Below are 56628 nucleotides of genomic sequence, written 5' to 3'. Positions count from 1 at the left end.
CCTGCTTTTGAGCGAGGCGACTGCTGCGTTCGGGGCGCAGCGAAGCCCGCCGAAATACGGCAAATTTTCGGGAACATCCGCAACCCTGGCGCTTTGGCTGATAGAGCGCGGGATGATGTCGACAGGATGAACGGATGAACCCAACCCATATGTCGTCCACGCAAAGGGAAAGGGGTGCCGATGCACAGTCGCCCTGGTCGCTGCACTGGCCCGCGTGGAAAGCCGTGATCGGACGGGTGTGGGTCAATAACGGACGCCATAATCTGAGCCTGCTGTCAGCTGGCGTAGCATTTTACGCCTTTCTGTCCTTCGTCCCGCTTCTGGGCGCTTTGGTGATGAGCTACGGCCTGATCGCCGATCCCGCGACGGTCGCCCAGCATATGCGGACCATCATCGACCTGGTCCCGGCTGACGCCGCCCAGCTGATCTATGATCAGTTGACGCAATTGACGCAGGCGGCGGCGGGCCAGAAGGGGCTGGGCCTGATGATCGCTCTCCTGATCTCCATTTATGGCGCGTCGCGCGCGTCCAGCGCGATGATCGGTTCGCTCAACATCATTTATGAAGAAGAGGATCGCCGGTCGCTATTGCGGTCGACGCTGTTGTCCGCCGGCCTGGTAATGGCCGCCGTGATGGTCGGCATCATGGGCATTCTGGCCGCATCGATGCTCAGCCTGGCCGGGGTCATGGTGGGCGGATGGGGGTGGATCGCCACCGCTGCGATCCAGGCGCTTACCTGGATAGTCGCCGCCACCCTGTGCAGCACCGCGATCGGGGGCATGTACCGCTTTGCGCCGGATCGGTCGGACGCGCGGTGGCAATGGCTCAATATCGGATCGATGCTCGCTACCTTTTTGTGGCTCGCGGCGACGCTGGGCTTTGGCTTTTATGCATCCCGCTTCGGGGATTATGACGCAACCTATGGATCGCTGGGCGCGGTTGTCGTGCTGCTGATGTGGCTCTATGTGTCCGCTTATGCGGTGCTTATCGGCGGTCTGGTCAACGCCGAACTGGAACGGCAAACCGCTCAGGACACGACGACCGGGCCGGCAAAGCCGATGGGCAGCAGGGGCGCGAAAATGGCGGACACCAGCGCGGCGGTGTCCTGACCGGTCGGCCTGCGTCAGTCGCAGATGATGACCGCGTCGCGCAATTCATAGCCGGTGACCAGCGGGTTCCAAGTGAGGGAAGGAGCGCGCGCCAGTTTCAGGCCGGGCACCCGCATCAGCCGGTCCAGGAACAGGCAGCTTTCCTGAAGCGCAACCTGCGCCCCTGGACAGCGATGCTCGCCATCGCCGAACGAAAGCCCGGCTCTGCCATATTTGGCACTGACTTGCCGCCCCGGCACCACTTCGCAGGGCCGTTCGCCAAACGCAGCCGGATCCGTGTTCGCCGCGCGCACATCGACCGCGACCGCCGCCCCTGCCTGCGCGGACGCATCGTCGGGCATGCGACGGTAGATATAGCCCACGACCGGCTCCAGCCGCAGCAATTCTTCCAGCAGGGCGACCTGCCCGTTTTCGTCCGCTGCAAGGAACGTGGCTTTCAAATCTTCCCGGTCCAGCAGGTGCCATGCGGCCATGACGATGAATTCGCGCGTCGTCGCCATGCCCGCCGCGCCATAGACAAGGCATTCGGTCAGTATCTCCCGACCATTATATCCCTGATCGATCAGGTGAGAGATGACGTCATCCTGCCGCTGTCGCCTGCGCGACCGGATGGCTGGTGCCACGTCGCGATAGTAAAAGGACAGGACGCGATATTGGGACCGCAGGAAATGGGCGAAGGCGGCGACCCTGTTGCGGGGCCGATGGAAATCGCCAGTGAAGAACACGTCCAGCCGTTTGGCCAGGCCATCCGGGTCGCTGTCGGTCAACCCCACGATCTGGCTGGCGACCGCCACCGCCAGCTCAAGGCTAAGATTGTCGAGGCGGGCGCGCTTTTCCTGCTGGAAACGGGCAATCAGACCATCGCTCAGCCTGACCATCAGTTCCCGGTAGTGCGTTGTCACGATGCGCGGCGTGAAAAAACGCGCGGTGGCGCTGCGCTGAACCCGGTGCGCGTCGCCCTCCAGAAACAGGATCGGCTGGCGGGTCGCGTTGCCGATCTTGCCCACCTGCTCCGCCAGAAAGCCCGCCTGCCGCACATGATCGCTGCGCAGGATGGCGCGCCCTTCGGCAAAATCCTGAGTGCGGATGTCGGGATCGACCGTGCCGCCGCCAATGGACGCGGCGGCGGATTTGCGGTCATCGTGCCTGCGATTGACCGGACAAGCGCTGGGAAGGCGAGCGTCCATGAGCATCCACCTTGTCAAATGCACTAATAGCGTTAGCTTACGCGCACCGGATGGGCCGTCAAGGCTGGGGTCGCATAATCCTCATGTCAGACTGTTGCATTCATTGCGTTGTTCGCCCACGCTCACCGCGGAAGAATTCGGAGGGGCGCAGTGGATCGAGAAGAAGCGGCGTTGGTCGAAAGCATATCAGCCGACCCGCGCTATCGTGACCTGGTTGGGCAAAGATTGCGCCTGGGCTGGTTTCTGTCGGCATTGATATTTGCTGCATTCGCCGGTTACCTGCTGCTGATTGCTTTCAATAAAGGCTTGCTTGAAACGCCTGTTGGGGATGGCGTGACGTCGCTGGGCATTCCGCTCGGTCTTGGCCTCATTATCTTCGCCATCGCGCTGACCGGTGTCTATGTCGCCTATGCCAACCGGCGTTTTGACGCGCGCATGGCGGCTATTTTGCGGGATCATGGCGCATGACGCGGTGCGTGGCGCTGGCCATGGCCGCCTTGCTTTTCCTGCCCTTCGATCCGGCCATGGCCGCCGCACTGGAAGGGGAAGCGCAGCGCCAACCGGTCAACTGGGTTGCCATCGCGATGTTCGTCGCCTTCGTCGGGCTGACCCTGTGGATCACGAAAGCCGCTGCTGCCCGTACCCGGACCGCGTCGGATTTTTATACCGCTGGCGGCGGGATCACCGGTTTCCAGAACGGCCTTGCGATGGCCGGGGACTATATGTCCGCCGCGTCGTTCCTCGGCATCTCTGCGCAGATCTTCAATGATGGCTATGATGGGTTGATCTATTCCACCGGCTTTCTCGTCGGGTGGCCGATCCTGTTGTTCCTGATGGCCGAACGGTTGCGCAATCTGGGCCGCTTCACCTTCGCTGACGTGGCATCCTACCGTTTTGCGCAGCCGCCGGTGCGCAGCTTCGCGGCCATCAGCACGCTGCTGATCGTGTCCTTCTATCTGGTGGCGCAGATGGTCGGGGCGGGGCAGCTTATCAAGCTGCTTTTCGGCCTGCCATATGCCGTTGCGGTGATCATCGTCGGCGCGCTGATGATGCTCTACGTCCTCTTCGGAGGCATGCGCGCGACGACCTGGGTTCAGATTATCAAGGCCGTGATGCTCTTGGGTGGGGCCAGCTTCATGGCGCTGATGGTGCTGGCGACGACCGGCTTTTCGCCCGAAACGCTGTTCGCCAGGGCGGTCGAAGTAAAGACGCAGGCGGCGCTGGCAAGCGGTGCCACGGCGGCAGAAGCGGCCGATCGCGGCCAGTCGATCATGGGGCCGGGCAATTTCATCAAGGACCCGGTGTCCGCCATCTCCTTCGGCCTCGCGTTGATGCTGGGCACGGCTGGGCTGCCCCATATATTGATGCGGTTCTTCACCGTTCCCGATGCGAAGGAAGCGCGTAAATCGGTGCTGTGGGCGACCGGTTGGATCGGCTATTTCTACATCCTCACCTTCATCATCGGGTTTGGCGCGATCGTCCTCGTCGGTACGGAAGGCGGCTATATGGATGGTGAAGGCGCGCTGCGGGGCGGCGGCAACATGGCGGCCATCCACCTGGCCCATGCGATCGGCGGCAACGCCTTTCTCGGCTTCATATCGGCGGTCGCCTTCGCCACCATCCTTGCCGTGGTGGCGGGACTGACATTGTCGGCGGCCTCGGCAGTCAGCCATGATCTTTATGCGACGGTGTTCCGTCATGGGAATGTCAGTTCGGCGGGGGAACTGCGCGTGTCGCGACTGACGACGCTCGCCATGGGCGCGCTGGCCGTGCTGCTAGGCCTTCTTTTTGAAAAGCAGAATGTTGCCTTCATGGTCAGCCTGGCCTTCGCACTCGCCGCGTCGGGCAACTTTCCGGTGTTGATCCTGTCCCTACTCTGGAATGGGTGCACGACGCGCGGCGCCGCGATTGGCGGGACGATTGGACTGCTGACCGCCTTTGTTCTGACGCTGCTGTCGCCCGCTGTCTGGACCAGCACCTTTGACCTTGGGCCTGCGCCATTTCCCTATAGTTCCGCTGCGATCTTTTCGGTGCCGGCGGGCTTTATCGCGATCTGGCTGATTTCCGTGCTGGACCGTTCGCCGCGCGCAGCCGTGGATCGGGCGGGCTATCCGGCGCAGCGGGTCCGGGCCGAAACCGGCTATGGCGCTTTCAGCGCGAGCGATCATTAGGAACAGCCCCACCTGCTTGGCGGCAGGCGGGGCTGCATTGGCGTGCCCTGATGTGTTTTAGAACTTCGCGCCGACCGTGATGCCGTATGTTCGCGGTTCGGCATAATATCCGCCCGCAAAGCCGAGTGGGCCATAGTCGATGCCGCGGACGAAATCCTTCGCATTGGTGAGGTTCTTCACCCACAAGCGGACTTCGCCTTCGCCGCTGCCCAGCGGAATGCCGTCAATCCCGATCTGCGCGTCGATCAGGTCGATATCATCGCCCTTTAGCTGTTCGTTGAACGGCGACCCGACGGAGCTGCTGAAATTATACTTGCCGTCTTCATGGGTATATCCGACCCGACCGCGCAGGGTTGCATTGCCCCAGTTGAGCGGGAATTGCGCGTTCAGCGCCACATTGGCCGTCAGCGGAGAGGTATAGCCCGGCGTTACGATCGACGCGATATTGACCGGGGGTGCGCCAGAGACCGGCGACTGCCCGGCAAGAAACTCCTTATAATTGATGTCGATATAGCCGACGCTGCCGTCGATCGAGAAATTGTCGTTCAGCACTGCCTGGGCCTCGGCCTCCACGCCGTTATAGACCACCTTGCCCGCGTTGATGATGCGGGTGGCAAAGGTGCCGACCGGGGCGTTAGTCACAGGACCCAGGACCGCAAGATCATCATAGATGTTATGATAGGCTGCCAGGTTGAGGCGTAGGCGGCGATTGAACAATTCAGTCTTCACGCCGACTTCATAGGATGTCACCTTTTCAGGTTCGAAGCTGCCAAGTTGGTTGGTGCCGGCGATCGCCGGGTCCTGCGAATTGAAACCGCCCGAACGATAGCCGGTGGCGGCGCGCGCATACAGGTTGACGCCATCGGCGACATCATAGCCAGCCATCAGGTTCCAGGTGAATTTGCTGAACTTGGCATCGCCGGATTCGGGTATGGCGAGGGGGGCGGTGCCATTCTGCAAGCGCAGCATCTTTTTCTCATCCCAGGTATAGCGCCCGCCCGCCGTCAAGCGGATGCCGCTGTCACGACCGCCTGGATAGAAGGTGAACTGGCCGTAAACCGCAGTGCTCTCGCTCGATGTCGTGTAGTTAAGCCGGGCAAGCGTCTGGACAAGTCGGTAGCGTGCTGGATTGGCAGCAGCGAAGCCCGGTCCAAGAGGGCCGAAGTTCGCGAGGAAGACTGAGTTGGTGTCAAGGACGAACCCGCTGCTCTGAACGCCGTTTTCGCCCCCCTTTTCCCAGAAGTAAAAGCCGCCCACGACCCAGTCGAGCGAACTGGTATCGCCTGAAATTTCGACTTCCTGGCTGAACTGCTTGTGACGCCGTTGATTGTCGACGGAGAACAGGTCCTGGCTGATTGTGGGCACAGGCGACGCGGATATGAACGGAATGGCTGCGGCGGGGATGGTGGGAATGAACTGCAACAGCGACGCAGGCATGCCGTTGAACAATGTCGCATTGGAGAAAGCCGGGCCGCTGAAGGCGCCGATCCCGTCCAGGTCGGTGACATAGTCGCTGTTCCAGAAGCGGTAGCCCGTGGTCGATTTGACCTTGAAGCCGCCGAAATCATTCTGGACCTGCAAATTATGGCCCCAGCTCTTGTCATAGGCGCTGCTCAGGATGTTATTGCACACGTCCTGACGATAGGAGCGTGAGGGCGCGGCCAGTGCCGCGCAGGACGGATCGGCGAAGGTTGCCCCCGCCAGATATTGGGCGACCGGGGCCTGCTGGGTCACCAGCACCTGTTGGCCATCGATGGTGATCGGCGCGTTCGGCGTGCCGTCGGCCACATTGGTCAGGACGAAGGGCAGCGGGGTGCCTTTGATCCGGTTCCAGTCGAACATATATTGAATGCTGCCGGTCCCGCCCAGGCCGATGCGCGCGGCTGCGCGAAACGCGTCGGACTTTCGGGCGCCGGGGTCGCGGGAATCGCGCGGTTGCAGGATATTGTCGATGACACCATCCCGTTCGCTGTGACTGTAGGAAAAGCTGGTGGAGATGCCTGCAATCTCGCCGGGATCGATCGAAATCTTGCCGTTCCAGGCGTTGAAATTGCCATAGCCAGCCTCTGCCTTCAGCCGGAAGGTGGATGATGGCGCGCGGGAAATGAAATGGATCGCGCCGCCTGTCGTGTTGCGGCCAAACAGGGTGCCTTGGGGACCGCGCAAGACTTCCACCCGTTCAACGTCCATGACGCTAAGGCCCATGGCCCCGCCGCGTGCGATATACACGCCGTCCACATAGAGGCCGTTGGCAGCATCGACGCCGAAGCTTTCGCTGCCGCCGTTGGAAATGCCGCGCATGGAAAAGACAGCGGCGCTGTTGCTGGTGGTGCCCTGGGTAATGACGACATTGGGGGCCAGGCCGCTTAGGTCGCGGCTGTCGCGGATGCCGAGTTGTTCAACCTTTTCGGCGCTGATCGCACTGATGGCGATGGGTACATCCTGAAGGTTCTGTGCACGCTTTTGCGCGGTGACGACAATTTCGTCCAGGCCGGTTTCTGAAGGTGTCGTGGCAGTTTGTGCCAGTGTTTGGCTGGAAATAGCCAAACTGCTGACGCCGATTATTAAATGAGCTGCCTTATATGCTTGCTTCCTGGTCATGATTATCCTCTCCCTTGACATTATGACGGTGATGAACGGATCGACGCGATCGTTCCGATATCGTGCTGCCGTGCAGCTATTCTGTTCGGATGCGTCGCCCGGATGGACGAAACACTGGTCCCGTGCGCTAGGTCGGTATGTAGAGTTGAGCGGCCTTTCCGCCGTCGACGGGCAGGGCGGTGCCGGTGATGTAACTGGCGGCGTCCGACAGCATGAAGGCTATGGCCTGCGCCAATTCCTCAGGCTGCCCGCCGCGTTGCATGGGGATGGCTGCGGTCGTGCGGGCGGCGCTGTCTGCCGCGCGCGCGGAAAACAGCTCAGTCGGCGCGGTCTGCACCTGGCCAGGGATGATAGCGTTGATGCGAATGCCCAGCGGCGCGGCCTCCATCGCGGCGGCGGCCGTGAAATGCACCAGCGCCGCCTTGGACGCGGAATAGCTGGCCATGTTCACCGTCGCGCGAATGCCGCAGGTCGATGCGATATTGACGATCGAACCCTTGCCCGCTGCAGCCATTATCGCCATCGCGGCCTTGGTGCTGACGAAAACGGCGTCGCTGTTGACGGCGAAGTCCTTGCGCCAATGGTCCAGCGTCAGCTTGCTGATCGGCGCGTAATGCGTGGACATCGCATTGTTCACCAACATGTCGAGCCGGCCATATTTTCGCGCCGTGGATTCGATCATGGCGTTCAGCGCTTCGCTGTCCGCAACGTCGAGTTGGATCGCCTCTACCGCGCCGCCTTGTGACGCGATCATGTCATACGCGCTGTCGAGCAGCGCCTGACGGCGACCACAGATGATGACCTGCGTGCCGCGCTTCGCCAGCAGCGCGGCGGTGGCGAGTCCTATGCCATCGCTGCCACCCGTTATGATGGCGACGCGCCCCTCGAAATCTTTGCTCATTCGACGTCCAACCCTGCCTCTGCCCAAACTGCGTCCATGCCTCACCCAGCGATGCACGCGCTTTTAGGATTCTCCAAAATGCGGAATTTGTAAATTGAAAAAATCCGAACATATGTGTTTGCTGCGTTGTTCGTGATAGGGGTCATGCGACGCTTTCCACCAAGATGGTGAAGATAGAAGCATCAGGAAACTTAGCAAATATACACAAATACAACGGGATGGTGATGTTGCAGGCCCTCGCAGGAAGCGACCTCGTTGCCCCCTTAAAAGTGCGGAGAAAAAATAAGATTGAAATCCGCGTATGCTGGAATACACTTAGGTCCAGACAGAGCGAGCAAAGCGAGTCGAGGATGAGGATGCCGGGATCGACCAGGGGCTGCGGCCCAGGGCCGTTTTCCCGTCAGACAATTCCGCCAGCGACATTGATCCCAAGGATGGCATGAGCAAGATCGACCCAATTTTCGCTGAAGTGACCGCGCCGGGCACGCCTTTTGAATTAGGCGAACAGGATGGGCTGCGCTTTTTCGTGAATGCGCCCTCCGACCTTAATCAGCTGATCGAAAGTGCGCGCCGTTTTGGGGATCAGACCTGCGTCGTGGATTATGACGGGCCAGAGGGCGAGCGGCGGTTGAGCTTTGCCGCCATGTTTGAATGGCGGGATCGGCTGGCGGGCCAGTTGGGCATCGGGCGCGGTCAGAGGGTCGCCATCTGCATGCGCAACCGCGCGGAGTGGATGGTCGCATTTCTGGCGGTGGTCAGGCTGGGCGGGGTTGCCGCGTTGCTCAACAGCCGTGGGTCGGCGGCGGAATTGTCGGCGATGGTCGACGAAGTTACGCCCGACCTGGTCTTGGCGGATACCGAACGGGCCGCGCTGCTTCGCGACGGTGGCTATGAGGGGCGGCTGATCGACGTGACGCAGCCGCTGGGGGATGACACGCCAGTGCTGGCAAACAGCGCGGCTGCCGAACCGTCAGATCCCTGCGCCATCCTGTTCACGTCAGGCACGACGGGGCGGGTGAAAGGGGCGGTGCTGTCCCACCGCAGCCTGATTACGGGATTGCTGGGCACGCAGCTGACCGGGTCCATGGTGCTGCACAATATGGCGCGCGAATATGGGGTTCCGGTGGATGCCATCGTGGCGCAGGTGCCGCCCCAGGCCATATTATTGGTATATCCCCTTTTCCATATCTCAGGATTGGGGGCCGGCTTCCTCGCGCCATTTCTGTCCGGCGGCAAGATCGTCATCATGCGCCGCTGGGAAGCGGATGAGGCCGTAAGGCTGATTGAGCACGAATGGGTGACGCAGCTTTCGACCGTGCCCACCATGTTGTGGGACATGGTGCATCGGGCGCGTGCCGGGGATGCCGACCTGAGTTCGGTGCGCAATATCGGTTCGGGCGGACAGGCGCTGCCGCTCAATCTGCTGGAGGAAGTCCGGGCGCTCTGTCCCCATGCGATGATCGGGGTCGGCTATGGCATGACCGAAACGTCGGGCGCGATCGCGCAGGCCGTAGGGTCCGACTTTCTGGCGCGACGCGCATCGGCAGGCCGGGTCCTGCCGCTGGTCGATCTGCGAGTGGAGCGGGAGGATGGAACGCTTTGCGGCTCGAACGATACAGGTGAGATCATCGTGCGGAGCGCCATGATCATGAGTGGTTATTGGAACCGGCCGGAGGAGACTTCGCGAACCTTCACCGCGGACGGTTGGCTGCGCACTGGCGACATCGGTTATCAGGACGAGGAAGGTTATATCTTCATCGTCGACCGGGCCAAGGACATGGTGATTTCCGCCGGAGAGAATATTTACTGCGCCGAAGTCGAACGGGTGCTGAGCGAAATGCCGCAAATCACCGAATGCGCGACTTTCGGCATTGCGGACGATCGGCTGGGCGAGGCGCTGGTCGCGGTCGTGCAGGCCGACGGGCTGGACGAACGTAGCATCATCGATTGGGTGGCGGGGCGGCTGGCCCCTTACAAGGCACCTGTCCGCGTCGCCTTTTCGCGCGATCCGCTGCCGCGCAACCACTCTCAAAAAATCGACAAGATCGCGCTGCGGTCGCTGTGGCCCAAGCTGGCCGCCAAACACTGACAGGAGAATTTCCCCATGGGCATGCCCAAGGACATCAAAATCATCGATTGCATGCTGGGCATCCCCGATGCGGAGGACCGTTCCGCCTGGTTCGATCCCTTCCGTCCGTTGATCAAGGATCAGCAGACATTGGAACAGTTCGCCATGCCTGCCCAATATATGTTCAAGGACATTCCGCAGACGGGAAAGGTCGATGATTTCGTGTCCTGGACTGTCGAACAGATGGACCAGCATGGCATCGACAAGGCGCTGGTCGGCTGGAACGACAATCCCACATCATACCGCGCCAAGGAAATGTTCGGCGACCGCTTCTTCTTCGACCTGCCTTGCGACCCCAATAAGGGGATGGAGGAGGTGCGACGGATCAAGCGCATCCATGCAGAGGTCGGCCTGTCGGCGATCAGTGTATTTCCGGCGGGGACTTTGCCGCAGGTGGCGATCAATCACAAATATATGTTCCCGCTCTATGCCTGCGCGGCGGAACTGGGGCTGCCGGTGCTGCTGAACGCAGGTATCCCAGGGCCGCGCATCCCGATGGAAACCCAAAAGGTCGAGCATCTGGACGAGGTCTGCTGGTTCTTCCCCGAACTGAAGGTTGTCATGCGTCATGGCGCGGAACCGTGGGAGGCGCTGGCGGTCAAGCTGATGCTGAAATGGCCGAACCTTTATTACTCGACCAGCGCCTTTGCGCCCAAACATTATCCCAAGGCGATCATCGACTACGCCAATACGCGCGGCGCGGACAAGATCATCTATGCCGGATATTTCCCCATGGGCCTTAGCCTGGACCGTATCTTCAGCGACATGCAGAACGTGCCCTTCAAAGATGAAGTCTGGCCAAAATTCCTGCGCGAAAACGCCATCAAGGTCTTTGACCTCAAATAATCCGACGGAGCTTTCCCATGTCCAACACCGAAACCAGCGCCGCCACCGATGCGCGCACGCCGCCCGTTGCCGTCTGGCAAATACTTGAAAAGCTAAGAGGGCAGGATTTGGCCGACTGGCGGCTGGCGGAGGTGAAGGATCGCGCCTCCGTCAAGCAGCGCAACCTGGATATCGGCATACCCTTTGGCTGGTATCCCGTGCTGCTGTCGTCCGAACTGGCGGTGGGCGAGGTGAAGCCGCTGCGCTATTTTTCGGAGGATCTGGCCATCTGGCGCGGCGAAGACGGGAAGGTCCGTATGCTCGACGCCTATTGCAAGCATCTGGGCGCGCATATGGGTCATGGCGGCAAGGTGCATGGCAATCTGCTGGAATGCCCCTTCCACGCCTGGCGCTATGATGGCGACGAGGCTGTGGTGAAGGACATTCCCTATGCCCGCAACATCCCGCCGCAGGTGAAGCGCAAATGCACGCGTAACTGGCATATCACCGAAGCCAATCGCTTCATCTGGGCCTGGTATCATCCTCAGGACGTCGCGCCGCTGTTCGAAGTGGCGGTGCTGCCCGAGGCGAGCGATCCCGACTGGACCGATTATGAAGTCCATGAATGGAATGTCTGGGGTTCGATCCAGAACATGGCCGAAAATGGCGTCGACGTTGCCCATTTCCGCTTCATCCACGGCACCGCCAACGTGCCGCTGGGCGAATTGCGCTGGGGCGAATGGGGCCGGGGCGCGGATGTAAAGGCGAAGATGGGCACGCCCTGGGGTGAAGTGGACGGCTGCATCAGCTATGATACGATGGGGCCGGGGCAAAGCTGGACGCGCTTTACCGGCATTTCCGAAACGCTGCTGGTCGCCTGCATTGCGCCGGTGGAGCTGGACCATGTGCATGTCCGATTCTGCTTCACCCAGCCCAAGGCGCAGGCGGAAGGCGAGCGCGCTGGCGTTGCCAGGGCGATCATCCGCGACATCTGCAAACAGTTCGATCAGGACAAGGTCGTGTGGGATCGGCAGAAGTTTGAGCCCAATCCGATCATCTGCGACGGGGACGGGCCTATCCCCCAATTCCGCAAATATTATGCGCGTTACTATGCGGATCAGACCGCAGCTTAGCCTGATGACATGGAACACGGCGCGGGAACGGCACCGTTGGAGTGAACAGGAATGGACATGACACGTCGGGACAGCATGGCGAGCGTTGGTGCGGCTGCGCTGGTGGGAATGGCGGGAGCGGCCAAGGCTGCGGCGTCGCGTTCTGACCCTATGGGCCAACATGACGCGCTGGGTCTGGCCGAACTGGTCCGCAAGAAGCAGGTATCGCCTGTGGAGCTGTTGGATGCGGCAATCGCCAGGACAGAAGCGCTCAATCCCCGGTTCAACTTCATTGCGCAGAAACATTATGATTATGGACGGGCGGCGATCGCCAACGGATTGTCGCAAGGTCCGTTCAGTGGCGTTCCCTGGCTGCTCAAGGACCTGAACACCTATATTGCGGGCCTGCCGACGGAAAATGGCAGCCGCTTTTACAAGGATTACCGTCCTGCGGTGACATCCGAACTGGTCCGGCGGATCGAGCGGGCGGGCTTCGTCATCTTCGGCAAGACGACCGTGCCGGAACTGGGACTGACCGGCACGACCGAAAACAAGCTGACCGGTGACACGCGCAATCCGTGGGACCCCGAACATATTACCGGCGGGTCGTCAGGCGGAGCGGCGGCAGCGGTGGCGGCGGGCGTGCTACCTGCCGCTCATGCGACGGACGGGGGCGGGTCGATCCGCATTCCGGCGTCCTGCTGCGGTCTGTTCGGGCTGAAACCCAGTCGGGGGCGCGTGCCGATGGGGCCGCCCCGCACGGAGGGCTGGGGCGGACTGTCGGTGCATCATGCCGTCACCCGCAGCGTACGCGATTCCGCCGCCATATTGGATGCGACGCAGGGGCCGGAGCCAGGGAGCCGCTACGCCGCGCCGACCCCGGCGGAAAGTTTCCTGTCGCAGGTCGGCAAAGCGCCCGGCCGCCTGCGCATCGCGCTGGTGCTGGATGCGCCTGCAGGGTCGCCGGTCGATCGGGAATGTGTGGAGGCCGCGCGCAAGGCGGCGCGGCTGTGCGCAAGCCTGGGCCATCATGTCGAAGAAGCCGCGCCAAAACTGGATATTGCCGCGATGGGCGCGGCGAGCTTCGTGCTGATCGGATCATCCGTAGCAGCGGATATGGCCGACCGCGCTAAGGCGACCGGCGTGGCGATCAGTGCGGATGTGCTGGAGCCGATCACCTTGGGCTTTGTCGGCTTTGGGCAGAAAGTGACCGGCATGGACTTCGCGCGGGCGAACAACACGCTCCAGGCGGCGGCGGTCACCATGGCACAGTTCATGGCGACCTATGACGTCATCCTGTCGCCGACACTGGGATCGCCGCCGCTGAAGCTGGGGCAGATCAACCTGTCGCCCGATGTGGATTTCGCCGCATGGGGACAGCGCGCGGCTGCCTTTTCACCCTTTACCCAAATCGCCAACATGACAGGCCAGCCCGCCATGTCGGTGCCCCTCGCCATGTCCTCCGCAGGACTACCGATAGGGGTCATGTTCATGGGTCGCTATGGCGATGAGGCGCTGCTGTTCAGACTGGCAGGGCAGCTGGAACAAGCCGCGCCATGGCAGAACAGGCGCCCGGCGCTGTGAAAACCCCCTGGAGGAAATGATGTGCGGATTGGAAGGCAAGGCAGGCATTGTCGTGCGCGGTGGTCGCTGCATCGGGACCGCGACGGCGCGGCGGTTGCCGCACCGCCACGGGGGCAAGCCCGATGACGGGGAATGGGTCAATGGACAGTTGTGGCACGTCCATGGCGGCCCGCTGCTGCGGGATTGACAGATGCGCCCTGCTTCAAACCCGTGGGTCGTATTGGCGACCCTGCTCGCCATCTACATCGTCAACTATGCCGACCGCTATCTGATCACCGGGCTGATCGGCCCGATCAAGGCGCAATTCGGCATTGGCGATGCGATGGTCGGCATGCTGATGGGCCCCGCATTCGTATTTTTGTATGTGGTGCTGGGCGTCCCCTTCGCCCGGTTGGCGGATCGCACGTCACGGGTTCAGATCATCGCGGCAGGGTGCGTCCTGTGGAGCGGCGCGACCATCGCAACCGGCCTGGCCAGCGGCCCTGTCAGCCTGACGCTGGCGCGGGTTGCCGTGGGGGTGGGGGAGGCGGCATTCGTCGCGCCCGCCTATTCGTTGCTGTCGGATTATTTCCGGCCTGAACGACGCGGCCTGGCCTTTGCGATATTGGGGCTGGCGGCCTATGCAGGGCAGATAGCGGGACAAGCGGGCGGTCCGGCGATCGCGGCTGTATATGACTGGCGCATGGCCTTTTACAGCATGGGCGCCATCGGACTGGTCCTTGGCCTGGCCGCCATGTTCCTGATCCGCGAACCACGCCGGAATGGTATCGGCGTAGAGCAGGAGCCGACGATGCCGCTGGGCTTGCTGATCCAGTGCCTGGCGCGCAGCCCGGCCTATATGTTCATGATGTTTGCTTTCGGCTTCGGCGTGCTGTCCGGCGTGTCGTTCGGCTATTGGGGTCCAGAACTGTTCACCCGCGCCTACGGGCTTGATCCGGTTGCCGTGAAGTCGACCTTCGCGCTTAATTTCGGCCTGTCGGGGCTGGTCGGCATGCTGCTGTTCGGCGCGCTATCCGACCGGCTCGCCCGCCGCAGCATGATATGGCCGTCGCGCCTGTCCGCACTGGCTCTTGGCGCGGCCACCTGCGCGATCCTGATGGCCAGTTGGGCAGGCAGTTTCAACATGGCGCGCATCGCCGCCATTCCTGCCGGCCTGCTGGGGGGAGGATGGTCCGTAGGCTTCCTCGCGACCCTGCAATATATGCTGCCGTCGCGCATCCGGGCGGCATCGACGGCGATGTTCCTGGCGGTGACGACCCTGATCGGCTTTTTCATCGGGCCGTGGGTGACAGGGTGGTTGAGCCAGATCATGGGCAATGACGCCGCATCGCTCCGCATGGCGTTGACCCTGGTCATTCCATTCGGTTTCCTCTCGGCGCTGCTCGGCTGGGCCGCTGCCGCGCGGGTGGAGCGTGACCGGGCCGCGTTGGACGACGCGCTTTCGATTCGACCTGTCGATCCTTTGCTGGCAAGAACTGCGGCTGAAAGGGGATGAGTAAGGTTTATGAGCGAAATCTTCGTGTTCGACGACACGGATCGCAAGATTGTCGAACAGCTGCGGCAAAATGGTCGCGCGACTAATCAGCAGATCGCAGAGTCCCTCAATCTGATAGCGTCCACCGTATCGACGCGCATCCGGCGGATGGAAGAAGCCGGGATGCTGCGCGTGGTGGCGGTGTCGGACTTTGCGGTCCATGGCTATCACGTCATCATTCACGTTGCCGTCCAGGTCAGCGGGCGACCAGCCCTGGACGTCGCGGAGGACCTGGCTGAATTCCCCGAAGTCTTCGCCGCGCATCTGGTTACCGGCAGCTATCAGATCAGCCTGTTGCTGACGCTGCGTGACATTGACGAACTGCCGTCCCTGATCACCGATCAATTGTCGAAAGTGCCGGGCATCAAGTCGATGACCCCTGCGGTCGGGCTGGACGTCGTTCGTTATGGCCTGGATACCGGCCCGATCGACAGCAGGAGGCTTGCATGAGCAGACCCGATCTGGACGATCTGGATCACCAGCTGATCCGCATATTGGCGCAGGATGCACGCGTGTCCAATCGCAAGATCGCGAGCGACCTTGGCGTCAATGAAGGCACGGTCAGGGGCCGGATCAAGCGGTTGCAGCAGGAAAAGCTGATCGCCTTCACCGCGCTGACCGGGCTGAAACTGGAAAAGGCGACCAATATCGCGTTCATCGCGGTGCAGGCCGATGTCGGCCATGTGCGCCAGATCGCGCGCAACATCGCGGACATTCCATTGGTGAAGGCGGTGATGATCACCTTGGGCCCGTTCAACATCATGGCGACATGCCTTTATGACGACCTGGATGATCTTCATAAGCTGGCATCCGGCAAAGTGCTGGAGGTTGAAGGCGTCCGGCATGTCGAAACATCGCTGGTGGTCAGGACGGTAAAGTTCAGCAACAGGGTCGTGCGGATCACCGGCGCGGAAAGCTGAACCCGAAGCCTTAAGATAAATACGGAATATATCGCGTATAAAAATCCGCAAATTGATGCTTGAAGTCGTCAGTAAGCTGGTATAGCACAATCTGTATGGCGCATCGTTGCGGTTTTTGCGACGATGTTTGCCATCAAACCGTAGCGGGCCAAGTCGCGCAAGGGCGGCTTGTCGCGCCCCGCTGGATGTGGGGCCTGGTTACCAGCCGGATATGCAAAGGCAGGCGACAATGGAATTCGCGTTTTCCGACGAACAAACGATGATTGCGGAGACGGCCGGGGCCTTTTTCGCCGAAAATGCCACCAGCGAACGCACGCGCAAGGCGATGGCGAACGACGGTATCGACCGCGCGCTATGGCACGGCTTTTGTCAGGAACTGGGCCTGTCCGGCATCGGACTTCCCGAAAGCGGCGGGGGCGCGGGGCTGGGCATGGTTGAACTGGCGGTCATCGCCGAAGCGGCAGGGGCGCAGGTTGCTGCCCTGCCGATGCTAGGCAGTCTGGCGCAGGCGGCGCAGGCGATTGCAGCAGGCGGTAGTGAGGGCCAGCAGGCGGAATGGCTCCCTCGTTTGATTTCAGGGGAGGCCATAGCGGGCTATTTCCATGACGCCGCGTTGCAGGCGGATGGGGATCGGCTGACCGGCGGGTCGCGGTTCGTCACCCATGGGACCAGCGCCGACCTGTTCGTCGTCACGAACATGCGCCAGGTCTGGGTCGTGCGCGCCGACGCGCCGGGGGTCAGTGTCACACCGCAGACGAGCATGGACCAGACGCGGCCCCTTGCCCATGTGCGGCTGGATAATGTTCCGGGTGAACGGCTCCCCGATCCGGCGGCCGCGTTGGCAGCAGCCCATCGCGCAGGCTTTATCACCGCCGCAGCCGAAGCATTGGGCGGCGCGCAGGCATGTCTGGACCGCACCGTCGCCTATTCCAAGGAACGCATCCAGTTCGGCCGTCCCATCGGGTCCTTCCAGGCCTATAAACACCGGCTGGCCGACATGATGGTTGAGATCGAACAGGCGCGATCCGCCGTTTACTGGGCCGCCTGCGCCATTGATGAAGAAGCCGACGAAGCGGCGATGGCGGTCCATGCCGCTAAGTCCTTTGCCACGGACACTTATTTCCGCTGTGCCGGGGACATGATCCAGCTCCACGGCGGCATCGGCTTTACCTGGGAACATGATGCGCATCTGTTCTTCAAACGCGCCCGGTCGCTTCAGACGATGTTGGGCAGTGGCGATTGGCACCGCGAAAGGATAGCCGCGATGATATTGGGGGAAGCGGCATGAAACTGGGCTTTTCACCGCAAGACGAACTGTTCCGGCAGGAATGCGCCGATTGGCTGAACGGTCAGATGGCGGGCGAATTCCGCGATATAAAGGGCGTTACCAAGCTGACCGGCAGCCCGGAACGGCGCAAGGAATGGGAACAGCAGCTGGCCGCCCATCGATGGTCATGCATCGGTTGGCCCAGCCAGTGGGGCGGGCGAGAGGCAACGCTGGCGCAGCAAGTGATCTTTGCCGAAGAATATGCCCGTGCAGGCGTGCCGGGCCGGGTAAACCATATCGGTGTCGAACTGGCGGGGCCGACCATCCTGACGTTCGGCACGGAGGAGCAGAAACAGCGTTTCCTGCCCGGCATCGCGGCGGGTAAAACCATATTCTGCCAGGGCTTTTCCGAACCCAATGCCGGGTCTGATCTGGCCAGCGTCCGCACCAAGGCAAAGCTGGAAGGCGATGAATGGGTCGTCAACGGTCAGAAGATCTGGACCAGCCTGGCCCATATTTCCGACTGGATTTTCGTCATCACCCGTACCGAGGAAGGGTCAAAGGGACCCAAGGGCTTGACCTTCCTGATGATGCCGATCGACCAGCCGGGAATAGAGATCAGGGGCATTCGTCAGATTAACGGCGACGCGGAATTTAACGAAACCTTCTTCACCGATGCACGCTGCTCGGCGGATAGCCTGATCGGGGCGGTGGGCGACGGCTGGCGCATCGCCATGGGGCTGCTGGCGTTCGAACGCGGCGTGTCCACGCTGGGCCAGCAAATGGGGTTTCGCAATGAATTGGACGAAATTATCGCAGCGGCCAAGGCCAATGGCGCGGCGAATGATCCGTTGATCCGCCAGCGTCTGGCCAAGGCAGAAGTCGGCCTGCGCCTGATGCGCTATGGTGCGTTGCGGATGTTGTCGCAGACCGATCATTCCAGAATCGATGGCGCGGCGCTGACCTACAAGATCCAGTGGGCCAGCTGGCGGCGCAATCTGGGCGAGTTGGCGATGGACGTGCTGGGGCAGGGTGGCGAGATCAGCGACCATGCGGAATATGAATGGGATACGCTGCCCAACCTTTTCCTCTTTTCGCGATCCGACACCATCTATGGCGGCACCAATCAGATCCAGCGCAACCTGATCGCGGAACGCGGGCTGGGCCTGCCGCGTGAGCCGCGCGGGACGGCCTGAGTGGCGGAGGAAGAGGACGCCTTTGAACGGCTGAAGAACCTGCCGCTGCGCGGGCATCATGCGTTGTTGGGCATCTATACCGTTGATAACGGACCCGATTGGGCCGAACTTGCCTGCCCTTTCGCCCCCGGTTTCTTGATGGACGTGGAGTCCGGGTTGGTTTCGTCCGGCCCGATCATCTCGCTCGTCGATGCCGCAGCGGGTGCGGCGATCATCGCGCGGACGCGGCAGTGGCGTGGCATGGCAACGCTCGACCTGCATATCGACTATCTCCGGCCTGCCCGCGCGGGACAGGCGCTACATGCGCGCGCGCACTGTCATCATGTGACGCGAAAGGTCGCCTTCACCCGTTGCAACGTCCATGATGGCGATGCGGATCGGCCGATCGCCTCTGCGACCGCCAGCTTTTTCTTCATGGAAGGTGCATGATCGTTCACGCGCCCTATGCGCGGATGCTGGGCATTCGGACCGTTGCTGGCGAAGCGGGTGCGGCGACGCTGATGATGCCTGCTGCGCCTTCATTGGAAGGCCGAGCCGGCTTTCTTTATGGCGGCGTCATCGCCAGCCTGCTGGAACTGGCGTGTCTGGAAGCGGTCGCGCAGGAAAGCGGGCACCCGCGGCCCAAGCCCATCAATATGTCGTTCGATTTCCTGCGCGGCGGGATGATGATCGACAGCTATGCGCAGGCGCGTCTGGTTCGCGTCGGGCGGCAGGTGGTCAATATCGATGCCATCTGCTGGCAGACGGATCGGGAAAAGCCGGTCGCTATCGGACGGATGCACCTGTTACTCGACTGATGCCGGATCGCGGCCAGCTACTGGCGTTATCGCTCCACCAGGGCCTTCAACGATTTCAGATCGCGGTTCACCCATTTGATGTCGGCTGCAAAGCGTTCATCATCCATGCCCGGCTGACGAAAGAGGGTCAGCATGACTTCAGCGCCGTCGCCATTTTCGATGACTCGCATGGGAACATGGATTTTCACGCCGTCGCCCTGGTCGACATGATGATCCATCACGCCAAAGACATTATGCGGCGAAAAGCCGATGCGGATGGGTCCTTCGGGGCCATCCGCGACCCAATGATCCCCATCCTGCCGAAGACCGGAGTCGACGAGGCCCGACGCCCATTTCGGGAAAAATTCAGGACGCCAGATCATCTCGTACAGCGCCTGCCAATCACGATTGATCGTAACGCTAAAAGTGCGGGCTGGCAGCATTTCGCTTCTCCTTCGTTCAACCGTCACGCCATTCGCCCGGCTGCATAGCGTCAATCGTCCAATCCCCGATCCGCCACCGCACCAGCCGCAGCGTCGGGTGACCGACGGCCGCGGTCATCCGGCGCACCTGCCTGTTCCGGCCTTCCCTGATGGTCAATTCTATCCAGCAGTCCGGCACGCTCTTGCGGAACCGCACCGGGGGATCGCGCGGCCACAGGTCGGGCGGGTCGATGCGTTTCACTTGCGCGGGCAGGGTCATGCCGTCCTTCAACTGCACACCACGCCGCAACTGTTCCAGCGCGCTTTCCTGGGGATCGCCTTCGACCTGCGCCAGATAGGTTTTCGGCGTCTTGTATTTCGGGTCGGCGATACGCGACTGCAGCCTGCCATCATCGGTGAGCAGGAGAAGGCCTTCACTGTCCAGATCCAGCCGCCCGGCCGGATAGACGCCCGGCACATCGATAAAGGCCGACAAAGTGGGGCGAACCGTTTCCGACCGGACGTCGGTGAACTGGGACATCACGCCATAAGGTTTGTTGAACAGGATCAGGCGGGTCATGCCCTTTCAGTCCTCTTCAACGGCTATGCTGCCCTGGTCTATCAGGGCGGCGATCAACGTCAGGCAAGGGGGGGAATCGGCCAGGGCCGGGCTGGCGAGGACATGATCCTGCGCGCAAATCTGCCGGGCAAATGCTGCGGCCTCACCGGAACAGTCGAAGCTCTGCCCATCGGCAAAGAGCAGGACGGCGTCGCCCGTCCCGCGGATGAAGGAAAAGCGGCTGGCCGGGTTGCGCAGCAAGGCGACGCCGCTGGCCAGGCGCGCGCGCAGTTCGTCGGGCTGGACCGGCTCTTCGGGACGCCAGTCCGCGTCGGCATATTTGCGGCTGCTGTTAAATTCCCCGAACCAGCGGGCAAAGCCCTGCGGGTCGAGCAGTTTTTGCGTCATCATCCCGCGCAGCCGGGCCAGCGCGTCCGCTGAAATCTCGCCCGGATTGTCCTGCGCCTGCAGGTCGGGGTCGGCATAGCGGTCGTCGCGCTGGATCGTATCGACCAGATGATCGCACCACCCCTCGATCAACTCACTTTGGGAAGGCGCGCGAAAGCCGATGGAATAGGTCATGCAGCCGTCGCCCACGGCAACGCCGTCATGGGCGTAGCCCGGCGGCACATAGAGAATATCACCGGGTTCGAGGACCCATTCATCCTTTGCCTCGAACGTCGCGAGCAAGCGCAGTTCGTCATGCGGCAGCAATATGCTCGCCTCATCACACAGCCCCCCAACCCGCCAGCGGCGCTTGCCCAACCCCTGCAGCAGGAACACATCATATTGATCGAAATGCGGTCCTACTCCGCCCCGATCACTGGCATAGCTGACCATGACATCATCGATCCGCCAGTTCGGGACGAAGCGGAACGGGTGGATCAGCGCCGCGACATCGGGCGCATGATGATCGACCGCCTGGACCAGCAAGGTCCATGGCTGGCCGCCCAATGCGCCGAAACGTTCCGGGGCGAACGGACCGTGGTCCAGCGTCCAATTGTCGCCCGTCCGCTCGATCAGGCGGGATTCGACATCCTCCTCACAGGCCAGACCGGCCAGCTCGTCGGGCTCGAGAGGATTGCTCCACGCGGTCCACGGATTGCGGATGAGCAGCGGCTTTTTCTGCCAATATTCGCGGAGGAACAGGTCGATATCGAAATTATGAATTTGCATGAATGCTCGCGAAGCTGACCGGGCGACCCGTGCGCCCGTCAGCGGTCAATGTCAAAGCGGTTGCTGCTCCGCGCGGCGCTGCATCCTGATCAGCCGGACCAGCGCTTCATCCAGCGCGGACAGGAAACGGGATCGATCAGCCTTGCTGAAAGCGGCAGGCCCGCCGACATTGTCGCCGCCCGCCCGCAGGTCAGCCATGATCGCCCTGACCGCGATGGCGTTGCCAATCGACGCAGCGGTGAATGGCTTGCCCGTGGGCGAGATCACCACGCCATCCATTTTCAGGCAACGGTCCGCCAGCAATATGTCGGCGGTGATGACGATCGTCCCGCTCGCCACACGTTCGGCGATCCAGTCGTCCGCCGCATCGAACCCATCGCTGACCACCGTCCGGCTGATCAGGGGGTGGCTGGGTATTCTTATGGGGCTGTTGCTGACCACCATGACCGGCACGTCATGGCGAAGCGCGACCTTGTAGACTTCATCCTTCACCGGACAGGCATCGGCGTCGATCAGTATCTGGATCATGGGCAGGCCGCGCTCAAGCCGCGCCGATTGTCATTGCGCGCGCCGCTCGGCCTGCGCCAGCCGCCGCCCGGTGACCAGTGTCTGGATGATGAACAGCAGGATCAGGATGGCACCCGCCGTCCCCACGAAAATATCGAAGCCCGACACCGCACCGAACAGTCCGGGGCCTGACCCCAGCACCATCATCATCAACGTCAGGGCGATCAGGATCAGCCGCAATTCCGTCGGCCCCGCCGCGAGATAGGACAGTTTGAATTCACCCAGCACGCGGGCGGAAAGATAGGCGTGGATCGACAGCAACAGATATCCCGCCAGCGCCACCATCGCGATATCCATGGTCACATATGGGCTAAGGCCGATCCCGGCCAGGATCAGCAATGTCGCAAGGCCATCGCAGCTATGATCGATGAAATAGCCGTAGGATGGGCGTTCGATTCGCCGATAGCGCGCGATGCTGCCATCCATCGAGTCGCCGAACCACTGGACGACATAGCCAGCGATGGCGACGAGCAGCCAGGATGGGTTCACGGCGCTGGCCACATAGCCCAGGAAGATCATGAACGCGCCAACCATGCCCAGAAATGTCAGGCGGTCGGGCGTGACCCAGCGCGGCATCCGGCTGCAGAGCCAGGTAAGCAATTGGCGTTCCCGCGCGGCGAGCCAGTTTTCCTGAATTCTCGAAAGCGAAGGCGCATTCTGTAATGGGATTGTCATATGATCTTATGAAGCCATGAGCGTGGATGAGCAACCTGCGAAATCCTGTCGGCGGGATGCATTCGGGATGTTCCGCTATCGAATGAGCGCGCGATAGGCGGACGGAGAGCGTCCTACCTGTTGCCGAAAGGCGGCGCAAAAGGCGGGAGCGCCTGAATAGCCCAAATCCCGCGCTATGTCGGCCAAGGGTCGCCGTTCGTCTCCTCCCAACAATGCCTTGGCGCGCCGCATCCTTGCCTCGCGCGTGAATGCCCCCGGCGCGATGCCCATCATGTCGCGGAAGCAGCGCATGAAATGATAACGGCTAAGCCCGCATGATGCGGCGAGCATGTCGATGTCCGGGGGCGGGCCTGGCGCGTCGATCTGCTCCAGCACCTGGCGCAGCATGCGCGGCGTCAGGCCACCCTTGCGACGATGCGCCCGCACCTCTGCGCCCGACAGATATCGCCGAAGGTCGATCAGCAGGATAGCGACCAGCGATTGGGCCAGCGCCGCGCTGTCCGCCTGCGGCTGTTCCGCTTCACTGGCCAGACGCAGCATCGCGTCTTCCATCGCTTGCGACCTGATGTCGAAACAGGCCGCCAGCGCCGCCTGTCCCAACGGTCCAGCGCCCAGCGCCGCTTCGATCCGCCAATCTTCAAACCGGCAGCGCAGCGTGTGGAACGCCCCGCCCGACACCCGCATTTCCATCGGCGTTCCCGCCGGGCGGAAACCCAGCGCCCCGAAACGGATGAAGGGCGTGCGTTCATTGCCAGCCAGACGACCCTCCGACCCTGTCAGCAGGCGCGAAAGGCCGAGTGAGAGGATCGCCTGCGTTTCCGTGACCACTATCGTTTCGGCTTCGACCTCTGGAAAGGCGCATAGCTCGATGAGCACGCCTGGCAGAGCGATGCGTCCCTGCACCAGATCCTTGCTCTGCTGCGCGTCGATGATGTGGGTGGCCACGCTTGGCTCCATTATGAAATCATGCGCTATATTCATGAATCGTGCGCCAAACCGCAAGGCCCCGATTGGCCCGGTCTGCGCCTTGCTGTAAATTGCGGTCAATAAATCAGGAGAGAGAATGTCAAACCCGCACAGCGCCGCCGTGCCGACCGCCGACGACTTATTGCGCGGTGTCGATCTGGCCGGGCGCACCGCCATCGTGACCGGTGCCTCGTCCGGCGTGGGAGTTGCCATCGCATCCGCCCTGGTCAGGGCAGGGGCGGAGGTGACACTGGCGGTGCGCGATGTCGCGGCAGGTGATCAAGCAGCGGAAGCGATCGCGGCACAGAGCGGCGCGCACGCACGCCCAGCGGTGGAAGCCATCGACCTACTATCCATGGCCACCGTCCGCGCATTTGCCGCGCGGTGGGGCGACCGCCCGCTTGACCTGCTCATCAACAATGCAGGGCTGATGGGCCCGCCGCTGGCCCGCACGGAAGACGGGTTTGAAAGCCAGATGGCGGTCAATTATTTCGCGCCGTTCCTCCTGTCCGAACTGTTGCTGCCCAATCTGGCCGCGCGCACGGGCCGGGTCGTGATCGTCTCGTCCGGTTCGCATCATTTTGCAAAGCTGAGGCTGGACGACCTGAATTACGGACAGCGCGACTATGAAAAGTTCGAAGCCTATGGCCATGCCAAGCTGTGCGCCAATTTGCTCGCCGTGGAATATAGCCGCCGCCATGCACGGCAGGGCGTCACTATGAACGCCTGCACGCCGGGCGGCGTCGCCACTAATCTGGGCCGCCATGTCACCTTCGAAGACGCCGTTCGGCTGGGCTGGGTGAATGAAGATGGGACCTTGCCGCACGGGCGGATGAAAACGGCGGACGAAGGCGCGGCGACGCCGGTCTGGGCCGCCGTCGCGCCAGAACTGGCGGGGCAGGGCGGCCTTTATCTGGAGGATTGCGCCATCGCGCCGATCTGGTCGCCGTCGCTTCCGTCCGGCTGGGGCGTCACCGCCGCCTCGCTCGACCCCGATGACGCGCGCCGCCTGTGGGACGTTGCCGAAACCCTGATCCTGAAGGAAGTCGCATGAACCGCCCTGTCAGCGAATTTGCCCCCGCCAACGACAATATCATCGCCGAAACGGAACGCTGGCAGGCGGAAACGCGCGCGCCTTTCGTCGCTGCGCAACCGGAACGCCGTGATCCCTTCGTCACCCAGGCGCTCAAATGGCCGATCAAGCCGCTCTATACGCCCGCCGATCTGGACGCGGTGGGTTTCGATTATCTCAAGGATGTCGGTTTCCCCGGAGAATATCCTTATACCCGGTCGACCCGGCCCAACGGCCATCGCTCCGGCTTCTGGACGATGACCCAGGTCACCGGCTTCGGCAAGGGTGAGGATTGGGCGAAGCGGGCGCGCTTCATGCTGGACCAGGGATTGTCCGGCCTGATCCTGGAATATGACCTGGCCACCACCAACGGCTATGACAGCGACGACCCGATGGTGGAGGGCGAAGTGGGCCGCGCAGGCATGGCGCTCGACAGTCTGGAAGACCTGGAAAACGCGTTCGACCTGCCTTTCGACAAGCTCAAATATCTCATGAGCGTATGTAACGCACCGCAGCCGGTGAACCTGGCGATGATCATCGCCGCCCTGGAGAAAAAGGGCGTCGATCCCAAGGATTTCGTCCTCCACATCGTCAACGGCATCCTGATCGAATATACCTGCGTCGGGCGCTATATCTATCCGCCCGAACATGGCCTGCGCATCGCGACCGACGCGATTGAATATATCATTCGCAACCATCCCAATTGGGCACCGCTGTCCATCATCTCCGCCCAGCTTCAACCGGCCAAGGCGAACCCGGTGCAGGAAATCGCGTTCAGCCTGGCGATCTGCTGCGCCTATATCGACGCGACGCTGGAACGCGGTTTGGACATCGACACGGTCGCGCCTTACCTCAACCATTTCGTCGTCAATGTGGACATGGATTTCTTCGAAGGCATCTGCAAGCTGCGGGCCTTCCGCAAATGCTGGGCGCGGCTGATGAAGGAACGCTATGGTGCGACCCGGCCCGAAGCGCTCAAGATTCGGCTCATGACGTCGCCCACCACCATCGCGCTCACGCTTCAGCAGCCGCTCAACAATATCGGTCGCCTCGCCATCATGGCGACCGCGTGCGCGTTGGGCGGCGCGGGCGAGAATATGACCACGCCGCTGCACGATGAGGCCCATTCACTGCCCGCCGAAGAAGCGATCCGGGTCGGCGCGGCGCTTCAACATATCGTCGCGCATGAAACCGGCGTGGCGGAAACCATCGATCCGCTCGCCGGGTCCTATTATGTCGAAACGCTGACCAAGCAGATGGAGGACGCGGCCTTTGCGGAGATGGAAAAGATCTTCGCCATGGGCGGCGCGGTCAAGGCGATCGAGACCGGCTATTTCCAGCGCGCCCTTGGCCGCGAACAATATGAACGGAACAAGGATCTGGAGGAGGGCCGCCGCAAATGGGTCGGCGTCAACCATCTGGTCCTGCCGGAGGAAAAGCGTGAAATCGAAATCTTCCGCCTGAACGATGAGATGGAGGAACAGCAGGTCGAAAAGGTCCGTGCGCTTCGTGCCCGGCGGGACCAGCCAGCGGTCGATGCCGCGCTGGACAAGGTGCGCGAAGCGGCGCGCAACGGCGACAATCTGGTCCCCGTCTGCCTGGATGCGGTGAAGCTCTACGCCACGCATGGCGAGCTGTGCAACGCGATGCGCGACGTTTTCGGCGTCCATACCCCCGACAGCCAGCTTGCAGGAGTTTGACGACATGCAGGAACAGCCAAACCGTCGCCTGCGCGTGCTGCTCGCCAAGCTGGGCATGGATACGCATACGGTGGGCGTCACCATCATCGGCCACGCCTTGCGCGAAGCCGGGATGGAGGTGATCTTCACTGGCCTGAAGCAGACGCCCGAAATGGTCGCCGCCGCCGCCATTCAGGAGGATGTGGACGTGGTGGGCATTTCCACCCTGTCGGCAGGGCACACGCGCAACCTGCCCAAGCTTGCGCGGCTGCTGCGCGAACAGGGCGGTGGGGACAAGCTGCTGCTGGCGGGCGGCGTCATTCCGCAGGAGGATCAGCCGCTGCTGCAGGCAGCAGGCGTGCACAAGATATTCACCATGGGAGCCGACACGCGCGACATCGTGCAATATCTGGAGCAATGGTGGGCCGAAAAGCAGGCTTCTGAGGCGGCCTGACGGAATGAATGATATCGCGCAGGGAGTGCTGGACGGGGTCGTCGCGGCAGGCGCGCGCGCCATCCGCTGGCTGGACGATCGCGATCCGCGTGGCGCGGATCTGGTGCGGCGCATCTTCCCCGCCACCGGACGCGCGCAGATCGTCGGTGTCACCGGCCCGCCGGGCGCGGGCAAGTCCACCCTGACCGACATGCTGGTGACGGAACTGCGCAGCAGGGACTTGCGCGTCGGGGTCATCGCCGTCGATCCGTCCAGCCCTTTCACTGGCGGCGCGATTTTGGGCGACCGGGTGCGCATGGCTCGCCACGCGCTCGATCCCGGCGTGTTCATCCGGTCGCTGGGCACGCGCGGGCAAGCGGGCGGATTGTCGCGGTCGACCCATGACGCCTGCCTGGTTCTGGACGCGATGGGATATGACATCGTGATCGTCGAGACTGTCGGCGTCGGACAGGATGAAATCGACGTCGTCAACCTGGCCCACACTACCATCATCGTCGGCGTGCCTGGCCTGGGCGACGAAGTGCAGGCGGTGAAGGCGGGCCTTATGGAAGCGGGCGAGATATTCGTCATCAACAAGGCCGACCGTGATGGCTATCAAGCGACGCAGCGCCAATATGAATTGATGCTCCACCTGCGCGAACAGGCGGCGGTCGCGCGGGACGCAGGCTGGTCCGCTCCCTTGCTGCGCGCAGTCGCGACCAGCGGGGAAGGTGGCAAGGCTATCGCCGACGCGATCTTCGCCCACCGCGCAGCATTGGAGGCGCGCGATGGTTTTGCCCGACGTTCCGGCCTGCGTGAACGGGAACAGACGCTTGCAATTTTGCGGGAGCGTCTGATTGCGCGCGCGCTCGGTGCTCAGGGGCAGGCCGTGCTCGCGGAAGCCGAAGCCCGGCGCATCGACCCTTATACCGCCGCCGGGAAGCTGCTGGCGCAGATCGACGGAAAGGATGATCTTGCATGACCAAGAGTATTTGCGCCCTGGTCCATCGACCGGATTCTACGCGGGCTGCGTTCCACGCTTATTATGAGGAGCAGCACGCCCCGCTGGGCGCGCGGCATTTCCCCTTCACCCGCTACGCCCGAAACCACATCATCGGTGGTGATGTGCCGGACTATGACACCATCAGCGAGTTCTGGGCCGACGACATTGCCGCCGCCGCCGCGCTGATGAACGGGCCGGTGGGCGACATCATGCGCGCTGACGAGGAAAAGTTCATGGACCGTAGCCGGATCGCGTCGGCGGGCGTGGATGAATATGCCTTGTCACCCGGTGAACCCGCCATGGCGGATGGCTCGCGCACTGCCTTCCTCATCGACATGGCGGGCGATCGGGACGCAGGGCGCGACCATATCCTGTCCTGGGCGCGGGGTTTGGCTTCGGACAGTAAAGGGGTCTCCCTGGATTTCACCGAATCCTGGGGCTCTCCACCATTCCCCGCCGCTGCGGTGCTATGGATGCCCGGTCATGTGCAACTGGGCGATTGCCCACCGTCGGCTACCGTTCGTCGCTTGATACTGCGCCGCGTCGAAACGCCGACCGCGCAGCTGATATTTGGCGCGAGCACGCCATAGCCTGTTACCGATGCGGGTTTTACGCCTGCCCCAAATCTGCTTCACCGGCGGCCAGCACGCCCGCGTCGCCATGGTGAAGGAACCACAGGGCGTCGCGGCGGACGATGCGCCAGCCTTCCGGTCGGCGCTGCCACTTGTCGACATATTCCCCGGTCGAATCGAATATCGGGCCGACCGGGTCGTTCCTGCGTTGATGGCGGGCCTGGACATAAGCGCGGCTGACCGCCTGATCGCCGTCCACGTCGATCAGCAAGCTGCCGATCAGATGCTGCGTATTGCCGCATATATCCAGAAACCGGCGCATCTGTTCGCGCAACGCGACAATGCCCTGCTGTTCTTCCACGCCATAATGGAAGGTCAGGTCATCAGCGAACACATCACCCAGGTCGTCCCAGCGCTTCTGGTCCAATATGCGTGCAAAGCGGCTGAGGCCCCGCGTGATTGCGCGTTCGTCCAGCAATGATTGTAAATCTGTCATGTCAGACCACATTCCCCGCCATGCTTGCGGTTGCCAAGTGACATCATGTCAACTCTTCCTACAGCGCCCTACCTAGCTGATATAGCGCGCCCGGTAGGCGGCGAATGCGCTCTTGATAGCGTCCTCATCCAGGCCGAACCGTTCCAGCGAATAATCGTGCATGGGCCGCTGTTCCCGCTTGTTCCCTGCCAGAAATTCGGTGAGCGCAGCCTCCAGCCGGTCGTCCACCGGGACGCCGATGCGCGACAGCACGCGTTGGGCCTGGGTCATCGGGTCCTTGCCGACCTCTCTATAGTCGATGTCGATGAACCGGTCTTCGCCGATGCGTTCCCGCGCGGCTTCGAACAAGTGCATCCATTCGGCGAGGCGCGGGAACCAGAAGCCGCTTACCTGCCTGTCGGAAACGGTCGCGCTCAGCTTATAGAGGGCAGCCTGCATCGACACATAGGACGGCACGGTTTCTACCGGATCGCGATGGGTCATGATTAACAGCGCGTCCGGGAAAGCACGGGCGGCGGTTTCCACATAGGGAAGGTTGGACGGACTCTTCAAAATCCACTTGGCACCGCGACGGGCCGGGTCTTGCCACTGAAGATATTGAAGGATGGTCTTCAAATCCTCATGCCCGCGCGACTGGTCATAGCTGTTCAGCCAGCTGGCGAAGCTGGGTATGAAATTCATCCCTTCCACCATGGTGCTGACGAACATCTGGCCCAGCACCAATATCTCCTCGTCCGGCGCTTCGGGGTCCAGCGGGTGGATGGAGGCAAGTTCGGGGGCGAGTTGCAGCCACCCGTCGATCATAGCCTTGGCATAGTTGCGGCGCTCCACGGGATTGCCCCGCTCTTCGCCGGGGAATGGCGCGAAATTCTGCGCTTCGAACCAGCGAAGGCCGGTCATGCCCGGCGCGCTTGCCAGCAGGCGCTGGAATATGGTGCTGCCGGTGCGGGGCAGGCCCAGGATGATGCCCGCGACCTCCACCTTTTCATCCAGTATTTCCGGGTGGCGTTTTATGTCTTCGACCATGCGCAGGCGGCTGACCAGTCCCTTGACGATGACCTCCGTCATGGACGCGACGCCTGCCGGGGTCAGCGCGCCCTCCAGGTTCGACGCTTCGATATAGCGGTCCATCGGTTCCAGGAACCAAAGGTCGCCAAAATCGGAAAGGCCCGCCCTGTCGCGTGCCTGTTGCAGCAGGGTCTCGCGGTCGAGAGGCGCGGTGCCTGCGGTGGGGGATGAAGGGACCATGGGCATCACTCTTGTCTAATAATGGAATGGGGTATGAAGAGCGGGGCCAGGCAAATGCGGGCGCGAGCGCTCAGGCTCTTTACAGAATGTCATCCTCGCCTTCTCCTGCCCGACCGTGCCGACAGGATCGCACATTGTCGTGCAGTCCGATTCAGCCGTTCTTCGTTGCATTTTGTCTTGCGGTGAAACCCTTCCCCCGCCGCAATGTCAATCGTTACTTGCGTGTCGCGGCTACGCATATCAATAATGAACAGGTAAAAACTAACGCAAGCGCGAATCGAATGGCACCGTTCATTCATGCAGATATAGGAGGAGGAATTCCAATGCTGTCCCTTCAGGAAATTTCCGACCGCATGGAAATATCGGACCTTCTGACCAATTACAGTCACGCCATCGATTTCCGGGACTGGGACGCATTGGACGATGTGTTCACCCCCGACGCGACCATCGATTATAGCGAAACTGGCGGAGCGAAGGGAAGCTATGCCGAAATCAAGGCGTGGTTACCGGGCGCACTTGAGCGTTTCCCGCGCTACCAGCACATGATCGCCACTACCAAGCTGGATCTGGAAGGCGACACTGCCCGCAGCCGCACTGTCCTGTTCAACCCCATGGTCTACAAGGGCGAGGATGACGTGGAGAAAGTCTTTTTCATCGGCCTTTGGTATCGCGACCGATTGGTGCGCACGGACAAGGGCTGGCGCATCGCGGAACGTTATGAAGAGATGGGCTATTCCTACAACACGCCCGAAATGCCGCCTGTGCCATCCGGTGGCGACTCCGCCGTGTGAAGGTCGGGCGGGGATGAACACCAATCGGCACGGCTAGCCGCAGATTGACATCAGCCGCTCGATCGTAGCGGCTAGCAGGGACAAGCCAAAGATGCATGCAGGGACGCAGGACGGCGAAAACCCAAGCACGAGCGCCAGGCCCGGTCGGGCGCGATGGATGGTGTTCCGCGCCTTCCTGACCCAAAATGTTGCGGTCGGTTCTGCCTTCGGGGCCTTTGGGGTCACGGTGCTGCCGCTGCAGGAACAATTTGGCGCAAGCCGGGGGGCGGCGACGCTGGCACTGGCCCTTTGCGTGCTGGCGATGGGGCTGGCCGGCCCGATAATCGGCTCAATGATTGCCCGGATCGGCCTGCGGTGGACCATGATGGGGGGCGCGATCCTGTCCAGCGCGGGCTATGCCCTGCTGGCGGCGGCACCGGACATGACATCGGTCCTGCTGCTCTACGCCTTGCCAATCGGGCTGGGGACCGCGATGCTGGGTTCTTTCCCATCGAGCGTGCTTGCCAGCAACTGGAATCCGCACAACCCAGGCCCGGCACTGGGCATTACCAACATGCCGCTGTTCGTTGCGCTGTTGCCGATGGTGGGGCTGGCGCTGATCCACGACCATGGGCTGGCGTCCTTTTACCTGACCCTCTCCGCCCTCCATTTGCTGCTGTTGCCGGTGATCCACGGTGTATCGGATGGCCCAGAGGCGATCGGCGAAGTGGCAACTGACTCGCATGGTCATGTCGCCTATGAGATGCCCTCTGTCCGCGCGGTTCTGGGCAGGCCTGCTTTCTGGGCTATGACTATCGGCGCTGGCTATCTGAGCGCGGCGGGGATTATGGGCGTGTCGCACTTGGTCGCCTTCGCCATTGAGCGGGGCGTCGCGGCCAGCCCCGCTGCGCTGCTGTTGTCGATCATGGGCAGCGCATCCATTCTGGGGTCACTGCTTTCGGGAGTGTTGTGCGGGCGGATCGGCGCTGCGCGAACCTTGACGCTGATGTCCGGCGGCGTGTGCGCCAGCTGGATCATCCTCTTGTCCACCACCGCCTATCTGCCGATGGCTGTCGCTGCACTGCTGATTGGCATGAGCGGGGCGGGTGTGTTTCCGGCGGTGAATATGTTGGCGGGCCGACTGTTCGGGCGGCATTCGCTCCCGCGCGTGATTGGGCTGTTCGGGCTGGCCACCCTGCCGCTGACCTTCGGCTTTCCGCCATTGGCGGGGGTGCTGCGTGACGCGGCGGGCAGCTATGGTCCGGTGGTCTGGATCGTCATCGGCGCAAGCGCGATGGTCGCGATCCTCTTCCTGATCATGAGGCGCGCCGCACCCATCGGCGCGATCATTGACGATGCCGCTCGCCCCAACTTGTCCTGCGCCGGTTGAAATGCGCGCCCATTTTAAAAAAGGAATATGACTATGAAACTGCAAGGCAAGACAGCAATCATCACCGGCGGCGCGCGCGGCATGGGTGCCGCGACCAGCCGCCTGTTCGCGGCAGAAGGGGCAAAGGTTGCCATCGCGGACCTGTTGGACGCGGAAGGGGCGGCACTGGCGGCCGAACTGGGTGATGCCGCGCGCTTCTACCATCATGACGTGACGAGCCAGGACGATTGGGCCAAGCTGGTTGCCGCGGTGGAGGCTGACCTGGGTCCCGTCGACATATTGGTCAATAATGCGGGCATCCTGCTGTTCCGCACCCTGTTCGAAACGACGCTGGCCGACTATCAAAAGGTCCTGAACGTCAATCTTATCGGTGAATTTCTGGGTATCAAGGCGGTCGGACCCGGCATGGTGGCGCGGGGCAAGGGGGCCATCGTCAACATATCGTCCGTCGACGGGATGAAGGGCGCGAACGGCCTGGGCGCTTATGCCTCCAGCAAATGGGGCGTGCGCGGCCTGACCCGCGTTGCGGCGATGGAGCTTGGACATAAGGGCGTGCGCGTCAATTCCGTTCATCCCGGCGGTGTCGATACGATCATGTCCAATCAAGAAGGGCGCAGCCGTGATCAGGTTGACCAGGGCTATGGCAATATTCCGCTGCAACGGATCGGTGCGCCGGAAGAAGTGGCGAAGGCGAGCCTGTTCCTGGCAAGCGACGACGCGTCTTACCTGACCGGCGCGGAAATCGTGGTCGATGGCGGCATGGTCATTGGCCAATATTATGAAGGCTTCCCCGGAGCGCCCGGCGTGGAGTGATAAAATAATGACGTCCGGTAGATGGAGCTATCTCCACCTGCCGGGGTCGACAACTGCGGAAGGAGAACATCTATGTTGCGCATCGACATTCCGACCGAAAGCGCGGCTGATCCCTATGGCTATGCCGCCCGTGAACATGGGCGGGAAATCATGGCGGCGGCGGACGTTTTTTCCAAGGCTGTGTATCAGCATAGCATGCTGTCGCTGCGCGAGTTTGAAGGCGCGCGGTCGCGGATTGCGCAGATCAACGGCTGCATCATCTGCCAGCAGTTTCGCGCGGCCCAGGACGCGCCGTCGATGTTCGCCGCGACGGGCGTGCGCCCCGATCATCTTGTTACCGACAATGGCCCGGCCCCTGACGAAGCCTTTTACGCTGCGGTCGAACAATGGCGCAGCTCGCCCCTGTTCAGCCCGCGAGAACGCACCGCGATAGAATTTGCCGAACGCTTCGCTGAGGAACCCAAGGCGATTGCCGCCGACGAAGCCTTTTGGGAACGCGCCCATGCGCTGTTTTCGGATGCAGAGATTGTCGACCTGGCGCACAGCGTCGCGGCCTGGGTAGGTTTAGGGCGCGTCGCTCATGTGCTGGGTTTCGACAGCGTGTGCCTGCCCTTCCAGCAACAGGCAGGATGAATCCGCTTTAGGCGTCGAGGGGCGACTCGCTCGCCCGCTCATCCACCACGAACATGCGCGTTGCGCCGCGGTCCAGGAAATTGGCTTCGTCTTCGGCGATCTGTCGGGCGATGTCGGGTTCGGCTGCCTTGGCCACAAACCGGTCATAAGCGGCGCGATCCGCGAAGTGGATTTCCGTGACGGAATCGAAATCGATCGGCGCTTGTGCAGACAGGAATGCGCCGTCTCGTTGCACATAATTGCGGCGGTAATCCACGATGCCCGGCAGCAGGCGCAGGATCAGCTTCGCATGCTGCCCTTCATAATAATCGACAAAGGCGTCGTGGCTGATGTCGGCCCGCCGACGCAACAGGGCGATGCATTTGAACATGGCTGTCCTCCTCCTGCCCGCACCCGTTACGTCCGCTACCTCCCATCCGCTCCCCGAAGGATCAGTGGAGCGAGGGTCAGGGTGCCATCCACTGGCCGCCGTTGACGTCCAGCGCCGCGCCCGTCACCACCCGGCTATAATCGGAAACCATCATCAACACCGCGCGGGCGCAGTCGTCTTCGGGCGGAATGATGCCGATCGGTATGTTCTGGACGATGTCCGCGACCACATCGTCGCGCGTGTGACCGGCATCGACCATGCTCTGAATATGTCCTTCGACCGGCTCGCCGTGGATCCAACCCATGCGGCAGGTATTGACGCGAATGCCATAGCGACCAAGGTCGGCGGCCATATATTTACCCAGGGTATTGAGCGCGCCCTTGGCAATGGCATAGCCCATTTCCATCCCATGTTCGCCGCCATAGGGTCGAACCGTCGCCATGGTGGACACGTTCACCACCGCGCCGCCATCGCGCAGATAGGGGATGCAGGCGCGGGTCAGGCGCAATGCGCCCAGGCAATTCACGTCGACTGCCTTGGCGATGTCGGCAGTGTCGCTATTTTCGATGACGCTCCAGTCGCCATGATAATAAGCGCTGTTGATCAGCCCATGAACCCGGCCGCCAAATTCGGCTGCCGCGCGTTCGGCCAGCTTGACGCATTGCGCCTCGTCCGACACGTCGCAGGCAATGGCGACCGCCTTGCCGCCCTTTGCCACGATGTCGTCGCGCACCTGTTCCAGGAAGCTCTGGTTGCGCGCGGCGAGCACGACCGATGCGCCTTCGGCCGCAGCGATGCGGGCCAGAGCCTGGCCCATGCCGGGGCCTACGCCGCTGACGATCACGACCTTATCCTGCAATAGCATAGCTTGTTCCTCTCCATTTCAGCGCCGCACTGGCAGTGCGCGACAGGCCGGCGCCAGTCATTGCCAGCGCCATTGCCTTGTCCCGGTTCGCCGGGCGGCAAGATTTCTGTTCTATTCACAGGACCCGCCGGGGACCCTCGACAAGCTTTGATAGTTTAAGCCGCTAGCCTACGCAATATGATAAAAGAATAGCGTAAACTCACCTATTTTGCGGAGGCATCGCGTTCAAAAATTCCGTGATACGTTCTTCCACTATGCCTAGGCCGCGGGCGCAAAACATAATGGCGTCGCGCAGCAACCGACCGTCATCGTCATCATAGATGATGGCATGGCGCTCATGGCAGCGGCCCATCATGACCATCGTCCCGACATGTTCCAGAAAGGCGGCGGCGTTGACCGTCGACAAGGCTGCACCGGTTATCCCGCCTTCCGCGCGGGCGGCTGCCATCGCGCGTTCCATTTCGTTCTGGGAAAGGCGCAGCGCGCGGCGATAGACCAATCGGGCATAGCCGCCGTCACCGGCCAGGCTGCCCACGACCATGCGCATGCCGTCGGCGTTGGACGCGTTCCTGCCCAGCAGCGCCTGCTCCATCAAGTGGCCTATGCTTCGCAGCAGGCCCACGGTGCTGGGTTCGGGCAGGGTGAAATCGCGAAAGGATGCATTCTGGTCGGCGATGACTTCGCGCAGGACGGCACGGTAAATGGCTATCTTGCTGCTGAAATGGCGGAATATCAGGGCTTCGGAAACCCCGGCGGCCTGCGCGATCTGCTGCGTCCGCGCGCCCTCCAGGCCGTAACGGGCAAATACGGATCGGGCAGCGGTGATGATGGAGGCGCGACGGTCGGCGCTCGACAAGCGGGTAATGGACATCGACCGGTACGGCACTCCTGAACGCCAGCGACAGGAAGGGGCTTTACGCCATTGGGAACTTCCTGACGGGGGCACTTTACGCACAGCGTCCTAAGGAAACAAGAACAGGCCCGCCGTGCCGTTACCCGTCGGCGGGCTGGACATCGTCCGGCCCCCAATAGGCCTTCAGGCTGGTGATCAATCCCTGGCCATCGAACGTGCAGATGTCGAGCGAACGGATCAGCAGGCGCGGACCTTCGGGCGGTTGAAAGCGGACGTCGAACACCAGCGCCGCCGCGTTGGAGTGCGATCCCCGGATCGGGGCGACGGGGGTAATGTGCGTTTGGAAAGCGATGGTGTCGCTGAACCAGGCGGCAATTTCATCGCCGCGCTTGATCGGCGTTCCCACCGGATCCTCGATCGTCGCGCCCGGCGCGAACAGGGCGAGCACGCCATTACGGTCGCCATCGTTGATTCGGCTGGCATAGGCCTCCAGCCCCGCGCGCATGACGGATTGGGACGGCATATGATCCGTTTGCGTCGGGCCACCGCCGGCCTGTCCATCGTCGGTTTCTGGCAAGTTATACTCTCCCGCTTCGCCGCATTTATGCAATGGGCTTGTCTATATACCCTTGTTTGCGTAGATCGCCGGGATTATTTCTGCCCGGCATGGTTGGTGGAAGGGGTGGCATTGGTCTGCCCTTCATGCTAATTTGCCGCTGAATACGAGAGGGTGTTTTTATGGCAAAGTCATCAGACTATCGTCTGGGTGAATTCGATTTCCCCCGTGGCTGGTTCATGGTCGGCGAAAGCGCGGAAGCAACCAGGACGCCGGTCGCGATGCGGTATTTCGGCCAGGATCTGGTCATGTATCGCGGCGAAAGCGGTCAGGTGTACGTGACCGAAGCCTATTGTCCGCACATGGGCGCGCACCTGGCCAACAACACCACCTCCTACATTGTCCGGGATGGTGAGCAGGTGGAGGGCGAATCGATCCGCTGTCCCTTCCATGGCTGGCAATATGGGCCGGACGGCGCTTGCAAGAATATTCCCTATTCGGATTTCGTGCCCAAGGCCGCAAAGCTCAAGACCTTTCCCGTCACCGAACGGGCAGGCACTATCTGGATGTGGTATGATCCCGAAGGGCTGGAGCCGAATTTCGACCTGCCCAATTTCGGCGGCCATTGGGATGAGCCGGGCTGGGTCCGGTGGCGTCTCGACTTCATGGGCGACTTGAATATCCACCCCATCGAAGTGGTCGATAACATGGCCGACTTTGGCCATTTCGTGCCGATCCACGGTGCGAAGGACTTCGTCTACTTCGCCAACGAGTTCAAGGACCACATCGTCCACCAATATTATGCCGCGGGCCACCGCACATTGGTGCAGAACCCGGATGATGTTCTGACGCTCGACACCTGGTATACCGGGCCGTCGATCCTGCAGTCCGAAATGGAAGGCACATTCGACAGCTTCATCATGATCACGCATACGCCGATCGAAGATGGCAAGATCCGCGTGTGGCATGGCCTGATGGTGCAGGTGAATGACGGATCGTCCCCGATCACCGATGAATTGCGTGCCGCCGCCGCCGAATATCAGGAGGGCAGTCGTCTGGCCTTCGCGCAGGACGTGGAAATCTGGCAGAACAAGCGGGCTTGTTTCAACCCGTTGGTGATCCCGAACGACGGCCCCTATGGCAAGGTTCGGACCTGGTATAAGCAATTCTACAACCCGCGTGAAAAGCTGCCGGACATGCACAAGCGGTCCAATGGCCTGCACGTGACGCTCGACAAGCGCGCTTCCAGCGCCGCCGCCTGACGGGACAAGGAAAGAATATGGACAGGATCGAACGTCCGGTGGCGATAGTCACCGGCGCCAGCCGGGGTGCGGGCCGTGGAATCGCGGTCGCGCTGGGCGAAAAAGGCTATCGCGTCTATGTGACGGGCCGCACCGTGCGCGAAGGCGATGCGGCGCTGCCCGGCACGATCGGCGCGACCGCTGCCCAGATCGACGCGGCGGGCGGCGAAGGCCGGGCGGTCCAGGTCGACCATGCCGACAGCGATGCCATTGCCGCCCTGTTCGAACAGGTGGCGGACGAAAGCGGACGGCTCGACATATTGGTCAACAACGTCGCCGCGCTGAATGATGACCTGGTGAAGCCCGGGCCCTTCTGGGAAAAATCGACAGGATTGGTCGACATATTGGATGTCGGCCTGCGGTCCCACTATTTCGCCAGCTGGCATGCTGCGCGCATGATGGTGCCTGCGGGCGATGGCCTGATCGCCTTCACGTCTTCCTTTGGGTCGGTGTGCTATATGCACGGCCCGGCCTATGGTGCGCAGAAAGCGGGCGTGGACAAATTTGCCGCCGACATGGGCGTGGATTTCCGGGGCACGGGCGTTGCCGCCATATCGCTGTGGATGGGGCCATTGCTGACCGAACGCAGCGCCCAGACGCTTGCGGAACATCCCGAACAATATGAAAAGTTCATGGCGGAGGCTGAAACGCCGGAGTTCAACGGCCGCGTCATCGCCGCTATCCATGACGATCCGGCACGGGAAGAACTGAACGGCCAGACGCTCATCACGGCGGAAATCGCGCAGCGCTACGGCATTACAGAGGAGGCAGGGCGCGTCCCGCCATCCTATCGCGCCATGCTGGGCGATCCCCGCATTCCCCATCCCGCCATCGTCGCATAAGCGCCAGTTTCGTAAAGACCGCCTTGCGCCGCGCGGCGGAAAGGGCGACATGCGCGCGCATATCGATGAAGAAAGGACAGGGCAGGTGAGCGAGACAGGTCGGGGCAAGGTAGCCATAGTCACAGGCGGCACGCGCGGGATAGGCGCGGCGATTGTGCGGCGGTTGCTGGCGGAAGGCTATGCCGTCGCCACCTGCGGCCGGACGCCGCCAGAACAGCCGATCGCTTTTGAAGGCAAAGAGGCCGAATTCGACGCCTGCGACATTCGCGATCCCGCCGCCGTCGCCGCGTGGATCGAAACGCTGGTCGCGCGGCACGGACGCATCGACCTGATCGTCAATAATGCGGGCGGATCGCCACAGGCCGACGCGGCCACCGCCAGCCCGCGCTTTTCCGAACGTATCCTGCAACTCAACCTGCTGGCACCGCTGCACGTTTCGCAGGCGGCCTATACGCATCTGAAGGCGGTGGGCGGCTCCATCGTCAACATTGCCAGCGTGTCGGCCATACGCCCGTCGCCCGACACGGCCATCTATGGCGCGGCAAAGGCTGGCCTGGTCAGCCTGACCACCAGCCTGGCGCAGGAATGGGGGCCTGACGTGCGGGTGAACGCCATCATCGTCGGCCTCATCGAAACCGAAACGGCGGAAATGACCTATGGCAGCGCCGCCGCGCAGGACCGCATCGCCGCGTCTTTGCCGCTTGGCCGGATGGGCCGTGGTGGCGACATCGCCGAAGCCGTCAATTTCCTCGCATCGCCAGCCGCCGCCTATATCAGCGGCGCAAAACTGGAAGTGCATGGCGGTGGCGAGCGCCCGTTGTTCCTGGAAATCGTGAAGGAAGAAAGCGCGAAGGGCTGATCGCGCTTGCAGCACCGACGGCTGCAAGGGGGGGCGGACACGACATGCGCGTCACGTCCGGCCCGCCCTTCAGATAACTTCGCGAGCGGCCAGATCGCGCGCATAATGGGTCGATGCGCGCCAGAACAGCATCCCGCCCGCCAGCGTCAGCAGACTCATGATCAACAGGCTGATGCGCAGCGATTCCTCGCCCAGCCGTCCCATCAGCATGTCGCTGACGAACCCGCTGAGCGACGGGCCGATCATGCTGCCAATCACGTTGATGATGACCACCAGCATGGCCGTCGCCTGCGCCCGTTGTGACTGGGCGACCAGTCGGGCTGCGGCGCTGAACGAAGGCCCCGCCCAGCACGCCGCCAGGAATCCGCCCAGCATCGTGACCATCGCCACCGCAGGAATGTGCGTCCCGCCCAGGTTGATGCCCGCGCCGCCAGGCATCATGAACATGACGACATTCTGGGGGAAGGCCAGCAGGAAGGCTATGGCGGGCAGGCGCAGCTGCCAATGTTCGCCGCGCACGCGCAGCCGATCGACCATTGCGCCGCTCGCGATGCTGCCGACGATGCCGCCGATTGCGGAACCCATGCCCAGCCACGCGCCGGCTTCGATGATGCTCATGCCGTGGGACCGCATGAAATAGGCTGGCATCCACACCGCGCCCGCATAGCCGAAGATGTTGAACGTGCCGACGCCGATGGCGATCAACCGCAGCGACTTGATGTTCCAGAACATGCGAACCGATGCCCAGAAGCTGGGACCTTCACGGCCAGCGCCCGGCGCAACATCCTGCCGCTGCCGCCGAGGTCCCGTGAACCAGAAGAGCAGGGCAAGCGGAAAGCCCGGCAGCGCCAGCGCGAAGAAAGCAGCGCGCCACCCCCATTCAGCGGCCACCGCCGCGCCGCCCACCAGGCCCAGTATCAGCCCGAAATAAGTCCCCGACGCCAGCACGCCCATCGCCGCCGATCTGCGGTCCTCGCCGAAAAGGCTGGCCAGGATTGACTGCGACGGGGGCAGGCCGCCCGCTTCGCCGATGCCCACTGCGAATCGGGCCAGCGCCAACTGCGTGATGTTGGCCGCCGCACCGCAGGCGGCGGTCGCCGCGCTCCACAGGGTCGCCGCCAGCGCCAGCACGCCACGGCGCGACCAGCGATCGGCCAGCCGGGCAAGCGGCATGGAGCACAGAACATAACTGATGATGAACCCCGGCCCGCCGATCAGCCCCAGCAGTGAATCGCTGACCCCGAATTCCGCCTTCACCGCTGGGATCAGGATGGAAAACAGGTGCCGGTCAGCATAGCTGAGCGAATTGAGCAGAAACAGCAGCAGCAATATGTACAGGCGATAGGCCGGTCGGCTCCCCTTTCCACGGCTATGTGGCATCCCATCCTCCATTGTCTGGATGGCGGCTATGGCTGCCGCCTGATCCGATCGTTCAGGTCTGTCCATGCAGGATCATGTCGGCGGCCTTTTCCGCCACCATCATCGTGGGCACATTGGTATTGCCACCCGGCACGCGCGGCATGACGGACGCATCGACCACCCTTAGGCCCGCAACGCCGCGCACGCGTAGTTGCGGATCGACTACGGCCATCGGGTCATGCCCCATGCGGCACGTTCCCACGGCATGGATGTCGGAAATGGCGGTGGCACGCAGATAGGCGTCCAGTTCGTCGTCCGACTGGATATGCGCCCCGGGGGCCAGTTCTTCGCCCCGGAACGGATCGAAGGGGCTTTGCGCAAAGATGTTTCGCACCGCGCGGACGGCTGCGCGGCCCATCGCCATGTCGTTGGCGGTCGACAGGATATTGGGGTCGATGGACAGCGGCGCAGTCGTGTCCGCGCCGGTCAGCTTCAATTCGCCGACGCTTTCGGGCCGCAGCAGGTCGATATGGGCGAAATAGCCATGCTCCATGATCAGCTTGCGGCCCATGGCTTCATATAGCGCCATGGCGAAATGCACCTTCACATCGGGCGTATCCGCGCCCGGCATGGTCTTGAGGTAAGCGCCGACCTCTGCGGGCGGCGTGGCCAGCGGCCCCCGGCGGAACAGGGCGAAATTGACCATGGCCTTGGCCGCAACCATCGGGTGGAATACGTTGAACAGCGACACCGGCTGCGTGCAATATTGTTTCACCGTCACCGCCACATGGTCGCGATAATTCTGGCCGACGCCAGGCAGATGATGAACGACCGGCACGCCGACCTGGCGCAGATGATCGCCATCGCCGATGCCGGATAGCATCATGATCCAGGGGGAATGGATCGCCCCGGCGGAAATGATGACCTCTCGCGCGGCGCTCGCCTGTTCGGCCTGCCCGCCGCGCCGCCAGGCAACGCCGGTGGCGCGCCCTTCCTCCACCATCACGCGTTCGACATGGGCTTCCGTGACGATGCGCAGGTTGGGCCGCCTGAGCGCGGGTTTCAGATAGGCGCGCGCGGCGCTGAACCGGCGTCCGGCAGATGCGGTGACATCGGCAGGGAACACACCCTCGCGCACCGATCCGCTGGGGTCCTCATTATACGGCACGCCGGCGGTAACGGCGGCATCGCGAAACGCCTTTGCCAGCGGGTTGTCGATGCCGGGGCGGGTCACCATGACCGGGCCGTCCTGGCCGTGATAGCCTTCTTCGCCGCCCGGCTGGAATGTCTCCAGCTTCCTGAAATAGGGGAGCACGTCGTCATAGCTCCACCCTTCATTGCCCAATTGGCGCCAGCCATCATAGTCGGACGCCGCCCCGCGATCGTAGACCATGCCGTTGATGGATGATGATCCGCCCAGCACCTTGCCGCGCGGGGTATACATCTGCCGCCCGTCCGCATGGGTCTGCGGCACGCTGACATGCATCCACTGGAACATGCCGCGATACATGATCGGCAGCAATCCGCCTGGCGCATGGATGAAAATACTGCGATCGCGTCCCCCCGCTTCGATCAGCAGGACGCGGTTGCGGGGATCAGCCGACAGGCGACCGGCAAGGACGCATCCCGCCGACCCTGCGCCCACGATGATGAAGTCATATTGGTCAGCCATGATCTCTCCCGAAACGGCGCTTGCTCACCCGCAGCCGGACGAGTCCCAAGGGTCCCGTCCCGCACAAGTGGCCGCCGATATTTTGCGGACTGACTCGGGCAGAAGCCTACGCAGGTCAAGTCTGCAAATCCCGCCGGATGCACCAAGGCGAAGTTTGACCGCGTTTTGGGCGTCGGCTGGTTGACGCTGCGCCATAGCGTGCTACCGTCTGTGGCAACGCAAGGAATGTCCTAGCTGCATGTTCATGGCCGCGTGCCATGGGAAAGCGGACGGTGGCGCAACAGCGCGCGATTGCCCGTAGTCATGCAGGATATAATTAGCAGGAGAAGTCGATGCTCGCTGATAGCGTTGCCGAAGCACGGTACGATCCCTTTGCCATTTATGACCCTGAAATATTGGTGGCGTCCGACCCGATAGAGATAGACGCGCCCGCGATGCTGGTGTGGAACATCCTGACCGACATGCCGCGCTATGGGGAATGGAATCCCTTTTGCGTGTGGGCGCAATCGACCCTGGAAATGGGCGCGCCGGTCCATATGCGGCTGGTGAACTACCCCAATCCGGGCAGCCTGGCCCCAAATTGCGAATATATCTGCGCATTTGAGCCGGGTCGGCTGCTGTCCTGGGAGATGCTGGATAATGAAGCCTGGCCCTATCCGGCGCGGCGGGACCAGATGATCGATGAACTGGGGCCTGAAAAGTCCCGCTACCAGTCGACCGACGCCTTTACCGGGCCCAATGGCATCCATGTGATGCGCTTCTGCGGCCCGTGGATAACGCGGGCGTTCAATGACTCTGCACGGGCGCTGAAAGCACGGGCGGAAGCGATGCATCGCGGCGATCTGCGCTGATCGCCGGACGGCAGCCGTCAGGGGGAGGGGGCCTCTTCCTGCGCGCTGCCTGATATGCTCTGGCGATAATGGAGCGGCGTCATGCCGGTCGCGCGCCGGAATGCGCGCGCAAAGCTGTTGGGGTGGGCAAAGCCCAATTGCGACGCAACGATCTTGATCGGCATGTCGCGGTCGGACAGCAGCGCCTGCGCCCGTGACATGCGGAAATTGTCGACATAGGCGATGACTGTGCTGCCGGTCAGCGCCTGAAACTGGCGATGGAGATGGCGCACGCTGATGCCGCACAGCGCCGCCAGCTCGGAAATGGAAGGTGCGATATCGCTTTCCAGCAATCTTTCGCGAATTCGCCGATATTGCCACGACGCCAGCCGCCCGCCGGTGGGCGCATGGACCTGCCGTTCGAACAATCGCCGAACCTCCACCGCGACCAGCGTGTGCAGTGCTTCCAGTGCGTCGGTTGACTGAGCTTCCGGCCTGGTCAATTCCCGCAGGGCCTGCCGCATCATGAAGCGCAGGGCGTCATTCCTGATGTCCAGCAGCCCTTGCAGCACCTGGACGGGAGGCACATCGTCCTCACCCAGGATCGCTGCCGCGTGCTGGCCTGAAAAAATGGCCCGCAGCACCCGGATATGCCCGCCTTCGCCGCGCCCGTGCACCATGATGCCGGGATAGCGGATGAACATCGTCCCCATGAAGCAGCGATTGCCGCGATCGATATCGGGAAATTCCGCCGAAGCATCGGTGGCAAGCGGCGGCAGCGACATTTCCAGCATCAGCGCAGGTTCGCGGATGGTGAAATCGATCATGTCGGGCCACCGCCATTCGACAAGTTCGAACCGCCCGCCATGCAGGGAAACCGAATGGGTGATGGTCGGGGTGAAATCCATAAGCTCGCCTGTCGGATAGTGGCCGATAATGTCCATTCTGTCCAGCCTGGTTCATTCGCGCTGATGGGAAACCGTGGGCCGGGCTGATAGAGCGGGATCGAAAATAGATAAAAGAGGATGCCCGATGAGAATCGTCGCCAATTTGCAGGTCTGCCAAGGCCATGCACGATGCGAAGACTTATGTCCTGAAGTCTTCTCGACCGACGCGGTAGAAGGCAAGGTAGTCATAGAACAATCTGAATTTGCGCCGGAACTTGAAGATAAGGTGCGCATGGCAGTGCGTAACTGCCCGGAAGGCGCTCTGCGTATTGCCAAGGGGACGAAAGCATGACCTTGCAATGGGCTCCATCGCCACCTGATCATGTTCCTGCCGACCTGATCGTCGATTTCGACTTCTTCCAGACGCCCGAAGGGCTGACGGACCCGGTGCAAATCTGGCATGATCTGGTCCGGCGCGGCGTGCCGCCGATCTTTTACACCCCGCGCAACGGCGGGCATTGGGTATTTCTGAAATATAGCGATATCGTCGAAGGCTACCGAAACCACGAGATTTTTTCGACTTACCAGACGCCGATCCCGCCGATTGAGCCTTTCCCGGTCATGCAGCCGCAGGGGGTCGATCCGCCGGACCATAATATTTTTCGCAAACTGCTGGCCCCCATGTTCACGCCGCTGGCGGTGCGCCGGATGACCGACGGGTTGCAGCATCGCGCCGAAACGATGATCGCGTCCTTCGCGGATAAAGGCGGTTGCGACTTCATTGCCGATTATGCGTCGCGCTTTCCCACCGGCACCTTTCTGGACCTGTTCGGCCTGCCGGAAGAAAGGCTGCCGGAATTCCTGGCCTTGTCCGAAACATTCTTCCGCAGCACCGATCCGGCGGTGCGCGCGCAGAACCTGACCGACATCTATGCGGTGCTGGAGGTTCTGTTCCGCGATAAGGAACGCAATCCCGGCAGCGATATCGCGTCGACCATTGTCACCGCACGGGACGAAAATGGCAATCAGCATCCCTGGCAGGATATTCTGAATTGCGGATTCCTGCTGTTCGTCGCCGGTCTGGACACGGTGACCAACACCATGGCCTATGTATGGCGCTATCTGGCCAGCGCGCCAGAGGCGCGGGCGCAGTTTCGTGAACGGCTCGATGATCCGGTCGCCTTTCAACTCGCGATAGAGGAATTGATGCGGATCAACGCCGTGTCGAACATCTTCCGGCGCGTCACCCAGGACTGCGAATATAAGGGCATCCAGTTCCGGCGGAACGACCGCGTCATCCTGTCGAACACGCTGGCCAATCGCGATGCGTCGGTCTTCCAAAACCCTCAGGCCATCGACCTTGATCGCCAGGTGAACAATCATGTGACGTTCGGTGTCGGGCCGCATCGCTGCATGGGGTCCCACCTGGCCAAGCGCGAAATCATGATCTCGCTTCAGGAATGGCTGCGCCAGATACCCGATTTCGAACTGGCGGAAGATCAGGACAAAGGTTCCATCTTCGGTGGGTCGGTCATGGGCTTCACTTCCCTGAAGCTGCGCTGGTGACGCGCTGACAGGGGGGCAGGCGGGGGATCTGCGACCCATCCTCCGCCTGTTACCTGACGCCCAGGCGACGGCGCTCCATAACCGGTGCGGCTTTGATTCAGCTTGCATTGTCGGGTGGGGCTTGGCAAGCGCCGTGGCCGGAGGCCGAAGTCGATGGCGCAATACCATGACGATAGCTGTGGCAACCTAGCGCAAACGCTAGGACAATTCGTAAGGGAAACAGTCATTCCTTACGAAAAGGATGATCGTCATGCCCCGCTCGAATCGCCGGTGCAGCCAATGCACACGGCGCGGCTGGGTGATGTGGCCCTTCGCCGTCCCTTCGCCCTATTCCTGCTGACAGCAATTGATAGAATGCGGTGGCTGAACCGCGCCCTCGGCAATGTGGTGGAGTTTGCAGGCAATTTCGTTGTTTGCCGAAACCCGGCCGCGCACCGTCCTTAGAAGCATGACCCCCATCTGACTGACAGGAGCATCGATGAAGACCCGGATTACTGACATCACCGGCACCCGTTACCCGATCGTCCAGGGGGGCATGCAGTGGGTCGGTCGCGCCGAACTCGCTTCGGCAGTGTCTAATGCTGGCGCCCTGGGCATCCTGACCGCGCTCACCCAGCCGTCCCCTGAGGCGCTGCTGGCGGAGATTGAGCGTTGCCGGACGATGACCGACCAGCCGTTCGCGGTGAACCTGACCATCCTGCCTACGGCCCAGCCCGTGCCTTACGACGCCTATGTCGAAGCGATCGCCACGTCAGGCGTGAAGGTGGTGGAAACCGCAGGGCGCAGCCCGGCTGAATTCATCGCCCGCTTCAAGCAGGCAGGCATCAAGATCATCCATAAATGCACCGCGGTCCGCCACGCTTTGTCCGCGCAGCGCGCCGGGGTGGACGCCGTGTCGATCGACGGGTTCGAAGCCGCAGGCCATCCGGGCGAAGACGATATTCCGGGCATGGTGCTGATCCCCGCCGCCGCGCGCGCGCTGGACATCCCGATCCTGGCGGCGGGCGGCATGGCGACCGGCCAGTCCATGGCGGCGGCACTTGCTCTGGGCGCGGAAGGCATCACCATGGGCACCCGCTTCATGCTGACGCAGGAGGCCCCGATCCACGACGCCATCAAACTGGCGGTGGTCAAGGGGACGGAGCGTGACACCACGCTCATCTTCCGCGCGCTGCGCAACACCGCACGCGTGTTCCGCAATGGCGTGTCGCAAGAAGTCAATGTGCGGGAAAAGGAACCCGGCGCAACCTTTGAGGATATCAAGGCGCTGGTGGCAGGCGCGCGCGGACGCGCCGCGCTGGAAACCGGCGATACCGAAGCGGGCCTGGTCTGGGCCGGCATGGGCATCGGCCTGATGGACGACATTCCGACCTGCGCCGAACTGGTGGAGCGCGTCGTCGCCGAATGCCGGGCGTCGCTTGCGCGCGCGTCGGCGCTCACCGCAGAGGGCAAGTGATGAGCTACAACAGCATCCGCTACGAGGTGGAGGATGACGGGCTGCTGCTGCTGACGCTGGCACGGCCCGACAAGCTCAACGCCTTTACCGTCGAAATGTGCAATGAACTGATCGACGCCTATGGCCGCGCCAGCCGCGACGACGCGGTGCGGGTCATCGTCGTGACCGGGGAGGGCAGGGCCTTTTGCGCGGGCATGGACCTGTCGGTGGGCGGCAACGTCTTTGGCCTGGACGAAAGCATGACCCCGACGATGGAGGATGTGCGCGACCATGGTGACGATCCCGCGATCCTGAACGGCGTGCGCGACACGGGCGGGCGCGTGGCGATGGCGATGTATGATTGCTTGAAGCCCATCGTCGGCGCGGTCAATGGCGCGGCGGTCGGCATCGGGTCCACCATGCTGTTGCCCATGGACTTCCGCTTCGCCTCGGAAAAGGCGCGCTTCGGATTTGTCTTTGGAAAGCTGGGCATCACGATGGAGGCTTGTTCCTCCTTCTTTCTGCCGCGCATCGTCGGGCTGGAACAGGCGCTGGAATGGGCCTATCGCGCCGACATATTCGACGCGGCGGAGGCGCATGAAAAGGGGTTGGTCCGCGCGGTCTGCTCGCCCGAAACGCTGCTGGACGAGGCAAAGGCCTTCGCCCGTTCGCTGGTCAAGGACCGCTCACCCGTGTCCATCGCCCTCATCCGCCAGATGCTGAACCGCAACAGCGCCGCCTCTACGCCGCTGGAGGCACATCTGACCGAATCCCTAGCCGTCTTTTACACCAGCCAGGCGGACGGGCGGGAAGGCGTGCGCGCTTTCAATGAAAAGCGCACGGCCCAGTTTACGGGCAAGGCGTCGGACATGCCGCCCTTCTTCCCCTGGTGGAACAAGCCCTGATTGTTTTGAGAGGGAATCGACATGATCACGCTTGAAGACAAGATCGCCATCACCGAACTGATCGCCCGGTTCGCCCATTGTTCCGACTATGGCGATTGGGAAGGGCTGGCCACGCTCTACACGCCCGACGTGGTGACGGAGATGGACGGCCTGACGATGCGCTACGAAGGCATCGACCAGCAGGTCGAACATGCCAAGGCGTCCGACCAACAGGCGGAAGGCAAGAACCGCCATTTCAACTTCAACCTGATGATCAATGAAGCAGGCGGGCAGGTCCATGCCGAATATGCCTTCATGAACGTCAATGCAGGCCATGTGCCGCTGTCGTCGCGGATCGTGGTGACGGGCCGGATGCGCGACACCGTGGTCAAGACCGGCGAAGGCTGGAAGATCGCCCGCCGCTTTGTTCGTTTCGACCAGAATGTTCAGGTCGACTTTTAATGCAGGAGAATAGTGCGATGACGACGACGATGGATCGCCTTGCCGAAACGGAAAAGACGATGCGCGGCTTTGTGGAACAGGGGGTCATCCCTGGGGCTATCATCGCATGGCGTGATGGCGACGGTCCGGTCCGTTATCAGGCAGCCGGCACGTTGGGTTTCGATCGCTCCACGCCGGTGGACGAGCGATCGATCTTCCGCATTTATTCGCAGTCCAAGCCGATCACCGCTATTGCCGCGATGATGCTGATGGAAGAAGGCATCATCCAGATCGATCAGCCGATCAGCGAAATCCTGCCTGCCTTTGCCGATATGCGCGTCATGGTGGGTGAAGATCCCGCCGATACCCGCCCCGCCGCCCGGCCGATCACCATTCGCCACCTGCTGACGCACACGGCAGGGTTCGGCATGGGCGGGATGACGCTCGACGCGCTCTACACCGAACATGGCATCACACCGGGCGACCCGCAGACCGAGACCGGCCCCAAGTCGCTTGCCGAAATGGGCGAACGCCTTGCCACCCTGCCGCTGGCGACGGACCCCGGCACCCAGTTCGACTATAGCGTCGCACTCGATGTCCTTGGGCTGGTGATTCAGGTCGCGTCCGGCATGCCCTTCGACACCTTCCTGCAACAGCGGCTGTTCGGTCCGCTGGGCATGGTCGATACCGGCTTTTCCATTTCGCCTGAGAAGGTGGATCGTTTTGCCGATCTGCCCGAAGAACAGGACGGCAAATGGACGTTGGTCGATGATCCCGCCAACAGCATGTACGCCGCGCCGGTTTATCCGTCGGGGGGCGGTGGACTGGTATCGACGGCGCATGATTACGCCCGCTTTGCCGCCATGCTGCTGAACGAAGGGGAATTGGACGGCGTGCGCGTGGTGAAACCGGAAACGGTGCGGCTGGCGCGGTCCAACCTGCTGCCCGCAGCGGTGAAGGAAGTCGGCCTGCCCGTCGGCCATCCGCTGTCCGAAGTCGGCATGGGCGCTGGCATGTCGGTGTCGTTGGCGGACAGCAGTAGCACGCAGGGCCTGTTTGACTGGCCCGGCGATGTTCCCGCCGGCGTGTTCGGCTGGCCGGGTATGGCGGGGACCGCCTGCTGGATGGACCCCAACCGCAACTTCTTCCTGCTGTATCTGACGCAATTTTCGCCGTCATGGCTGAATGGCGCAATGCGGCCCGACATGATCGCAGCGGCCTATCGCGATTTGCAGGCAGCCGAATAAAGCTGACCCAAACGACAGGATGATGGCTGCCCCCAGCTGGGACCACCCGGCGGCGGGGTAGCCATCATTGGTGGCGGGTGCAGATATATGTCGCGCCCGTCCGATCTCGCCCAACGCCCCGCAGGCGATAGGCAAGTTCCTACCCGCTGATTCGTAACTGATTCGTGATTTCTATACGCATATGGCCAAATCCGCTGCTCCCGGCGGAACAGTTTCAGACTTAGCTAGCCATATCAGACGCAATCTTCGCAGATAATTTCGGATAAGCGCTTTTTTGATGAAGCGCCTTGTCGTCTGGATAAAGAACAGACCGATTGCCGATCATAAGGCAAAACCAAAAAAAGGGAGGATATCTGATGAAATCCATGTTGTTGGCCGGTGTCGCCACCATGTTGGCACTGCCATTCGCTGCCGGAGCCCATGCCCAGGAAGTTCCTGCCGCCGAACAGGCGCAGGACCAGGGGATGCTTGGCGATATCGTCGTCACGGCGCGGCGCTCTGAAGAAACATTGCAGGACGTGCCTGTCGCGGTGACTGCGCTGGGCGGCGACTTCATCGAACGCCAGAATATCGCCGATCCCACGGATATCCCCCAGTTCGCGCCCAACCTGACGATCGAACAGCAGCCCGCCAGCCTTTCGGCGGCCACTGTCTACATTCGTGGCATCGGCAATAACGAACCGTCCGCCGTATCCGAACAGGGCGTGGGCGTTTATCTCGACGGCGTTTATCTGGCGCGCGCGGCTGGCGCCGTGTTCAGCCTCATCGATCTGGAACGGATCGAGGTGCTGCGCGGGCCGCAAGGCACGTTGTTCGGTCGCAACACGATCGGCGGCGCGCTGCAAATCGTTTCCCGGAAGCCAAGCGACAATATGGGGGTCACCGCGAAGGCGGGCTATGGCCGCTATAACGACTGGTATGTCCGCGCGCGCATCGACACCGGCTATATCATTGGTGACAAGATCAAGGCGTCGATTGCGGGCCAGCACCGTGAAAATGACGGCTGGGTCGACAACATATTGACCCCGTCGTCGCGCGATCCGGGCGCGATGAAGTCTAACTCCTTCGCGCTGGGCCTTCAGGGCGATTTTGGCGACGTGACCGTCAACTATAATTTCGACTGGGACGAACGGCGCGGCCTGGCGGGCTTCTTCCAGCTGGTTGCAGCTACTCCGCAGGCGATGGATTATTATTCCCAATCGCCCAGCTTTGGTGGCGCGCCCTTCATGGTGGATCGCGAACGGCAGGGCACGGTCCAGCAGGCAGGCTTTACCGAACCTAATGGCGACGTCCGCTACAGTGGCAAGACACGCGTTCAGGGCCATGGCCTGACCGTCAGCTATGAACCGATCCCGGAACTGACGATCAAATCGATCACCGGCTACCGGAAATTCTTCCAGGATTCGATCGTGGATCTGGGCGGCAACGGCGTCCTGCGCGGCCCGGTGCTCGACTTCGACTCGCTCACGCTCGTTTCGGTTCAGCCCACGCCGCTCTACAACGCCAATAACGCGCCGCAAAAACAGTGGCAGTTCAGCCAGGAATTGCAGGCCCTCGGCAAGGTTGGCGACATCAACTATCTGCTGGGCATGTATTATTTCTACGAAAAATCGTCGGAATATAACCGCCAGCAGATCACTTTGCTTTCGACTGTCGGCGGAATACCGGCTCTGGATCCGCGCATTCCAGCGTCAACCGTGGGTGCTATTCTGGCCCTGAATCCCGGCCTGACGGTCGACAGCACGCTGGGCATCCGGGCCAATCCGATCCAGGCCTTTGGCGGTACGTCGCAGTCAATGGCGATCTTTGGACAGGCCAGCTGGAAGCCGTCGGCGCTGGATGAAAAGCTGGAAATCACCTTGGGTGGCCGTTTCACCGGCGACGATAAGACGATTTACCTCGCTGGCGACGTCAGCCCGGTGCAGCGCGGTCGCAAGAGCTTCGACAATTTCTCGTGGCTGGCATCGGCTTCCTATGCGGTTACCGATGACGTGATGGTCTATGCCCGCGTTTCGACCGGCTATCGTTCGGGTGGTCTGAACCCGCGCGCCGGCGTCATCAACAGCTTCGATCCTGAAAAGGCGACCGCCTATGAAGCGGGCATCAAGTCGCAGTTCCTCGACAATCGGGTGCGGCTCAACCTGGCCGGGTACATCACCGATTATAGCGACCTCCAGGTGCAGCAATTTGCTGCGGGCAGCGGCGGCGCGACGTCTTTGATCGTAAACGCGGGTAAGGTGCAGCTGTCGGGCTTTGAAGCGGAACTGACGGCAATGCCGTTCATGGGCTTCCAGATTGACGGCTCGGTTGGCTATGTGAAGTCGAATTATAAGAGCTTCCTGTTCCGTGATCCGGCCACCAACGTCCTGCTCGACGTGTCGGATGAAGCCAATCCGGTCTACACGCCCAAATGGACGATCCATGTTGGCGCGGAATATGCCTATTCCATCGGCGACATGACGGTGCGGCTGCGCGGCGACTATTCGCGCCGGACCAAGATCTATTTCAACGCGCTTGATAATACTGCTCCGTTCAATGAAGATCTTGTTTCGCCTACGCAGGACAATGTGAAGGCGCGCCTGTCGGTGGAAGACATCAATGTTGGCGGCGGCAAGCTGGATGTGGGGGTTTGGGGCGACAATCTGCTGAATCAGCAGCGCCTGATATACGGCATCGACTTTGGCGGACTGGGCTTTGCCGGGGCGACCTTCAACCGGCCGATCTCCTATGGCATCGACGCGCGCATCACCTTCTGACGGTGCGGCGGCCTTTCAGGCTGTCATGACCATTTGAATGTTCCAGGCAGGGGGCGGGACCGGATGGCCGGTTCCGCCTCTTGTCGCAAAGATGAGGAGAGATGCGATGACCAACCTTCCGACTTTCACTAAGCTGATTTGCCGCGATGAAGAGGCAATGGCCCAATATTATGGGACTGTGTACGGCTATGGCCTCGTCCAGCGGGTTGAAGGCGACATTAACGGTGAAGCATTTCGCGAAGTCATCATGGCACCGGGCGGCGACTGGACCAAGGGCACGCTGGTCATGTTCAACTATGTCAATCGCGACGCCCCCCGCGACCAGCAGGTGATATTGGGCTTCACCGTCCCCGACCTGGACGCGCTGGTGGAAAAAATCATCGCGAACGGCGGCAAGCTGTGCGGCCCGATCCATGAGGAAGCCGACCATGGCGTGCGCGTGGTATTTTCGACCGATCCTGAAGGCGCGCTATGCGAAAATGTGCAGATGCTGGCGGTTCCGCAGGCGGGTTGACAGCCTTCAACACCCGCCATAACGCTGGGTACGAACATTGCCATGAAGCGCGCGTTCGCGCGCTCATCCTGACACAGCGGACAATCATGCTTTTCGGCAGGGCCATGTGTTCAGGCCGTTTTTTCGAGATAATAGCAGGAGATCTACAATGGCACGGGATGCTGAAACATTTGAGGGCGGCGTTGCCGTAATCACCGGCGCTGGTTCGGGCATCGGTGCGGGCCTCGCCCGCCGGGCCGGGCAGCTTGGCATGACCGTGATCGTGGCGGACATCAACGAACAGTCGGCGGCCGGGACGGTCGACGAAATCACCAGCGCGGGTGGCACTGCCGAAGCGTGGAAGCTCGACGTATCCCGCCCGGAAGAACTGGACCGCTTCGCTGAAGAGGTGTTCGCCCGTCATGGCGAAGTGCGCCTGCTGATCAACAATGCCGGGATCGAAACCGTCGGCTATACGTGGGAAGTGCCCACCGCACGTTGGGAAGCGACGCTGAACATCAACGTCCATGGCGTCATCCACGGCGTGCGCGCATTCGTGCCGCGGATCATCGCCAGCGGCAAGGAAGCGTGGATCGGCAATCTTTCGTCTGTCGGCGCATTTGGAGCGATGCCTGCCCAGACGGCCTATACCGTCACCAAACATGCCGTTCAGGCTTTCAGCGAATGCCTCTATCTGGAAATGGAGCTCAAGAATCTGCCGATTCATGTGTCGACCATCGTGCCGGGCATGCTGCGCACCAACATCTTCAATGCCGAAGCCGGTGACGGTGAGCCTGCCAATGCCCAGTCGCACCGCCGCGCGATGTTCGAAATGATGCGCGATTATGGCATGGACCTCGACGAAGGCTGCCGCCTGTTCCTTGAACAGATGGCCGACAATAAATTCTGGGTCCACAGCCAGCCTGAGATGAGCGAGCAGATTATTGGCGGTCGCATCCGCTTCCTGCAGGATCAGGTGCCGCCAATCATGCCTGACCTCGCCCGCCAGATTGCGGTCGACTGATATTCATCAAGGTTGAAAGAGGGGGAGGACCGGGCGGCGAATTTCGCCGTCATGGTCCTCCCCTTTTTTCGTCAGGCTCAGGCCAAAGGCGGCTCTTCAGAGCAAGCACGCCGAAACGAGCTATGCCGATCCACCAGCGCACACAGCATGCCGCCAGCACACCCCTGCTGTCACAGGGGCATGCCAGCGGCCTCTTTTTTAGAGCGCGCCGTGATTGATGTAGCTGGTCTTGCTCTCGGTGAAGAACTCCGCCGCTGCCGCGCCGGACTCGCGGGGACCATAGCCTGACGGCGAACGGCCGCCCAGCGGCACATGATATTCCAGGCCCGCCGTCGGTGCGTTTACCGTGACCATGCCTGCCTGCGACGCCTTGCGGAAACGCTCGGCACTTTTCAGGTTGGTGGTCGCGATGCCGGACGACAGCTTATACTCGCAATTGTTGGCGGCGTGGATGGCTTCGTCCAGATCCTCGACCTTCATGACCGCCGCGATCGGCCCGAACGATTCATGCTGGTTGCAGCGCCAGTCGGACTGTGTGTTGACCAGCAGGGCAGGCGCCATGAACAGGCCGCGCGTGCGGCCTTCCACTGCGACGCCGCCTGCGGCCAGTTCAGCGCCTTCGCCCTGCGCATCCTTTACGAACTGCAGGTTTTCGTTGAACTGCTGGACATTGCATACCGGGCCGATCTGCGTGTCGGCGTCCAGGGCATGGCCGACCTTATAGCTGGCCGCCTTCTTTGCCATGCGCTCGACAAAGGCGTCGTGAATGCCCTTCGTCACGATGATGCGTTCCGTGCCGGTGCAGCGCTGCCCCGTCTGGATCCACGCGCCATTGCCGGCGATTTCGACCGCCAGATCCAGATCGGCATCGTCCAGGACGACAAGGGCGTTCTTGCCGCCCAGTTCGAGCTGGCACTTCGTCATGGTCTCGGCTGCGCGGGACAGCACGAGCCGACCCGTCGAGGTGCCGCCAGTGAAGGTCAGGGCGTCGGCCTCATCGATCATGATGTTGCCCGCGGCTCGGCCATCGCCCATCACCAGGTTGAAAACGCCCGCCGGTACGCCCGCCTCTTCCAGCAACCGTGCCAGCATCACTGCCGATCCGGGAACGTAGGAGCTCGGCTTGAGCACCACCGTGTTGCCAAAGGATAGCGCGCCTGCAATCTTGGCGGCTGGCAGCGCGACCGGGAAGTTCCACGGCGTGATCGCCGCCACGACGCCGACCGGCTCCCGCGTGACCACCACGTTGAAACCGTCGCGCATGCTGTTGTACCATTCGCCCTGGGCGCGAAGCACATCGCCAGCGGAATAATGGAAGCATTGGGCAGCACGGACCGTTTCGCCGATGGCGTCGGCCAGGGTCTTGCCTTCCTCACGCGCCAGCAGCGTGCCGATTTCGCGGCTGCGTTCGATCAGCAGGTCGCCAACCTTGCGCAAAATGTCCGAACGGGCCTGCATGTTGAAAGCGGCCCAGCCCGGTTGCGCCCGGCGTGCCGCGGCCATGGCTTCACGGATCTGCGCTTCGCCAACCTTGGAATAGCTGCCGACCACTTCATCAAGGTCGGACGGGTTCACCGTTTCGAAAGACACCTCACCGTCGATCCAACGGCCGTCGATATAGTTTTGACCCTTCATCTGAACTTCTCCGCAAGGCTGGTCAGCCCGAACAGGCTGTCGGGCCGGTGCATAGTGATTCGACATCGATTATGCAAAATACATTCAGCCGTCGCGTGGTGGAAAGGCCGCGCTCATGAAAGCGCGGCCCTTCCTGTCGCCTTGAAGCCGTTTTTCAGTGCGGGGTCGCGCCCCGGCTTCAGGCCGCCATAGGGCGGTCGACCTGCGCTTCGGGCGGATATTCCGCTGGTCCGCCAAAATTATAGGCGGCATTGAGTGAGCGGATGAACGCTGGGTCGTTGAGTGGATCGGACGGCGTTTCAATCTGAACGCCGCGCGAACGGACGTCCTTGATCAGCATGTCGATCGCCTGTTCGTGGGTCAGGTCGTCGGACCCATCCATATTCTTTTTCAATTCGGCAAAGTCGCTGAACACTTCGGCCGACCAATGAACCAGAAAACGCAGGTCATCGGTGTGGTAGCGTTCGATCACCTGGTCGCCATTCTTGATGACCCAGCCATCCCGATCGCCCTGGTCGCCCGTGAAGACAGTGTCGAAGCATAGACCGGCCGGATTACGGCGTTCGACCGGGCCGTTGGCCTCGCCGCGATGGACCAGCATTTCATTCTGCACGACGACGGCGCGGTTATAGATGGGCGACTGCAAGCGCGCCGGTTTGGCCAGCGGACCATCGGGCCAATAGGTAAAACCGCTGGCCGGATCATGGCTGAACCAGGTGATGACCTGCGCCATCTTGATCAGATAGTCCTGGAACAGTCCCGAACGCCCCATGACCGAACACAGCCACGTCGGCGAATTTTCATAACGGACACCCCGGAAGCTGGGCGTGTCGAGATGGCCCGGATCGGAGTTTGCCGCAGGCCCGTTGACGTTGAACAACATCATCTGGGGCTTTGCATATTCCGCGTTCCAGTAGGATTTCGCGTGATTGAGGAACGCCTCATTATAAAAAATGTCGTGCAGTTCG

57 protein-coding genes (1 of these 57 running past the window's edge) are annotated in these 56628 nt (G+C 62.0%); 37 read left to right on the top strand and 20 right to left on the bottom strand.

Features of this window, described 5'->3' with window-relative positions:
- The first annotated feature begins 134 nt into the window (after positions 1-134).
- On the top strand, positions 135-1109 hold the full coding sequence (locus tag FHS54_RS16050) for a YihY/virulence factor BrkB family protein (RefSeq protein ID WP_167305134.1): 975 nt from the start codon (positions 135-137) through the stop codon (positions 1107-1109).
- A gap of 14 nt (positions 1110-1123) precedes the next feature.
- On the opposite strand, the gene FHS54_RS16045 is transcribed toward FHS54_RS16050, so the two are convergent.
- Positions 1124-2296 (bottom strand): cytochrome P450, encoded by a 1173-nt coding sequence (locus tag FHS54_RS16045; protein WP_243855807.1) that lies wholly within the window; start codon positions 2294-2296, stop codon positions 1124-1126.
- A 150-nt stretch (positions 2297-2446) separates the two neighbouring features.
- Between FHS54_RS16045 and FHS54_RS16040 the strand changes: the two genes are divergently transcribed.
- Together FHS54_RS16040 and FHS54_RS16035 are read left to right on the top strand one after the other, a co-directional pair.
- Positions 2447-2764: a DUF485 domain-containing protein gene (locus FHS54_RS16040; protein ID WP_167305212.1), complete on the top strand. Its 318-nt coding sequence runs from the start codon at positions 2447-2449 to the stop codon at positions 2762-2764.
- Complete coding sequence (locus tag FHS54_RS16035; protein WP_167305132.1) at positions 2761-4467, top strand: cation acetate symporter; 1707 nt, start codon at positions 2761-2763, stop codon at positions 4465-4467. Before FHS54_RS16040 ends, FHS54_RS16035 begins: the two co-directional genes overlap by 4 nt.
- Positions 4468-4524: 57 nt before the next feature.
- Here FHS54_RS16035 and FHS54_RS16030 read toward each other — a convergent pair whose 3' ends face one another.
- Both FHS54_RS16030 and FHS54_RS16025 read right to left on the bottom strand, forming a co-directional pair.
- Positions 4525-7068, bottom strand: coding sequence for a TonB-dependent receptor (locus FHS54_RS16030; protein ID WP_167305131.1), 2544 nt, complete (start codon positions 7066-7068; stop codon positions 4525-4527).
- Between the two features lie 127 nt (positions 7069-7195).
- A complete protein-coding gene (locus tag FHS54_RS16025) occupies positions 7196-7969 on the bottom strand; it encodes an SDR family NAD(P)-dependent oxidoreductase (protein WP_167305130.1) in 774 nt (257 codons plus the stop codon).
- A 439-nt stretch (positions 7970-8408) separates the two neighbouring features.
- Here FHS54_RS16025 and FHS54_RS16020 point away from each other — a divergent pair, with 439 nt between their 5' ends.
- The 12 genes from FHS54_RS16020 to FHS54_RS15965 all read left to right on the top strand — a co-directional run bounded on the left by FHS54_RS16020 (position 8409) and on the right by FHS54_RS15965 (position 19332).
- Positions 8409-10058, top strand: coding sequence for a class I adenylate-forming enzyme family protein (locus FHS54_RS16020; RefSeq protein ID WP_167305129.1), 1650 nt, complete (start codon positions 8409-8411; stop codon positions 10056-10058).
- A gap of 15 nt (positions 10059-10073) precedes the next feature.
- Positions 10074-10943 (top strand): amidohydrolase family protein, encoded by an 870-nt coding sequence (locus tag FHS54_RS16015; RefSeq protein WP_167305128.1) that lies wholly within the window; start codon positions 10074-10076, stop codon positions 10941-10943.
- A 17-nt stretch (positions 10944-10960) separates the two neighbouring features.
- A complete protein-coding gene (locus FHS54_RS16010; protein ID WP_167305127.1) occupies positions 10961-12055 on the top strand; it encodes a Rieske 2Fe-2S domain-containing protein in 1095 nt (364 codons plus the stop codon).
- Positions 12056-12112: 57 nt separating this feature from the next.
- The gene (locus FHS54_RS16005; RefSeq protein WP_243855805.1) at positions 12113-13618 is read left to right on the top strand and encodes an amidase; all 1506 of its coding nucleotides are present in this window, start codon (positions 12113-12115) and stop codon (positions 13616-13618) included.
- 16 nt (positions 13619-13634) lie between these two features.
- Positions 13635-13805, top strand: a complete 171-nt coding sequence (locus FHS54_RS16000; RefSeq protein ID WP_167305125.1) for a hypothetical protein — start codon at positions 13635-13637, stop codon at positions 13803-13805.
- Between the two features lie 3 nt (positions 13806-13808).
- Positions 13809-15113, top strand: coding sequence for a spinster family MFS transporter (locus FHS54_RS15995; protein WP_167305124.1), 1305 nt, complete (start codon positions 13809-13811; stop codon positions 15111-15113).
- A gap of 9 nt (positions 15114-15122) precedes the next feature.
- Entirely contained in the window at positions 15123-15602 is a 480-nt protein-coding gene (locus FHS54_RS15990; RefSeq protein ID WP_167305123.1) for an Lrp/AsnC family transcriptional regulator, read from the top strand.
- On the top strand, positions 15599-16072 hold the full coding sequence (locus FHS54_RS15985; RefSeq protein WP_167305122.1) for an Lrp/AsnC family transcriptional regulator: 474 nt from the start codon (positions 15599-15601) through the stop codon (positions 16070-16072). The genes FHS54_RS15990 and FHS54_RS15985 overlap by 4 nt, the downstream gene beginning before the upstream one ends.
- A gap of 229 nt (positions 16073-16301) precedes the next feature.
- Positions 16302-17360 (top strand): acyl-CoA dehydrogenase family protein, encoded by a 1059-nt coding sequence (locus FHS54_RS15980; RefSeq protein WP_167305121.1) that lies wholly within the window; start codon positions 16302-16304, stop codon positions 17358-17360.
- A complete protein-coding gene (locus FHS54_RS15975) occupies positions 17357-18535 on the top strand; it encodes an acyl-CoA dehydrogenase family protein (protein WP_167305120.1) in 1179 nt (392 codons plus the stop codon). The genes FHS54_RS15980 and FHS54_RS15975 overlap by 4 nt, the downstream gene beginning before the upstream one ends.
- Positions 18536-18964 (top strand): hotdog domain-containing protein, encoded by a 429-nt coding sequence (locus tag FHS54_RS15970; RefSeq protein ID WP_167305119.1) that lies wholly within the window; start codon positions 18536-18538, stop codon positions 18962-18964.
- Complete coding sequence (locus FHS54_RS15965) at positions 18961-19332, top strand: PaaI family thioesterase (protein WP_167305118.1); 372 nt, start codon at positions 18961-18963, stop codon at positions 19330-19332. The genes FHS54_RS15970 and FHS54_RS15965 overlap by 4 nt, the downstream gene beginning before the upstream one ends.
- A gap of 26 nt (positions 19333-19358) precedes the next feature.
- On the opposite strand, the gene FHS54_RS15960 is transcribed toward FHS54_RS15965, so the two are convergent.
- The 6 genes from FHS54_RS15960 to FHS54_RS16610 all read right to left on the bottom strand — a co-directional run bounded on the left by FHS54_RS15960 (position 19359) and on the right by FHS54_RS16610 (position 23655).
- Positions 19359-19754, bottom strand: coding sequence for a polyketide cyclase (locus FHS54_RS15960; RefSeq protein ID WP_167305117.1), 396 nt, complete (start codon positions 19752-19754; stop codon positions 19359-19361).
- Positions 19755-19770: 16 nt separating this feature from the next.
- Positions 19771-20313, bottom strand: a complete 543-nt coding sequence (locus tag FHS54_RS15955; RefSeq protein ID WP_167305116.1) for a pseudouridine synthase — start codon at positions 20311-20313, stop codon at positions 19771-19773.
- A gap of 6 nt (positions 20314-20319) precedes the next feature.
- Positions 20320-21468 (bottom strand): cupin domain-containing protein, encoded by a 1149-nt coding sequence (locus tag FHS54_RS15950; RefSeq protein ID WP_167305115.1) that lies wholly within the window; start codon positions 21466-21468, stop codon positions 20320-20322.
- Between the two features lie 51 nt (positions 21469-21519).
- On the bottom strand, positions 21520-21993 hold the full coding sequence (locus FHS54_RS15945; protein ID WP_167305211.1) for a YaiI/YqxD family protein: 474 nt from the start codon (positions 21991-21993) through the stop codon (positions 21520-21522).
- 33 nt (positions 21994-22026) lie between these two features.
- Positions 22027-22710 (bottom strand): CDP-alcohol phosphatidyltransferase family protein, encoded by a 684-nt coding sequence (locus FHS54_RS15940; RefSeq protein WP_167305114.1) that lies wholly within the window; start codon positions 22708-22710, stop codon positions 22027-22029.
- Positions 22711-22785: 75 nt separating this feature from the next.
- The gene (locus tag FHS54_RS16610) at positions 22786-23655 is read right to left on the bottom strand and encodes a helix-turn-helix domain-containing protein (RefSeq protein WP_167305113.1); all 870 of its coding nucleotides are present in this window, start codon (positions 23653-23655) and stop codon (positions 22786-22788) included.
- Between the two features lie 118 nt (positions 23656-23773).
- Between FHS54_RS16610 and FHS54_RS15930 the strand changes: the two genes are divergently transcribed.
- The 5 genes from FHS54_RS15930 to FHS54_RS15910 are packed head-to-tail and all read left to right on the top strand — an operon-like array spanning position 23774 to position 28453.
- Positions 23774-24730: an SDR family NAD(P)-dependent oxidoreductase gene (locus FHS54_RS15930; RefSeq protein ID WP_167305112.1), complete on the top strand. Its 957-nt coding sequence runs from the start codon at positions 23774-23776 to the stop codon at positions 24728-24730.
- The gene (locus FHS54_RS15925) at positions 24727-26448 is read left to right on the top strand and encodes a methylmalonyl-CoA mutase family protein (RefSeq protein ID WP_167305111.1); all 1722 of its coding nucleotides are present in this window, start codon (positions 24727-24729) and stop codon (positions 26446-26448) included. The genes FHS54_RS15930 and FHS54_RS15925 overlap by 4 nt, the downstream gene beginning before the upstream one ends.
- Before the next feature lie 4 nt (positions 26449-26452).
- Entirely contained in the window at positions 26453-26881 is a 429-nt protein-coding gene (locus tag FHS54_RS15920; protein ID WP_167305110.1) for a cobalamin B12-binding domain-containing protein, read from the top strand.
- 4 nt (positions 26882-26885) lie between these two features.
- Complete coding sequence (meaB, locus tag FHS54_RS15915; protein WP_167305109.1) at positions 26886-27842, top strand: methylmalonyl Co-A mutase-associated GTPase MeaB; 957 nt, start codon at positions 26886-26888, stop codon at positions 27840-27842.
- Positions 27839-28453, top strand: coding sequence for an EthD domain-containing protein (locus tag FHS54_RS15910; RefSeq protein WP_167305108.1), 615 nt, complete (start codon positions 27839-27841; stop codon positions 28451-28453). Before meaB ends, FHS54_RS15910 begins: the two co-directional genes overlap by 4 nt.
- Positions 28454-28472: 19 nt before the next feature.
- On the opposite strand, the gene FHS54_RS15905 is transcribed toward FHS54_RS15910, so the two are convergent.
- Positions 28473-28931, bottom strand: coding sequence for a nuclear transport factor 2 family protein (locus FHS54_RS15905; protein ID WP_167305107.1), 459 nt, complete (start codon positions 28929-28931; stop codon positions 28473-28475).
- A 72-nt stretch (positions 28932-29003) separates the two neighbouring features.
- Positions 29004-30179 (bottom strand): sulfotransferase family protein, encoded by a 1176-nt coding sequence (locus FHS54_RS15900; RefSeq protein WP_167305106.1) that lies wholly within the window; start codon positions 30177-30179, stop codon positions 29004-29006.
- A gap of 323 nt (positions 30180-30502) precedes the next feature.
- On the opposite strand from FHS54_RS15900, the gene FHS54_RS15895 reads away from it, so the two are divergent.
- The 4 genes from FHS54_RS15895 to FHS54_RS15880 all read left to right on the top strand — a co-directional run bounded on the left by FHS54_RS15895 (position 30503) and on the right by FHS54_RS15880 (position 33785).
- Positions 30503-30970, top strand: coding sequence for a nuclear transport factor 2 family protein (locus FHS54_RS15895; protein ID WP_167305105.1), 468 nt, complete (start codon positions 30503-30505; stop codon positions 30968-30970).
- Between the two features lie 157 nt (positions 30971-31127).
- Entirely contained in the window at positions 31128-32339 is a 1212-nt protein-coding gene (locus FHS54_RS15890) for an MFS transporter (protein WP_167305104.1), read from the top strand.
- A gap of 33 nt (positions 32340-32372) precedes the next feature.
- Positions 32373-33152, top strand: a complete 780-nt coding sequence (locus tag FHS54_RS15885) for an SDR family NAD(P)-dependent oxidoreductase (protein ID WP_167305103.1) — start codon at positions 32373-32375, stop codon at positions 33150-33152.
- A 72-nt stretch (positions 33153-33224) separates the two neighbouring features.
- Positions 33225-33785 carry a carboxymuconolactone decarboxylase family protein gene (locus tag FHS54_RS15880; protein WP_167305102.1) on the top strand — a complete coding sequence of 187 codons (561 nt, stop codon included), beginning with the start codon at positions 33225-33227 and terminating at the stop codon, positions 33783-33785.
- A 7-nt stretch (positions 33786-33792) separates the two neighbouring features.
- Here the strand turns inward: FHS54_RS15880 and FHS54_RS15875 are convergent, their stop codons facing one another.
- From FHS54_RS15875 to FHS54_RS15860, 4 genes are all read right to left on the bottom strand, one after another.
- Positions 33793-34155, bottom strand: a complete 363-nt coding sequence (locus FHS54_RS15875; RefSeq protein ID WP_167305101.1) for an EthD domain-containing protein — start codon at positions 34153-34155, stop codon at positions 33793-33795.
- 76 nt (positions 34156-34231) lie between these two features.
- Positions 34232-35020 carry an SDR family oxidoreductase gene (locus FHS54_RS15870; protein WP_167305100.1) on the bottom strand — a complete coding sequence of 263 codons (789 nt, stop codon included), beginning with the start codon at positions 35018-35020 and terminating at the stop codon, positions 34232-34234.
- 199 nt (positions 35021-35219) lie between these two features.
- On the bottom strand, positions 35220-35891 hold the full coding sequence (locus FHS54_RS15865; protein ID WP_167305099.1) for a TetR/AcrR family transcriptional regulator: 672 nt from the start codon (positions 35889-35891) through the stop codon (positions 35220-35222).
- A gap of 121 nt (positions 35892-36012) precedes the next feature.
- Positions 36013-36450: a nuclear transport factor 2 family protein gene (locus FHS54_RS15860; RefSeq protein ID WP_243855804.1), complete on the bottom strand. Its 438-nt coding sequence runs from the start codon at positions 36448-36450 to the stop codon at positions 36013-36015.
- 161 nt (positions 36451-36611) lie between these two features.
- On the opposite strand from FHS54_RS15860, the gene FHS54_RS15855 reads away from it, so the two are divergent.
- The 3 genes from FHS54_RS15855 (at position 36612) to FHS54_RS15845 (ending at position 39431) form a co-directional block, all read left to right on the top strand.
- The gene (locus tag FHS54_RS15855) at positions 36612-37691 is read left to right on the top strand and encodes an aromatic ring-hydroxylating dioxygenase subunit alpha (protein WP_167305098.1); all 1080 of its coding nucleotides are present in this window, start codon (positions 36612-36614) and stop codon (positions 37689-37691) included.
- A 17-nt stretch (positions 37692-37708) separates the two neighbouring features.
- Complete coding sequence (locus FHS54_RS15850; RefSeq protein ID WP_208405065.1) at positions 37709-38572, top strand: SDR family NAD(P)-dependent oxidoreductase; 864 nt, start codon at positions 37709-37711, stop codon at positions 38570-38572.
- A gap of 85 nt (positions 38573-38657) precedes the next feature.
- Positions 38658-39431, top strand: a complete 774-nt coding sequence (locus tag FHS54_RS15845; RefSeq protein ID WP_341785990.1) for an SDR family oxidoreductase — start codon at positions 38658-38660, stop codon at positions 39429-39431.
- A gap of 69 nt (positions 39432-39500) precedes the next feature.
- On the opposite strand, the gene FHS54_RS15840 is transcribed toward FHS54_RS15845, so the two are convergent.
- Positions 39501-40877, bottom strand: coding sequence for a spinster family MFS transporter (locus tag FHS54_RS15840; RefSeq protein WP_167305096.1), 1377 nt, complete (start codon positions 40875-40877; stop codon positions 39501-39503).
- Positions 40864-42462 (bottom strand): GMC family oxidoreductase, encoded by a 1599-nt coding sequence (locus tag FHS54_RS15835; protein ID WP_167305095.1) that lies wholly within the window; start codon positions 42460-42462, stop codon positions 40864-40866. The genes FHS54_RS15840 and FHS54_RS15835 overlap by 14 nt, the downstream gene beginning before the upstream one ends.
- 332 nt (positions 42463-42794) lie before the next feature.
- Here FHS54_RS15835 and FHS54_RS15830 point away from each other — a divergent pair, with 332 nt between their 5' ends.
- Positions 42795-43313: an SRPBCC domain-containing protein gene (locus FHS54_RS15830; protein ID WP_243855803.1), complete on the top strand. Its 519-nt coding sequence runs from the start codon at positions 42795-42797 to the stop codon at positions 43311-43313.
- 17 nt (positions 43314-43330) lie between these two features.
- Here FHS54_RS15830 and FHS54_RS15825 read toward each other — a convergent pair whose 3' ends face one another.
- A complete protein-coding gene (locus tag FHS54_RS15825) occupies positions 43331-44236 on the bottom strand; it encodes a helix-turn-helix transcriptional regulator (protein ID WP_167305094.1) in 906 nt (301 codons plus the stop codon).
- Between the two features lie 88 nt (positions 44237-44324).
- Here FHS54_RS15825 and FHS54_RS15820 point away from each other — a divergent pair, with 88 nt between their 5' ends.
- The 9 genes from FHS54_RS15820 to FHS54_RS15780 all read left to right on the top strand — a co-directional run bounded on the left by FHS54_RS15820 (position 44325) and on the right by FHS54_RS15780 (position 54025).
- Complete coding sequence (locus tag FHS54_RS15820) at positions 44325-44531, top strand: ferredoxin (protein WP_167305093.1); 207 nt, start codon at positions 44325-44327, stop codon at positions 44529-44531.
- Positions 44528-45745, top strand: coding sequence for a cytochrome P450 (locus FHS54_RS15815; RefSeq protein ID WP_167305092.1), 1218 nt, complete (start codon positions 44528-44530; stop codon positions 45743-45745). Before FHS54_RS15820 ends, FHS54_RS15815 begins: the two co-directional genes overlap by 4 nt.
- A gap of 478 nt (positions 45746-46223) precedes the next feature.
- Positions 46224-47201 carry an NAD(P)H-dependent flavin oxidoreductase gene (locus tag FHS54_RS15810; RefSeq protein WP_167305091.1) on the top strand — a complete coding sequence of 326 codons (978 nt, stop codon included), beginning with the start codon at positions 46224-46226 and terminating at the stop codon, positions 47199-47201.
- Positions 47201-48085 (top strand): crotonase/enoyl-CoA hydratase family protein, encoded by an 885-nt coding sequence (locus tag FHS54_RS15805; RefSeq protein ID WP_167305090.1) that lies wholly within the window; start codon positions 47201-47203, stop codon positions 48083-48085. Before FHS54_RS15810 ends, FHS54_RS15805 begins: the two co-directional genes overlap by 1 nt.
- A 21-nt stretch (positions 48086-48106) precedes the next feature.
- Entirely contained in the window at positions 48107-48526 is a 420-nt protein-coding gene (locus FHS54_RS15800; RefSeq protein WP_167305089.1) for a nuclear transport factor 2 family protein, read from the top strand.
- A gap of 17 nt (positions 48527-48543) precedes the next feature.
- The gene (locus FHS54_RS15795; protein WP_167305088.1) at positions 48544-49752 is read left to right on the top strand and encodes a serine hydrolase domain-containing protein; all 1209 of its coding nucleotides are present in this window, start codon (positions 48544-48546) and stop codon (positions 49750-49752) included.
- Positions 49753-50108: 356 nt separating this feature from the next.
- A complete protein-coding gene (locus FHS54_RS15790) occupies positions 50109-52508 on the top strand; it encodes a TonB-dependent receptor (RefSeq protein WP_243855802.1) in 2400 nt (799 codons plus the stop codon).
- Positions 52509-52614: 106 nt separating this feature from the next.
- Positions 52615-53022 (top strand): VOC family protein, encoded by a 408-nt coding sequence (locus FHS54_RS15785; RefSeq protein ID WP_167305087.1) that lies wholly within the window; start codon positions 52615-52617, stop codon positions 53020-53022.
- 148 nt (positions 53023-53170) lie between these two features.
- On the top strand, positions 53171-54025 hold the full coding sequence (locus FHS54_RS15780; protein WP_167305086.1) for an SDR family NAD(P)-dependent oxidoreductase: 855 nt from the start codon (positions 53171-53173) through the stop codon (positions 54023-54025).
- Between the two features lie 198 nt (positions 54026-54223).
- Here the strand turns inward: FHS54_RS15780 and FHS54_RS15775 are convergent, their stop codons facing one another.
- Together FHS54_RS15775 and FHS54_RS15770 are read right to left on the bottom strand one after the other, a co-directional pair.
- Positions 54224-55660 carry an aldehyde dehydrogenase family protein gene (locus FHS54_RS15775; protein WP_167305085.1) on the bottom strand — a complete coding sequence of 479 codons (1437 nt, stop codon included), beginning with the start codon at positions 55658-55660 and terminating at the stop codon, positions 54224-54226.
- 178 nt (positions 55661-55838) lie between these two features.
- Positions 55839-56628: the 3' portion of a hypothetical protein gene (locus FHS54_RS15770; protein ID WP_243855801.1), read on the bottom strand. The gene runs 290 nt beyond the window's last position; only the last 790 of its 1080 coding nucleotides appear in the window; its start codon lies off the right edge, out of view; it ends in the stop codon at positions 55839-55841.

Origin of the sequence: Sphingobium vermicomposti, from assembly GCF_011762025.1 — a bacterium.
Taxonomy (GTDB): Bacteria; Pseudomonadota; Alphaproteobacteria; order Sphingomonadales; family Sphingomonadaceae; genus Sphingobium; species Sphingobium vermicomposti.
The sequence above is the reverse complement of the archived record's forward strand: the minus strand, read 5'-3'. Positions and strand labels throughout refer to the sequence as shown.

Bases quoted from the DNA above. Each gene is read 5' to 3' on its own strand.
- FHS54_RS16050 (WP_167305134.1), top strand. From the start codon at position 135: ATGAACCCAACCCATATGTCGTCCACGCAAAGGGAAAGGGGTGCCGAT.
- FHS54_RS15805 (WP_167305090.1), top strand. From the start codon at position 47,201: ATGAGCTACAACAGCATCCGCTACGAGGTGGAGGATGACGGGCTGCTG.
- FHS54_RS15800 (WP_167305089.1), top strand. From the start codon at position 48,107: ATGATCACGCTTGAAGACAAGATCGCCATCACCGAACTGATCGCCCGG.
- FHS54_RS15995 (WP_167305124.1), top strand. From the start codon at position 13,809: ATGCGCCCTGCTTCAAACCCGTGGGTCGTATTGGCGACCCTGCTCGCC.
- FHS54_RS16025 (WP_167305130.1), bottom strand. From the start codon at position 7,969: ATGAGCAAAGATTTCGAGGGGCGCGTCGCCATCATAACGGGTGGCAGC.
- FHS54_RS15775 (WP_167305085.1), bottom strand. From the start codon at position 55,660: ATGAAGGGTCAAAACTATATCGACGGCCGTTGGATCGACGGTGAGGTG.
- FHS54_RS15850 (WP_208405065.1), top strand. From the start codon at position 37,709: ATGGACAGGATCGAACGTCCGGTGGCGATAGTCACCGGCGCCAGCCGG.
- FHS54_RS15965 (WP_167305118.1), top strand. From the start codon at position 18,961: ATGATCGTTCACGCGCCCTATGCGCGGATGCTGGGCATTCGGACCGTT.
- FHS54_RS15790 (WP_243855802.1), top strand. From the start codon at position 50,109: ATGAAATCCATGTTGTTGGCCGGTGTCGCCACCATGTTGGCACTGCCA.
- FHS54_RS16000 (WP_167305125.1), top strand. From the start codon at position 13,635: ATGATGTGCGGATTGGAAGGCAAGGCAGGCATTGTCGTGCGCGGTGGT.
- FHS54_RS15950 (WP_167305115.1), bottom strand. From the start codon at position 21,468: ATGCAAATTCATAATTTCGATATCGACCTGTTCCTCCGCGAATATTGG.
- FHS54_RS16005 (WP_243855805.1), top strand. From the start codon at position 12,113: ATGACACGTCGGGACAGCATGGCGAGCGTTGGTGCGGCTGCGCTGGTG.
- FHS54_RS15975 (WP_167305120.1), top strand. From the start codon at position 17,357: ATGAAACTGGGCTTTTCACCGCAAGACGAACTGTTCCGGCAGGAATGC.
- FHS54_RS16020 (WP_167305129.1), top strand. From the start codon at position 8,409: ATGAGCAAGATCGACCCAATTTTCGCTGAAGTGACCGCGCCGGGCACG.
- FHS54_RS15905 (WP_167305107.1), bottom strand. From the start codon at position 28,931: ATGACAGATTTACAATCATTGCTGGACGAACGCGCAATCACGCGGGGC.
- FHS54_RS15930 (WP_167305112.1), top strand. From the start codon at position 23,774: ATGTCAAACCCGCACAGCGCCGCCGTGCCGACCGCCGACGACTTATTG.
- FHS54_RS16010 (WP_167305127.1), top strand. From the start codon at position 10,961: ATGTCCAACACCGAAACCAGCGCCGCCACCGATGCGCGCACGCCGCCC.
- FHS54_RS15855 (WP_167305098.1), top strand. From the start codon at position 36,612: ATGGCAAAGTCATCAGACTATCGTCTGGGTGAATTCGATTTCCCCCGT.
- FHS54_RS15880 (WP_167305102.1), top strand. From the start codon at position 33,225: ATGTTGCGCATCGACATTCCGACCGAAAGCGCGGCTGATCCCTATGGC.
- FHS54_RS15835 (WP_167305095.1), bottom strand. From the start codon at position 42,462: ATGGCTGACCAATATGACTTCATCATCGTGGGCGCAGGGTCGGCGGGA.
- FHS54_RS15895 (WP_167305105.1), top strand. From the start codon at position 30,503: ATGCTGTCCCTTCAGGAAATTTCCGACCGCATGGAAATATCGGACCTT.
- FHS54_RS15815 (WP_167305092.1), top strand. From the start codon at position 44,528: ATGACCTTGCAATGGGCTCCATCGCCACCTGATCATGTTCCTGCCGAC.
- FHS54_RS15985 (WP_167305122.1), top strand. From the start codon at position 15,599: ATGAGCAGACCCGATCTGGACGATCTGGATCACCAGCTGATCCGCATA.
- FHS54_RS15780 (WP_167305086.1), top strand. From the start codon at position 53,171: ATGGCACGGGATGCTGAAACATTTGAGGGCGGCGTTGCCGTAATCACC.
- FHS54_RS16015 (WP_167305128.1), top strand. From the start codon at position 10,074: ATGGGCATGCCCAAGGACATCAAAATCATCGATTGCATGCTGGGCATC.
- FHS54_RS15900 (WP_167305106.1), bottom strand. From the start codon at position 30,179: ATGGTCCCTTCATCCCCCACCGCAGGCACCGCGCCTCTCGACCGCGAG.
- FHS54_RS15885 (WP_167305103.1), top strand. From the start codon at position 32,373: ATGAAACTGCAAGGCAAGACAGCAATCATCACCGGCGGCGCGCGCGGC.
- FHS54_RS15825 (WP_167305094.1), bottom strand. From the start codon at position 44,236: ATGGACATTATCGGCCACTATCCGACAGGCGAGCTTATGGATTTCACC.
- FHS54_RS15920 (WP_167305110.1), top strand. From the start codon at position 26,453: ATGCAGGAACAGCCAAACCGTCGCCTGCGCGTGCTGCTCGCCAAGCTG.
- FHS54_RS15810 (WP_167305091.1), top strand. From the start codon at position 46,224: ATGAAGACCCGGATTACTGACATCACCGGCACCCGTTACCCGATCGTC.
- FHS54_RS16030 (WP_167305131.1), bottom strand. From the start codon at position 7,068: ATGACCAGGAAGCAAGCATATAAGGCAGCTCATTTAATAATCGGCGTC.
- FHS54_RS15875 (WP_167305101.1), bottom strand. From the start codon at position 34,155: ATGTTCAAATGCATCGCCCTGTTGCGTCGGCGGGCCGACATCAGCCAC.
- FHS54_RS15840 (WP_167305096.1), bottom strand. From the start codon at position 40,877: ATGGACAGACCTGAACGATCGGATCAGGCGGCAGCCATAGCCGCCATC.
- FHS54_RS15830 (WP_243855803.1), top strand. From the start codon at position 42,795: ATGCTCGCTGATAGCGTTGCCGAAGCACGGTACGATCCCTTTGCCATT.
- FHS54_RS15820 (WP_167305093.1), top strand. From the start codon at position 44,325: ATGAGAATCGTCGCCAATTTGCAGGTCTGCCAAGGCCATGCACGATGC.
- FHS54_RS15870 (WP_167305100.1), bottom strand. From the start codon at position 35,020: ATGCTATTGCAGGATAAGGTCGTGATCGTCAGCGGCGTAGGCCCCGGC.
- FHS54_RS15890 (WP_167305104.1), top strand. From the start codon at position 31,128: ATGGTGTTCCGCGCCTTCCTGACCCAAAATGTTGCGGTCGGTTCTGCC.
- FHS54_RS15865 (WP_167305099.1), bottom strand. From the start codon at position 35,891: ATGTCCATTACCCGCTTGTCGAGCGCCGACCGTCGCGCCTCCATCATC.
- FHS54_RS15980 (WP_167305121.1), top strand. From the start codon at position 16,302: ATGGAATTCGCGTTTTCCGACGAACAAACGATGATTGCGGAGACGGCC.
- FHS54_RS15990 (WP_167305123.1), top strand. From the start codon at position 15,123: ATGAGCGAAATCTTCGTGTTCGACGACACGGATCGCAAGATTGTCGAA.
- FHS54_RS15785 (WP_167305087.1), top strand. From the start codon at position 52,615: ATGACCAACCTTCCGACTTTCACTAAGCTGATTTGCCGCGATGAAGAG.
- meaB (WP_167305109.1), top strand. From the start codon at position 26,886: ATGAATGATATCGCGCAGGGAGTGCTGGACGGGGTCGTCGCGGCAGGC.
- FHS54_RS15795 (WP_167305088.1), top strand. From the start codon at position 48,544: ATGACGACGACGATGGATCGCCTTGCCGAAACGGAAAAGACGATGCGC.
- FHS54_RS16035 (WP_167305132.1), top strand. From the start codon at position 2,761: ATGACGCGGTGCGTGGCGCTGGCCATGGCCGCCTTGCTTTTCCTGCCC.
- FHS54_RS15955 (WP_167305116.1), bottom strand. From the start codon at position 20,313: ATGACCCGCCTGATCCTGTTCAACAAACCTTATGGCGTGATGTCCCAG.
- FHS54_RS15910 (WP_167305108.1), top strand. From the start codon at position 27,839: ATGACCAAGAGTATTTGCGCCCTGGTCCATCGACCGGATTCTACGCGG.
- FHS54_RS15925 (WP_167305111.1), top strand. From the start codon at position 24,727: ATGAACCGCCCTGTCAGCGAATTTGCCCCCGCCAACGACAATATCATC.
- FHS54_RS15960 (WP_167305117.1), bottom strand. From the start codon at position 19,754: ATGCTGCCAGCCCGCACTTTTAGCGTTACGATCAATCGTGATTGGCAG.
- FHS54_RS15940 (WP_167305114.1), bottom strand. From the start codon at position 22,710: ATGACAATCCCATTACAGAATGCGCCTTCGCTTTCGAGAATTCAGGAA.
- FHS54_RS16045 (WP_243855807.1), bottom strand. From the start codon at position 2,296: ATGGACGCTCGCCTTCCCAGCGCTTGTCCGGTCAATCGCAGGCACGAT.